Source organism: Indibacter alkaliphilus LW1 (assembly GCF_000295935.2).
GTDB classification, from domain to species: Bacteria; Bacteroidota; Bacteroidia; order Cytophagales; family Cyclobacteriaceae; genus Indibacter; species Indibacter alkaliphilus.
Map to the genome: position 1 here is coordinate 1 of NZ_ALWO02000040.1, position 57,671 is coordinate 57,671.

Below are 57,671 nucleotides of genomic sequence, written 5' to 3' on the forward strand. Positions count from 1 at the left end.
CACACTTATCGGGATAGTGTCTTTTAATTACTTCATAATTAAAATTTTGGATATCAATTTCCCTTTGAACAACGTTCTTTTGCTGGATTTTGACGGTCCGCAGCTAAGAAACCTGGGGCATTTCGAAGCAATAAGCTTTCTCTCTTAGACAATATCAGATCGAGGAATAAACTTTCCTGTTACCACCGGCCGCCCCATGTTTTCTTAGGTGCTGTTATAGCGCGTACTTCCTTTTTCAGAGTTCAATAGAGATTTTCACCTTTCCTCCCAATCCTTTTTCAACAATTTCATAAAGGGTTTTTAGTGTCAGGTTGCTTCCGTTATTCTCCACCCTTGAAATATAGGTTCTCTTCTTATCCACCAATTCCGCTAATTGCTCCTGTGTTAGATTCTTATCTTCTCTGGCCTTCTTTAAAAGCAAACCAATTTTGAATGACTCAAAATCCCTTTCCAATTCATCCCTGCGTTCGGTGCCTTTTGCCCCGTAAACTTCATCTTTGATATCTTTCCAACTCTTCGTATTCATTTCTTTTTCTTTTTACCTTTTTGAACTTCTTTTTCAGCATAATATTCATCCATCAGTTTGGCAGCCTTTTCAATTTCCTTGGTTGGTGTTTTTTGGGTTTTCTTTTGAAAGCCATTGAGAAGTATCACAAGCTTTCCTTCATCAAAAAAACAAAACACCCTCCAAATATTACTTGCCAGCTGAACCCTGGCTTCATATAGCCCTTTTTTTGTTTTAATTGGTTTCAGGTAAGTCTCCGGAACTCTTTCAAAAGTTTCTTTTTAATTACTTCATAATTAAAATTTTGGATATCAATTTCCCTTTGAACAACGTTCTTTTGCTGGATTTTGACGGTCCGCAGCTAAGAAACCTGGGGCATTTCGAAGCAATAAGCTTTCTCTCTTAGACAATATCAGATCGAGGAATAAACTTTCCTGTTACCACCGGCCGCCCCATGTTTTCTTAGGTGCTGTTATAGCGCGTACTTCCTTTTTCAGAGTTCAATAGAGATTTTCACCTTTCCTCCCAATCCTTTTTCAACAATTTCATAAAGGGTTTTTAGTGTCAGGTTGCTTCCGTTATTCTCCACCCTTGAAATATAGGTTCTCTTCTTATCCACCAATTCCGCTAATTGCTCCTGTGTTAGATTCTTATCTTCTCTGGCCTTCTTTAAAAGCAAACCAATTTTGAATGACTCAAAATCCCTTTCCAATTCATCCCTGCGTTCGGTGCCTTTTGCCCCGTAAACTTCATCTTTGATATCTTTCCAACTCTTCGTATTCATTTCTTTTTCTTTTTACCTTTTTGAACTTCTTTTTCAGCATAATATTCATCCATCAGTTTGGCAGCCTTTTCAATTTCCTTGGTTGGTGTTTTTTGGGTTTTCTTTTGAAAGCCATTGAGAAGTATCACAAGCTTTCCTTCATCAAAAAAACAAAACACCCTCCAAATATTACTTGCCAGCTGAACCCTGGCTTCATATAGCCCTTTTTTTGTTTTAATTGGTTTCAGGTAAGTCTCCGGAACTCTTTCAAAAGTTTCTATAGCCTCAATGACCTTATAAATCTTGTTTTGAACTTTCACTGTTTGCTTTTTCAGAAAGTTCTCAAAGTGGTCTTGATAGGCTATGACTTCCCTGATTTTATCCATAACGCTAATGTAACTTTAAAGTTACTATTTTCAAAATGTAAAAAGTTGACTATATTCAGAATTGGGCTTCTTAATATGCGCTATAACGGGATTCAGCTTGGAGACGGCGGGCTTTCGGAGCCGTTCTCTTCCACCCTACTCCTAACTTCTTAAAGATACTAAACTTTATTTTTACTCTGAATCGCCCGCTGTATCCAAGGTGATGTTGGACTTAGTTCTTTATTAGGTTCACTATCAGTTTAATCATCAAATCCCTTTGCTCAGGTAAACTTTGCGCTACTGCCAATGCCAGTGCTACCAATGTATTTTCATTTATTTTTCTTACTCCTCTTTCATCCAAATGATAACTGTTCTGCTCTAAGAACCATACAAACAGAAATGAACCAATTCTCTTATTACCATCGCTAAAAGCATGTCCTTTGATGACAGAATATAACAACTGTGCCGCCTGCTCTTCAATGGTTGGATATGCCAATTCTCCAAACACCGTTTGGGAGATACTTCCCAATATTCCCCGGAATGAATCATCTTTCTCGTTTCCGAAAAGCTCTCCCGCTTCTCCTTTCTGAATCAATTCTCTCTTTAATTGGTGAATGGCTTTCTTGACATCTTCATAATTGATGACATAAATGATTTCTTTCGAAAGGTTATCGAGCTGAAGATCTTCTGAATCATACCTATTGAGTAATTCAAAAGATTTGGAATATTTCGAAATAATATCCAAAAAGCCTTCGGTCAATACTCTTTGTGATTCAAATGTTTTTTCCCTTAAAATATCAAGCTGATTTTCTAGCTGAATTATTTTTTGACCTTGCTTGCTCAATAATTCGCTGTTGATGGCATAACCCTGCACTAAGTAATCTTTCAATCTTTGGGTTGCCCATTTTCTGAATTCAATCCCAACTGGTGATTTTACCCGATATCCAACTGAGATCACTACATCCAAATTGTAAGCTGAAACTGCCCTTTTTACTTTTCTTTCCCCTTCTTTTTGAACTTGGCGGAAATTCCGCCAAGTTGACTCTTTTTCCAATTCTCCTTCTTTGTAAATATTTCGGATATGCTCACCAATCGTTCTTCTAGCTTTACCAAATAATTCAACAAGCTGCTGTTCGGTAACCCAAACCGTATCATGCTCCCCATCCAATATGATTTCAAATTCATTGCTACCTTGGGATGGTTTGAAAACCACTATTTCAGAATTGAAGTCAACTGTTTCCATATAGGAAGATAATGGATTTTGATAAAAATATTAGTTCATTGTTTCAAAAAACCTTTGATTTCAAAATTGCCAGGGTCTTTAACAGCATATTCTATTAACACCTTTGATCCAATTTCCTTTTTATCGATTCTCTGCGAAAGTTTTTTCTTCTGAACATAAACCGAATCATCAACCTGATAGGATATCGTAATGATTTGGGTAAATCCCATTCCTTTCGGACCATACCCAAGTGCATTTTCTGTAATCACTGCTTTGGCCTCAGCCGTTTTTGTCCATGGAGCAAATGGCATTTCAATATTATTCCATGCCAGGTATAGAAAAAATCCAAACCCCAATATTCCGATTATCCATGGATTTTGCTTTGCCATTTTAGAATTGAGTCCAACTTTTTTATAATAACGTATTTATAGTATCAAGCTAACAATAATTAATAACTTGACCAGAAATCGTAAGAAATAAGCGAATGTTTTACACGGATATTGATCGCAAAAAATCACTAAATCCTTACCCACAAGCCATCAGGTAAACTCTTGATTTACTGAAGATTTTATGGACTTCCTTGATCCTAGACAATTTGAACATATCTCAGGCCTAAAAAATACATAGGATGAAATTTGTAATTTCATCCCATGATCCTAAGGATGTACACTTGGCCTATTTATCCATATTCTTCAAAAACCCAATACTTTTATTCGTAATGGGCCTCATAATACTTCTGATAATTTCCGGAAGTTACATTTTCCAGCCACTCCTGGTTTTGAAGATACCAATCCACTGTTTTCTCTATCCCTTCTTCAAATTGCAAGCTGGGCTCCCACCCAAGTTCTTGCTGGATTTTGCTGGCATCAATGGCATACCGATGATCATGTCCGGCCCTATCTTTCACGAAGGTGATCAGTTTCTCGGAAGTACCTGACTCTCTTTCTAGCTTCTTATCCATTATTTTGCATAGCACTTTTACAATATCAATGTTCTTCCACTCATTGAATCCTCCAATATTGTAGGTCTCCCCATTTTTACCAGAATGAAATACTACATCAATGGCTCGTGCATGATCCACCACATAAAGCCAATCCCTGATATTCTCCCCTTTGCCATAGACAGGCAAAGGTTTATTATTCTTGATATTGTTGATGCAAAGCGGAATTAGCTTTTCCGGGAACTGATTAGGTCCATAGTTATTGCTGCAGTTTGAAATCACAGTACGCAATTTATAGGTATTGCTGTATGCCCTGACAAAGTGATCGGAGGAGGCTTTGGAAGCCGAATAAGGAGACTGAGGATCATAAGGAGTAGTCTCCAGGAAAAAACCGCCATCGTCCAGAGAACCGTAGACTTCATCAGTAGAAATGTGATAGAAAAGATGCTTGGAGTAATCCTTCCAATAAGACTTTGCTACATTGAGTAAGTTAACAGTTCCGATAACATTGGTTTTAACAAATGCCAATGGGTCAGAAATAGACCTGTCAACATGTGATTCGGCTGCCAAGTGGATTACATCAGTGATATTGTGATCTTCAAAAACCTTCTTCAAAGATACTTCATCCATGATATCCACTTTTTCGAAAGTGTAGTTTTCAGCGCCTTCGATTTCCTTCAAGTTCTCCAAATTGCCTGCATAAGTCAGGCAATCCAGATTGACTATTTTATAATCAGGATATTTATTGACAAAAAGTGAAACCACATGGCTTCCTATGAATCCCGCTCCTCCGGTAATTAAAATGCTCTTTTCCATAGATTTGAATAGTATTTTAGACCAGTTTTATTTAGTGAAAATAATTACTTTAAAGTCTAGCTTCAGTGTTTCTTATAAAACTCATTGTACCAAGTTACAAACCTTGCCACACCCTCCTCTACAGGAGTATCAGGCTTGTACCCCGTGTCTCTCATCAAATCAGTAACATCAGCAAAGGTAGCAGGGACATCACCTGGCTGCAAAGGAAGCATTTCTTTTTTAGCCTCTTTTCCTAAGGCCTTTTCCAAAGCACCTATATAATCCATCAATTCTACAGGGCTGGAATTTCCGATATTGTAAACTTTATAGGGAGCATAAGAGCTACCCGGGTCTGGGTCATCCCCTGACCAATCAGGATTCCCCTCTGGTATCTTATCTGCTACACGCTTGATCCCTTCTACAATATCCCCCACATATGTGAAATCTCTTTTCATCTTACCATGATTGAATACCTGAATAGGCTCGTTTTTGGTAATGGCTTCTATAAATAAAAACAAAGCCATATCAGGTCTTCCCCAAGGTCCATAGACTGTGAAAAACCTTAATCCTGTAGTAGGGATATTGAATAAGTGGCTGTAAGTATGCGCCATCAATTCATTTGACTTTTTGGATGCCGCATACAAACTCAGCGGATGATCTACATTGTCCGATGTGGAGAATGGCATTTGTGTATTGGCTCCGTAAACAGAACTGGAGGATGCATAAACAAGATGTTTGACAGGAAAAGCCCTGCATGCTTCAAGGATATTGACAAAACCTGTGACATTAGTATCTATATAAGCCGCAGGATTGATCAATGAATACCTGACCCCAGCTTGCGCAGCTAGATTGATCACTACATCAAACTTTTCGGTTTCGAACAGATTCATCAATGCCTGCTTGTCCGAAAGATCCATTTGTATAAAAGTGTATTCAGGAAACTTCACTGATTTTACTGGACTGTGAAGCTTAATTTCACCTTTTGAAATCCCGCTTTCTTCCAATCTGGCAAATTTCAGATTGACATCATAATAGTCATTGATATTGTCTATTCCAATTACAGTATCTCCTCTTTCTAGCAATAGGTTACTTAAATGGAAACCTATAAATCCGGCTGTCCCGGTAATCAAATATTTCATTCTCTAAAATATTATTCTATAAAAACAAAAAGCAAATTAATACAAGTATTCCAATATATCGGTTAAGATTGATTTTGAATTTCAAGATTTTCAGCGCCCAACCGAATATAATTCTCCAAGATCAGCTGATGGATCTGATTTCTTTCATACTTTTCATTCACCTCTTTATAGAGGTTGTCAGCCAATACCTGCATGAAGTCCCTTTTGACAAAAGCAAACTCCAAAGCATCTTTGAGCACTTCTGTGTTTTTGACAGGGAAAACCAAACCTGTTTGCTTATTGGTAATCAGGTCAACATTGCCTATAATGTCCGAACAGATCACAGGAACCTGCATAGCACCTGCTTCCAGGAGAACATTTGGAAAACCCTCCCTATGTGAGGCATGAACAAGCACATCTGCTAAAGCAAAATAATGAGCAACATGATCAGACCATTCTATCTGCACAATTCTAGGATGATCCTGAATTTTTCTAATAACTTCCTCACTGATTGGGTTTAGCTTCTGTTCAAAGGATCCCAACAATATCAATTTCCCATATTGTGAAACTTTGGATAGTAAAAAAGCCTCAACCAACTCTTCTATCCCTTTGTCCCTGACCAATCTTCCCACTGCCAAGATCAGGAAATCATTTTCCGAAGGGGTAATCCTAATTGTGGCAGCAATCAAGTGATTCTCAGCCAAGGAATTCCTGCTGAATTTATCCAGATCTACACCGTTAGAAGATCCATGGCCAATTACTTTTACTTTACTCTCATCGAGTAAGCCTTCTTTTAGCATGAAATCTTTCAATGAAAAAGAGTTTGGCCAAACTTCAGTTGCCCATCTGAAAGTCAATTTCTCCATGGCGATCAAAAGATTTTTCTTTCGCTTTTCGGCCACCATATAGGGCATCCCCGCTACGGTATGAATTCTGGTCTTCACTCCGGCAAATTTCGCAGCGATCATTCCGAGCAAACCGGCCTTGGGAGTATGGGAATGTACAATATCAGGCTTTTCTTTTTTGAAAAGTCTATATAAGAGCCACAAACAATAAAGGTCATGAAATGGAGTGATTTTTCTCGTAAATGGAATAACATGATGTGGACAACCTTCCCTTCTCGTCACTTCATTCACCTCTCTGCCATCAGCACTCACCATCAACACATCCCAGCCAGCTTCCATCATGAATTTCATCTGTCCTGCCAATAAAAGTTTGAGCGAAAGAGGAACTGTGGTAATACGGATTAATTTTGGCATTCAGTTTTTTGATTATAAAAGTCAAAGTTAACTTTTTATTGCTTTTGAATTGGCTAAAATTGAGAAAATTGAGCCAATAAATCCTATATACTTCTTCTATCAAAAAACTATGTTCTTTCTAAAAATCCTGTCAATATCGTTCTATCAAAGGATTACTTTTTACCTTTATGACTATTATAAAATTAACCACTGAATTACCGTATGTTGAAAGATACTAAAATCGCCATCATTGGATGCGGCAACTTAGGCAGCTCTATTGTAAATGGATTATTAAACCTAAAGGGTTTTGTGCCAAGCAATCTTCATGTCACCAAAAGGAATCCTTCTAATTTACTTTTTCTACAAGACAAAGGAGTACGCGTTCATTCAGACAATTTAATCGCTGCTTCGGAGGCTGATCTGGTCATTTTAGGCGTAAAACCTTACAATGTCTCAAGCATTCTGAAGGAAATCAAACCTGTTTTAGACCCTAAAAAGCAGATCATAGTTTCTCTTGCCACGGGTGTGAGTCTCGATGAAATTTTCCAGATTATTGACCCCTCCACAATTGCCTACAGAGCCATGCCCAATATTGCTGCTGATATCCAAGAATCAATCACTTGTACGTGTGGAAAAAACCAAAACCCTAAAAGCGAAGCGCTTATCGGGGAGCTTTTTGAAAGTATTGGCATCAGCATACATATAGATGAAGGCCTAATGGAGGCCGCTACTGTATTGGGAGCATGTGGTATTGCTTATGTATTGCGTTTTATGCGAGCAATGATCCAAGGGGGTATTCAGATTGGATTTGACGCCAAAACGGCCAGCCAAATTGTCAACCAAACAGTGAAGGGTGCCGCTGAACTGATGATTCAGAAAAATATCCATCCCGAAGAAGCCATTGATAAAGTGACGACACCTAAAGGTTGTACTATCGTGGGGTTAAACGAAATGGAGCATCAAGGTTTTTCGGCTGCCATGGTCAGAGGAGTATTGGCCTCTTACCAAAAAATAGAGAAAATATAAAAAAAGCCGGTTTTTAGCCGGCTTTTGCATTGTTATAATTATGGGAAAATACCCAGATCCATGTAAGAAATGGCAATCCTCTGCAAAGCCAAAATAAATCCGGCAGTTCTTAAGCTTTGAATTCCTTTTTCTTTTCTGGTTCTGTTCATATCATGGTATGCCGTTACCATTGTTTCTTCCAGCCCGGAGAGTACCAAGTCTCTTTCGGAGGCTCCCTTGATCAAGCCGTCCTTTTCATCATCTGTAAACCGCTCACCTGTTGCATTTTCTATTGTACCCAGGAGTTTTCTGTACTTCTCCATATCATATCTTTTTTCGAGTTTCCCAAAAGAAACTCTCGATAGATTTTTGAGCCACTCAAAATAGGAAACCGTCACACCACCTGCATTCAGGTACATGTCTGGAATGACCATGACTCCATTCTTTAGCAAAATCTTTTCGGCCTCATTGGTAACTGGACCATTTGCGGCTTCTCCAATGATTTTTGCTTGAATTTGAGCTGCATTTTCCTTGGTGATTTGATTCTCCAACGCGGCTGGAACAAGGATATCACATGGGTAGGTAAGAAGTTCTTTGCTGTTTTTAATGAATTCACCCTTTTTGAATCCCTTAAATCCTTTATTTTCAATTTGGTAAGTTTTAAGAGCTTCGATGTCAATGCCTGATTCATCCCAAATTCCACCATTCCACTCAGCCACACCTACGATCTTTGCACCTGCTTCACTCAGGTATTTTGCTGAATAATAGCCCACATTACCCAAACCTTGAATGATGATTCTTTTACCTTTCAAGCCTACTGTCAGCCCAAGTGCTTGCATATCGTCTTCAACACTGACGGCCTCACGGATTCCAAAAAACACCCCTTGTCCGGTAGCTTCAGTTCTACCGTCTATACCATGTTGGGAAAGTGGCTTTCCTGTAACAGCTCCTTTGGCATTGATCAATTCAGGATTGAAAGCCTCAAATGTATCTACAATCCAGGCCATTTCTCTGGCTCCTGTACCATAGTCAGGAGCAGGCACATCAATTGCCGGTCCGATGAATTTTTTCTTAATAAGCTCAGCAGTGTATCTCCTCGTTATTCTCTCCATTTGTCCTTCATTGTATTTAAGAGGATCTATGCTGACGCCTCCTTTGGCTCCGCCGAAAGGGACATTGACCAGAGCACACTTGTATGTCATCAGAGCAGCCAGCCCTTTGACTTCCTCCTCATCCACATGCTCACTGTATCGAATACCACCCTTAACAGGAAGCTTATGATGGGAATGTTGAATCCTGTAACCTGTTAGTGTCTCGTATGTTCCATCATCATTGCGAAGAGGAAAATTAAATTTGTAAATACTGTTACATTGCTTGATCTGATCTAATAGTCCGGGGTGCAGATCCAAATGCTTGGCAGCATCATCCACAAATCCACTAACATCATCAAATAAACTATATTCTATCTTTTTACTCATAAAAATGTACGTTTTGGTGAATATGACAAGATACTAATCTTTGTAAAGAACTGCCTAATCTTGCGTTATGATATTATTCAATTCTTTCCAGATATCATCTAAAAATTTTTCTTAAAGATTGAAAATTAATCTCTTAACACCCTTCCATCTTCCATTTCTATAATCCTATCCGTACCTGCGGCAAATTCTGGATCATGTGTGACTATCAACATAGTTTGGTGAAATTCCTGAGCCAATTCCTTAAAAATTTTGAAAACGATATCAGAATTTTTTTTATCCAGGTTTCCAGTAGGTTCATCACCCATAATAATCAAAGGATCATTCATCAGTGATCTGGCAATAGCTACCCTTTGTTTTTGACCACCTGATAGTTGATTTGCTTTTTTCAATGCATGATCTTGCATATCAAAAATCCTTAACTTTTCCATAGCAATATGCTCCAGCTCCTGCTTACTTTTCTTATCTAATTTAAGCCCTGGTATCATCACATTTTCCAATACAGAAAACTCATTGAGCAGATAGTGAAACTGAAAGACAAAACCTATTTTTTCATTCCTGATCTGAGAAAGTCTATTTGCATTTTTGCCACTTACCAGCTCTTCATCTATAAGTAGCTTACCATGATAATCCGTGTCCATTGTAGACAAAATATACAACAAGGTAGATTTCCCGCAACCAGACTTCCCCATGACTGAAACAAATTCACCCCTTGTCACCTGAAAGCTCACATCTTTCAGCACCCTTGTTTTTTCAGGACTGTAAAAGTACTTATTGATGTTTTGCGCTTCCAATACTGGTTTTCCTTTCATAATGCTGTACTATTTACCCCTTATGATATCTACAGGATCTATACTGCTTGCTTTTCGTGCCGGAAAGTAACCTGCAAAATAAGTGGTGACCAAGCTAAAAACTCCGGCTATCACATAATATTTGGGATTAAAATCTACAGGCAAGGTCTTAATGGTCGGCAAAGCATCCAGCTCAAATGGAATTTGCTCAATTCCCAGCCCTGCTATAAACCCAAAAAACAAACCCAATACTCCTCCAAAAAACCCAATGGTAATGGCGATAGTGATAAATATCAAATTTACATCCCTGCCTGAAAAACCTATGGCTTTGAGGATGGCAATGGTGTCCATTTTTTCATAGATCATCATATTGAGGATATTATAAATCCCAAAACCAGAAACAATCAATAATGTAATTCCTACAGCATAGCTAATCATTGACCTGATGCCGGAACCAGCTTCAAATTGTGCATTGACAGTCTGTATATCATCTGCATCTATTCCAAAGATAGCACTGTATTCTTTGGCCATCCCAGGGGCAAGGTCGAAATCATTCAGCTTGACCTGAATATCCGTAACGAATGATGGCGGCTCCCCCAACATCTTCTGCACTGTACTGATAGAAGCGTATGATTGGACATTATCCAGTTCTCCAAGACCGGATTGATAATAGCCTACTACTTTCAACTGTATGCTGTTGCCCTGCGCTGTTGTCACCTGTACTACATCACCTATGGATGCAAGCATGCGGTCCGCCGCTCCCTTTCCCAAAATGATGGCATTGGCTGTATTCTTCAAATCTACGAAGTCACCTTCAGTAACATAATCGTCGAATGCAAAAAGCCTGCTTTCTTCTTCTACATCAATACCATTGATCACGCCATTCACATCTATGGCCCCAACATTAAAAAATACCTGAGCGGCAATCTTTGGGGCTACCCCCACTATTCTTGGATCATCCAAAAGCGTTTTGATAATAGCTTCATTATTGTATATGCTCATTCTGCTTGCCGCAGGCTTGATCGACCTGACTACATTATGGAAGCTTCGATACTTGTCACTCAGCTCAACGGGCTGAGTCGGTGAAGGCTTTAGTTCATTATAAAACCTGATATGGGGTGTCCTGTTGAGCACAAGGTTATCCAGAAGCTGATTTAATCCATTCATAAAACCAAGTAAGGTCACAAACATGGTGATACTGAATACCACACCAATAGCTGCAACTACAGTCTGCTTTAAGCGGGCCAGCATCAAAGCCTTTGCCATTTTAATTATCAGAGAGATCTTCATATCAAGGTTTGATAACTATTGAGTTTTCATCCAAACCCTCTATGATTTCTGCTTTTTGAAAATCCTTCAGACCTACCTTCACCTCCAGCGTATCTCCTTCATCTGTGATGACAAAACGGTCACGAATCAGATAGGACCTGGGTAAAAGCAACACATTCTCTTTTTCAGAAATAATAATGTTTGCTTCCAAAGAAAGGTTGGGATATAAAACAGAAGGTTGTTCCAAAAACACACCTTCAACCACAAAAGTCTTGTTTCCCACATCCATAATGGGGTTTATTTTTGTCACCAAACCTTCGAAAACCTCTCCTCTGTAACTGTCCATGCTGATCAGGATCTTTTGACCGATTTTTACTTTAGCGATGTCAAATTCATCCACCAGCATTTCCAAAACAAACTCATCACCGCTTCCCAGAACGGCTAGGGGTGTTTGATTATTGACCATTTCTCCCTTTTCCTTCAACAAGGAATACAAAAGCCCGCTCACTTCACTTTTAAGAATTAAGTCACTCTCTAGAGCCTTGGAAATAGCAAGATTTTTGGAAGCACTTCTTTCATTGAAATCAATTTCCCTCTTCAAGTCCTCATATCTCAGCAAGGCAGTTTCATAAACAGTTTTTGAATTTCCATAAGCCAACTCTTTTTGTTCAAGATCAATAGCGGAACCTATTCCCTTATCCATAAGACGGCGCTGCCTTTCCCATAGAAGGGAATCGTTTTTTAATTTGTTAGCAGCATAATTGATATTGATCTCCAAATCCCTAAGCCTGGTTTGATTCAGCTGCCTATCCGCATATTCACGATTAAGTTCTGCTGTCTCTCTATTGATTCTTGTGGACTCATTCGAGATAGCCAATATAGGAGTGCCTATTTCCACAGAATCTCCTTCTTGCAAAAACACTTCCTGCACAGTCCCCAGTGCATTGATAAAAGCCTGGTACTGATATTTGGCCTTGATAGTACCGGAAGCATAGATGGATTCAGTAATATTTTCCCTTTTGGGACTGGTTTTATTTTCAGAGGAGCCACAGGAAAAAATCAGGAACAATACCGGTAGCAGCCAAAAGCATTCCTTTTGAGACATAGTGTGTGGGGTTTGCTTTAAATTTACTCCTAAAAAATGATTCTGTACAAACCTGTAATTATTTCTTTTCCTTCAATGAAGAGAAATTTTCGAAATTGTATAAAAAAATAAATCCTATGGGATATTTTGGGCAAACCCTCAAGCCTGCCCAAAACCTTCAAAATTACTTGATCAGATCTACATGTTTCCAGAAACTCGGATATGACTTGTTGACCACCTCAGGATCTTCTACTATTACTTGGGTCTTGGTCATCAAAGGCATAAATGCCATGGCCATCCTATGATCATCGTAAGTTTTGATCTGTACCTCAGAAGGCATTTTTACGGATGGAATCAATGTAAACAGCTCCTCTTCTTGCTCCAAAAATTCAGCATTAAACCTTCCCAATTCCTCTTGAAGCGCAAAAATCCTATCGGTCTCTTTTATTCTTAAACTTTCAAGACCGCTAAAATCCATCTTTTGGCCTATGATCGCACAGGTCACTGCCACCGTCTGTGCAATATCGGGGCAATGGGTGAAATCCCAATGATCCAACCCTTTCACTGGCTGCTTGGTCAAATGTACTCCACCGTCTTTGAACTCGCTTCTAACTCCAAGAAATTCCATGATATCAACTATTTTGGAATCTCCTTGCAGACTATTCTCTTTCAGTCCTTCCAAAAACAGCTCTCCTTTATCTGCGCATGCCAAGAGGCTATACCAATAGCTTGCCCCTGACCAATCACTTTCTACCGCAAATTTGGTAGGCTTATAATCCTGAGCTTCCACTTTGATCACATTCCCTTCCCATGAATAGGAAACTCCAAAAGACCTCATCAACTCCAAGGTCATTTCTATATAGGTTCTTGACCCGATTTTCCCTTGCAGCTCCAATTCAATTCCCAAAGGCAAAACCGGTGCTATCATCAACAAAGCGGAAATGTATTGGCTACTCACATCCCCTCTAACGCTGACCCTATTTTTCAACTGGTTTTTAAGTCCATGAACAGCCAAAGGAGGATAGCCTTCCACATTCATATAGTGGATATCCGCCCCGAGTTCTTTCAAAGCCTCCACCAATATCCCAATAGGCCTTTCGCACATTCTTGCGGTACCCGTCAACACCTTGTTTTGATCAGTTGCTGCTGCGTAGGCAGTCAAAAAGCGCATCGTGGTTCCGGCATCTAAAACATCATAAACAGGAGGATTTTCTTTCAGCAAGCGGATCATGGTCTGCGTATCCCTTGCCTCGGCAAGATTGCTCAATTTATTTTCACCGTTTGTCAAAGCGTCTATAATCAATGCCCTGTTGCTTTCACTTTTTGACGCTGGCAAAGGAATCTTGGTGGATGTAAATGAACTGGTCTGATTTAAAACTAGCGTTTTCAATAGGATAGGTTTTTATTTAGATTGATCTATAGGAATTGATGGACTCGGTGATTTCTTCTATACTTGCAGGAATATTATAATCGCAGGTCCCGATTTGGTTTAGCAGGGAAAAATTGATGATTGCCCCTTCGTTCTTTTTATCCTGACCGCATAGAGATACTATGTCGGCAACATCTGATTCTGGAAAATCAAATTTTCCGAAAATACTCAGGAGCATATCTTGAATAGTTTTCAATTCAACACCTGAGAGACCTGATTTCTTGTGGGACAAAAAAGCTTCACAGAGCATCCCTATCGCTATGGCCTCTCCATGTAGTAAATGGTTTTCTGTATTTAAATAAAAAGATTCAAAGGCATGACCTATAGTATGCCCAAAATTCAGGATTTTTCTAAGTCCATTTTCTTTGGGATCCTTTTCTACCACATCCTTTTTGATACTTACAGATTTTTCAATAATCCCTCTCCAATCTTGCTTTTTCCAGTCCTCGATTTTGAGACAATTGAAATAAGGCTCATTCTTGATCAGCCCATGCTTGATTACTTCCGCATACCCTGATCTCAACTCCTCTTCTGGAAGGGTCTGAAGAAACTCATCAGAAATTATCACCGCAGCCGGTTGGGTAAAAACTCCGATATGGTTTTTATATCCGTTGAAATCAATCCCCAACTTACCCCCAACACTTGCATCTACCTGGGAAAGCAAAGTGGTAGGGATGTTGACAAAGCGGACTCCCCTTTTGTAGGTAGCGGCACAAAAGCCTCCCATATCACCTGTGACCCCACCACCCAAGTTAATGATCAGGGCTTTTCTGTCCATACTTTGATCGGTCATCCATTGCCAGATATCGGTGCAGCTTTGGAGGTTTTTGTTGGCTTCTCCTGCCTCAAAACTGAAATGACTGTGGTTTGGCAGACTTTCTTTCACCAAAGGGTAGCAATGGATAGAAGTATTGGAATCAGTAATTACTCCAAGTTTGGAAAAGTTGAGCTGTTTAATGTAATTGCCCAGGTCTTGGGCTATTTGTTGGGAAAATATGATTGTCTCCAAGGTTTTTGAATTTCTTTCAAAAATAGGCAAAACTTGAAAGACCGAAGCAGAAATGTATCTACTTCGGCCCTTTTGAATTTATTTTTTGACAGAGTCTGCTTCTCTTAACTGCTTCTCCTGACGCTTCACTGATTCCTCATGGATACAATAAAGCAATTCTTTCATAAACTTCTCGCTAAGGTTTTTATCAACACCTTTTTTGGTTCTTGACTCCATGACATATTTCCAACGATCTGATTGAAATACAGTAAGGTGGTGCTCTCTTTTATAGGCACCAACCTGATCAATCAGTGAGAATCTCTCCTGGAGGATATCCAACAATTGATCATCCAAGTGATCTATAGCCATTCTTAGATCATTCAATCTTTCGCTGGGATTTTCTTCACCTAAGTTGTCCTTGAAGTCAATTTTTGAAAGTATTTCTTTAAGTCTAGCCGGAGTCACTTGCTGCTTGGCATCAGACCAAGCTTTGTCTGGATCGTGGTGGGTTTCTATCATCAAGCCATCCAAGCCAAAGTTGATGGCACGCTGGGCTGTTTCCAAGATCCCTTCCCGGTTTCCTACGATATGGCTGGGATCGTTGATAACTTCCATTCCTTTCCACTCTCTTTTTAAGTGAATCGGCATAGACCAGTTGGGTTTGTTTCTAAATCTTTTATCATAAGAATCAGAGAAACCTCTATGAATAGCAGCCAATTTATTGATTCCAATCGCCTGAAGTCTTTCCAGTGCTCCCAACCAAAGTTGCAAATCCGGATTCATCGGGTTCTTTACCATTACAGGGATATCTACCCCTCTTAGGGCTTCGGCTATTTCCTGCACAGCAAAAGGGTTTACTGTAGTTCTTGCTCCAATCCAAAGGATGTCTACTTTGTGTTTAAGGGCCATTTCCACATGAGCTGTATTCCCTACTTCTGTTGTGATAGGGATATTGAGGTGGTGTCTCACAATCTCCATCCACTTCAAACCATCCTCGCCAATACCTTCAAAGCTTCCTGGTCTGGTTCTTGGCTTCCAAATTCCCGCTCTAAAAACGTCAGGAATCATATTTTCCTTGATCATATCCAAGCACACATTCTCAATCTGCTCAGGAGTTTCGGCACTACAAGGTCCCGCAATGATGGTGTTGCCTTTTAGTCCAAGACCCCAATCCTTTGTTTGTAAATGGTTTTCCATAATGGTGTTAGGTTTAAATGAAAAAAGCCCGACTCTCTCGAATCGGGCTTTTTCTGGTTTATGATTTTTTTAATTTTTCACAAGGCAATAAGCGGCTCCGATTCGATTTTTCATTCGAAAGTAAAAGTAAAAGAATGTAAAATATGCGAAGACTGCGATTAACATGTCTCAAATGTAAAGGCAGATTTTTTAAAAACAAATCAATTTTTGAAGATTTTTTTAAATTTTATGCAAGTGAAGTCTACTTTAGTAATGATTAGAGGAAATTCCAACCTATTTTTCAGAAACACCGAATAAAATTCTGTATACTGAATCCCGCTTTGACACTTTTGCTCAGAACATTAAAGCTATCAGGCATATTTATAAAAGGAGCTTTAATAATACCTGCTGAAAAACTGAAACTTTACTTTTATCTACTAATCCCAATAAATTGACAAAATTGAGCTCGCTATTTCTCCTTTTGCAACCCAGTATTCTCCATGATCTCCTCTTGCTTTTTGATAGATTCTGTATGAACTAACTGATATAACTCCTTGATAAAATCAGGATTTAAATGAAGAGCTGTACCCCACTCTGGTCTTGTTTCAAACACTTTTTTCCAACGCTCCATTTGAAAGATAGCCACGTTATTTAACTTTTTATACTCACCTGCTTTTTCTACGAGCTTCATTCTCCTGCTCAATGTCTCCAAAAATTCCCTATCCACTTGATCTATCTGTTCTCTGATAAGCTCCAGTTGAGATTGAAAAATGGGGTTTTCAGTTGATGTAGACCTTATTTGCAAGTCTTGGATCAATTTTTCCAAGACTTCGGGTGTAACCTGCTGTGCGGCATCCGACCAAGCATTTACAGGATCAAAATGAGATTCGATAATCAAACCATCAAAATTCAGGTCCATTGCCATCTGAGCCACTGAAGCCAAAAGATCCCTTTTTCCACAAATGTGGCTTGGGTCATTTAATAGAGGGAGATTGGGGTACCTGGTCTTCAGTTCAAGCGGAATCTGCCAAGTCGGACTATTTCTATAAACTTGGTCATTGAAATTGGAAAAACCTCTATGAATACCTGCTAGCTTTTTGATTCCCGCCTGATTAATCCTCTCCAATGCTCCAATCCATAATGCCAAGTCAGGGTTTACAGGGTTCTTAATCATGACAGGAATATCCACACCTTTCAGACTATCAGCTATTTCTTGGACTGCAAAAGGATTTACAGTCGTTCTGGCCCCTATCCACAAAAGATCTATGCCATATTCCAATGCCTTTTGTACATGGTAGGGGTTTGCTACTTCTATGGCGAATTGGACCTGATACTTTTCTTTGACTTCCTGAATCCATGGCAGTGCGATCTCCCCCACGCCTTCAAAACTATTGGGCCGTGTTCTAGGCTTCCATACACCTCCTCTGATCCACTTAAAACCTCTTGATGCCAGATCCTTCACTGTAGTATTCAGTTGGTTGGGAGTTTCCACACTACAGGGGCCTGCAATGTAAAGGGGAGCTTTGGCATCCAAGCCCCATTCGTTTAGATTAAGAATATCCAAGAATACTAAATTTTGATTGCGTACTTTATTAACAGAAATTTCATCCTTCTTGTTAATAAAAGTAAGGATTTGCTAAGGTGATGTTAAAGGTAAGTTCAAAAATTAAAAAATCCATTTCTCAATGAATTACAAAATAGCATTCCCATGGATTTAATTTTTTATGTGAGCGGACTCAAATAGCCAAACATAACTTATCCCCATGGTGTTTTTTTGATATATTTGCAGCCAGAAACGACTTGCTATGCCAGTAAAACCCAAAATTTCTTTTGAGAACTTAGAAGTGGCTTTTGCTTCCAAATCAGATGCGGAACTCAGAAAAATGTATCTCATTTTTGCCACTGTTAATAACAACCTTGCGGTAAGCTTGGGAACCAAATTGGCCAATTGGTCATTTGCTTTGAAGCTGCCTATCAAGGGCTTGATGAAAAAAACCATGTTTGGTCACTTCTGCGGAGGGGAAGATATTGATGATTGTCAGAAATCTTTAGAAGAACTGGCCAAATATAATATCCATACCATCTTGGATTATTCTGTTGAGGGCAAAGGAAATGAAGAGAGTTATGAGGCTACAAAACAAGAAATCCTCAAGACCATTGCACGTTCAGCAGGAGATGATAGGATACCTTTTGCAGTATTCAAGGTTACAGGCTTAGGGGATTACAAGCTGATGACCAAGATTCAGGCAGGCAAAAAGTTGAATGAAAAGGAAAAATCCTTATTCGAAAGATTAAAAGGAAGAGTAGACGAACTTTGCAAGGCAGCATTTGATGCCAATACAAAAATTCTGGTGGATGCTGAAGAATCCTGGTTTCAAGATGTCATTGATCAAATGACTTATGAAGCAATGGAAAAATACAATCAAGATTCATGCATTGTATATAATACTTACCAGATGTACAGGCATGACATGTTGCAAAGGTTGAAAGATGCACATCAAGAAGCACAAAGAAAAAACTACATTCTCGGAGCTAAATTGGTCAGGGGAGCTTACATGGAAAAGGAAAGGGACAGAGCAAAGGATAAAGGATATTCCAGCCCAATCCAGCCCGACAAAGCGTCTTCTGACAGAGATTATGATGCTGCATTGAAATACTGTGTTGAAAACCTGAAATCCATAGCACTCGTCTCGGGTTCTCACAATGAAAAAAGTAATATTTACCTGACTGAATTGATCTCAGAATATGGAATCAACCCTCAAGATGATAAAGTTTATTTTGCTCAGCTGTATGGTATGAGTGACAACATCTCTTTTAACTTGGCTGATGCAGGTTACAACGTTGTCAAATACGTCCCCTATGGACCGGTAGAAAAGGTAATGCCTTATCTATCCAGAAGAGCAGAAGAAAATACATCTGTGGCAGGGCAAAGCAGTAGAGAACTTGATTTGATCAAGAGGGAGATTGCCCGAAGAAAAAAGAAATAAATCATTAAACTTAATTTCCAACAGCTTTTAATCAGCTTGGATTTTCAGGTTGAATAAATAGCAAAAACAAAAAGGAAAGAATGCAATTACTTAGCGAACAGGAATTAGAAAGAAGAAAAGACAGGGAAGAGTTGATGAAAATCGGGATCAATCCATACCCGGCAGAATCATTCCCCATCAACGTTACAGCTCTGGATATTCATAATAATTACGAAAACAGAAAAAACGATTACAAAAATATTTCTATCGCAGGTCGATTGATGAGTAGGAGAATTATGGGTTCAGCCTCTTTTGCTGAGATCCAGGATTCAACAGGTAGGCTTCAGGTTTATGTCCGTAGGGATGATATCTGCGAGGGCGAAGACAAGACTCTTTACAATACCGTTTTCAAAAAATTACTTGGTATAGGAGATTTCATAGGGGTAAAAGGATACATTTTCACCACACAAACCGGCGAGATTTCTCTTCATGTTACGGAGTTGAAAGTTCTCTCTAAGGCAGTAAAACCTCTTCCAGTAGTCAAAAGAGATGAGGAAGGGAATGTATATGACGGATTTACTGATCCTGAACTGCGCTATAGACAACGCTACGTAGACCTTACAGTTAACCCCGAAGTAAAAAATGTTTTTATCACAAGGTCCAAAATCATCAGCAACATGCGCAGGTATTTTGATGACCACGGATGGCTGGAAGTAGAAACTCCCATTCTGCAACAGGTACACGGAGGTGCTGCAGCACGTCCCTTCCAAACCCATCACAACACTTTGGATATGCCGCTTTACTTGCGTATTGCTAATGAACTTTATCTCAAAAGGTTGATCGTTGGTGGCTTTGACGGTGTTTATGAGTTTGGTAAAATGTTCAGAAATGAAGGTATGGACCGTACTCACAATCCTGAGTTTACTTCTATGGAAATTTACGTAGCCTACAAGGATTATATTTGGATGATGGAAATGGTGGAAGAATGTCTTGAAAAAGTAACCGAATCCATCCACGGGACCACAAAGGTAAAAGTTGGTGAAAAAGAAATCGATTTTGCCGGACCTTACAGAAGACTGAGCATGTATGACTCCATCAAGGAATATGCTGGAGTGGATGTAAGTGAAATGAATGAAGAAGGACTCAGGAAAGTCTGTGCAGAAATGGGAATAGAAGTAGATGACAGTATGGGCAAGGGCAAACTGATCGACGAGATCTTCGGCGAGAAAGTGGAAGCCAACCTAGTACAGCCAACATACATTACTGACTATCCTATAGAAATGACTCCTCTTGCCAAAAAACACAGAAGTAAGGAAGGCTTGGTAGAAAGATTCGAGTTATTTGTCAATGGAAAAGAAATTGCAAATGCTTATACGGAGCTCAACGACCCGATAGACCAAAGAGAAAGGTTTGAAGAACAATTGAAACTGGCTGCAAGGGGAGACGATGAAGCCATGGCCATGGATGATGATTTCCTAAGAGCATTGGAATATGGCATGCCTCCTACTTCAGGATTGGGAATTGGGATTGACAGGCTAACCATGCTACTGACCAACAACTCCACCATCCAGGAAGTATTGTTTTTCCCTCAGATGAGACCGGAGAAAAAAGTGAAAATCGCAACTGATGAGGATTTCATGGAACTGGGAATACCTGCAGGATTGATCCCAGCTATCAGGGATTTAAATATCCATACCATCGAACAACTCAAAGAACAAGATATCAATAAGCTTTTCAATGATGTCTGCGGAAGGAGAAAAAAACTAAAGCTTGACACAAGTAATCCTACAAAAGAAGAAGTAGAAGCTTGGTTGCAATAAGAAGTTTAGAAACAGCGTGAAAAAAGCCGGATCCAAAGATTCGGCTTTTTTATTTATAACAACAAGGCAGGAATAACACTACGAATAATATATTTTGAACATTTAACCCTTTTTAATGCTATATTTAAAACCATTTTTCCGATATTTTATGGAATTTTTAATAAATCAAGTAAAATAACAAGGCATGAATCTTAGGTTAAACTCTGAATTTGGAACCTTAAAGGCAGTTTTAATGCATAGACCTGCTAAAGAAATTGACAGGCTTACACCTTATAACAAAGACTACTTGCTTTTTGAAGATGTTCCCTACTTGGAGGCAATGCAAAAAGAGCATGATGTTTTTACTAATCTGATCAAAGAAACAACAGGTGCAACCGTTTTCAGACTCAGAGAGCTTTTGACGCAGACACTCACCAACAGAGGTATTTTGGAAAAATTGATGATGCAGGCATTACAGCCATCCAATCAAACCCATCTCAAAGATTACATTTTAGACAGGCTTTCAACTGCTGAATGTGCCACTGCACTTACAGCAGGCGTAAAAGTCCATGAACTGAAAAGAAAGATACCAAACCTGCCTGTCACCGAATTGCTGGATTACGCATTTATTATCCCCCCAAGCCCAAATTTGTACTTTCAAAGGGATCCCATGGCAATCACCCCTGGGGGAATCATTTTTTCCAGTATGAAAATGGAGGGTAGGCAAAGAGAAGCTAATCTTCTCAGGGCAATATTTGAAAATCATCCGAATTTCAAAGATCATGTTAACCAGCTTTATCCTATGATTGGTCAGGCAAATCCTCCAAGTATAGAAGGAGGGGATATTATTATTCTTTCTAAAAAGGCTGTAGCCATCGGAAACTCTGAACGTACTGATGAAAAGGCAATCTACCAAGTAGCTAAGGCTCTCTTGGCAGAAGGGACCGTAGAGCGGGTATATGAAGTACACCTACCCCATAGACGCAATTACATGCATCTTGACACCGTCTTTACGATCCTTGATGAAAACCTTGTTTTGACCTATCCGGACGCTTTGAACTCTGTCTTACAGACTTCTCTGTACACCATTAAAGAAATTCAGGAGGATAAAGTACATATCAAAAGACAGGTCTTGAAAGAATCCTTACTCACGGTATTGGAAAGAGAAATCCAACATCTGGAAATTTTGCATACTGCAGATGGCAACCCTGATTATTCTATGCGGGAACAGTGGTTTGACGGTGCGAATGTTTTTGCCATTGGACCCAGAAGGGTGATTTCCTACAACAGAAATAAGCATACCAACGCAGCCTTGAGGAACATGGGAGTTGAGGTATTGGAAATCCCCTCATCGGAACTATCCAGAGGACTCGGCGGCCCAAGATGCATGACCATGCCGATCAGCCGGTCGAAGATATAAAGATGTACGATTTTGGAGTTACGATTTACGAGGCTTAATCCTTTGTTTATTGCAAAAATAAGTTTTGAAATTCTGAAAAGGTTCAATTGGGAACGATGTAACATGTACGAAGTACTAAGAGGCTGATACTTGGTGGTCGGCTTCTAGCTATTTTAACTAAGCCTCTGGAAAAACACTTAGTAAAGTCGAAGGATTTCATATCCATGCTTAATTTGTTATAATCGAGCCTTATCGATGCATACAGGCCGCTAAAAGTTTGATTGATTATTAAGTGATAAATCTCATTACACCTTTCCCATAGATAAAAGCCTCGTAATTCGTAACTCGTAACTCGAAAATGATTCTCTATCTATCAAAGAAAGACCTTCTTCTACTGACTTTCAAATCCTGAAGAATGGAAGATTTCACACGTATATCTACACTGTAAGAGGTGAATCTGCCAAACGGAATCCAGTTGACACCCATCTGCCAGCAGTGTAGATCGCGATCAATTCCCAGCATGGTTTGTGTAATCTGCGCAGTCATAAAGTCATACCCCCCACTGAAATTGATTTTCCACTTTTCCGAAATACTGACATTCCCGTTGATATTCAATGCAGATGTCACATTCACCTGTCCATCTTGCCTTCTGTTGTAAGCAATGTTGTACCCGAATCCTAAATTCCAGGGGATATCCCAATCGATATAGCGGGAAGGGTCATTCACTACCCTATTGATTTCTTCTTCCACAAATTCATTCATCTGACCACCTTGTTGTAAAAAGTCATTGGTCATATCTTCCCTCATTTCACCAGGTGTTTTCTGACCGCTAGGATTGATGTTCCCATTGATATTCATCTGTGCGGATCTCAAAGTACCTATACCTTGACCTGCAGTCCAGGCAAACTGGTTGATCCTGCGGGTAATCTCCTGGCCGGTTTGCAGGTTATTGGTGGTTCTTGTAGCGTAAGGATCCAGGTTACCGGAAAGGTTGACTGACAACTTATTGTCAAAAAATGAGGTCCTTGTATTGAAGTTGATGGGCGAAAGATTAAAGGAGTCAGCTGCGAAATTATAATTCGTAGAAATATTCAATGACTGTAGCAAAGGGATTTTCTTTGTGGCAGCTTCTTCGGCATCATCTTCCCTGGTTTTCAATTTGGCTTCTACCACATTTCTGATATTGATACTCAAAGACCTTTGTTCTCCCAAAGGTGCTCCACCAAAAATAAAACCCTGATGTCTGGCAAATAGCTGTGTTCTCCCCTGCTCATCTACCTGCACCTCCTGATAAAATCCAAATGCCGGGTTCGAGAAATCCGGTGTCAGATTAAACCCAAAGGATGGCTGCATGTGATGTCTTATAGCCTCGATTTTTTTACTTTTCTTGAAATTGTAAAATCCATAAACATTGGTATTCATGGCAAATGAAGTATTGTAGAAGCTGACCCTGTTGAACCCGCTTTCCAAAATTCTATCTACCCTATTTTCTACCGGATTGTAAAAGAAATTGATCCTTTCCAAGTACCACAATTCAGTGTAATTCACTGAAGCCGTACCCGTGAAATATTTGAATAGGGTGAAATTGGAGGTAATAGGAATGGTGTTTCTCGCCCCATTATCAGCATCTCTTAGCAACTGAGGTAAATTAGCGAATGTGAAAGGAAGCACGTTCTGTTGAACAATATCCAAATCTCCCTGAGCCTGCTGCAAAGCTTGATTCTGTACACCAAATGCAGGGGTAATTCTGTTGTTAATAGAATTTTGCATATTGAAGTTCCAGGCGATGTTCAAGGTCTTCAGAGGCTCAAAGCGCACATTTGCAAAAGGATTTTGCCTGTTCATGTTGATTGCAATGTCAGGAAGAATCAGGTTGACCTCGTCATTTTGAATATTTTGGGAATGCCTCAAATTGGCAGACATACTGAAAGGAGTCCCTGCAAAAGTCTTACTGTAAGAGACATTGGAAGAAAATTCTGAGTTGACGTTATTGGCAAAGCTGGCCGGGTTGATCACTACATTGTTGTAATTGGTAGTACCTGCATTGACAGAAGCCGAAAATCTTGATGTACCCCTAGTCTCTGGCGCATGGTTCCAGTTGACCCAGATGGTATTGTAATCCTGGGCTCTTTCAGGAAGCTCTGTCTCAGGGCTCTGAAAACGTTGGTAATCGATATTGAAGGCTCCATTATAGCGGTATCTCTTTTTATATACAGTAGCAGCTTTGGCACCATAACCACCCTGAGTATACACATCTCCTGTAACCCTGGTATGGATGTAATCATTGAAGGCGAAGTAATAGCCAAAATTCCGAAGGAAAAATCCCCTGACCTGTTCCTGTCCATAGGAAGGAAAAACTATTCCTGAAGCTTTTTCATCAGGAGTGTCAGGAATGATCCCAAAAGGCAGACCTGCAGGCGTAGGAATGTTATTGAAATAAAGGTTAAATGGGCCAGTAACTACTTTGTTGCCTCTTATGGATTTGATCTTTGCAGCATTGATATGCCAATGAGGTTCGGCCAGATTACAGGTGGTATAAAAACCTTTGTCCATGTAGATACTTCCATCCTGATCTTTTTTGATAGTCTGCCCCCTCAAAAGCCCATCCTGCTGTTCTGTCACCACGTCTTTGATAATGGCTTTTTGACTTTTGAAATTATACCGCATTTCCTTGCGGATTTCATAGGTAGTCTGTCCTTCTTTAAATATAGGGTTCCCTGTAATATTACCTGTGGAATCCGTGATTCCCGAGGCGAAAAGCTCATTTTTATCCCAATCAATTATAATCAGGTCAGCATCTAGCCTGATATTTCCATACTCAAACCAGGCATCGTTGTATAGATAAACTTTATTTTGGGTAAAGTCTGTGATGATACTATCTTCGGCGTAATAATTGATAGTGGTCTGGATATCACCTTGGGGAACGTCTGCTTCCGGGTCTGCTGGATCAGGAAGACTGTCCGACAATGACATGTGCAGGGAATCCATCAAGCTATCGACGTCTGGAAACTGAAGGGCATTGGGGTTGAGGACAGTGTCAGGTGCGGTAAGCCTTTGCTCCGGATCTCTCTGCTGGGAATATCCAGTCTCTGGCAATGCCATGATGAGAATCAAGCCAAGCAAATAAAACCAGTAATTCCGCACTAATTGATTCAAATTTAATTAAAAATGTATAAATTTTGCCCGAGCAAAGTTAATAGGATTCAGTACGCATGAAACGATTCAAAGTGAAAAATATTCTTATTATACCAATTTTAACATTCTCCTTCCTTCTTGCCGGATATTCAACAGCCGGGCCTAAGGAAACACGCACTGAAAGGGTAAAACGGGTCGTAATTGACGCAGGTCATGGTGGCAAAGATCCCGGTGCTTTGGGTTCTTCCTCCAAAGAGAAAGACATTGCGCTTACTGTTGCTTTGCAGGTGGGTAAATATGTGGAAGAACTGCTACCAGGAGTGGAAGTAATTTATACACGAAAAACAGATACATTTTTGGAATTGAAGGAAAGGGCCAATATCGCAAACAGAAACAAAGCAGATCTTTTTATCTCAATCCATTGTAATGCAGCCGGTAACCGTTCTGCTTATGGAACGGAGACTTTTGTCATGGGAACCAAAAATTTCGAAGCTAACTTTGATATTGTCAAAAGAGAAAATGCTGTAATTCTTTTAGAGGATAATTACGAAGAAAATTATGAGGGTTTTGACCCGAATTCGCCTGAGTCTTACATGATGTTTAACCTTACTCAGAAAGCTTATTTGTCCAACAGCATTTCCCTGGCCGCCAAAGTTGAAGATGATTTCAGAACAAGAGTCAACAGACACAGTCGAGGAGTGAAGCAAGCTCCACTTTATGTACTTTGGACTACATACATGCCTTCAGTACTTGTAGAATTAGGTTTCATTTCCAACGTCAATGAAGAGCGTTTTTTGAAAAGCCAGCAAGGCCAAACCTACTTGGCTTCTGCCATATTCAGAGCCATCAAGGCTTACAAAGAAGAATTGGATGAAATGTAATTGTGAAGGATTGTTTTTCATTCCTTTGGGAGTAAACTTTTCCTCCACATTTGATACTTACTTCTAAAAGAGGTTATTTTAGCTTTTAGAAAATTAAACCCAAAATACTTTATGGATATTGAGTTCAACAAGAATGAAGACCAAAACAAGCAATTACTTTTTCAACTCAAGAAAAAACTGGAAACTGTCAAACTGGGCGGTGGTAAATCCAGAATAGAGAAAGAACACCAAAAAGGGAAGCTTACAGCTAGGGAAAGAATCGCTTATCTCACGGATGAGGGAAGCGAATTTCTCGAAATAGGTACGCTTGCAGCCGATGGAATGTATGCAGAAGAAGGAGGTTGTCCTTCTGCCGGCGTGATTACAGGAATTGGCTACGTACAGGGTCGTATGTGTATGATTGTAGCCAATGATGCGACGGTCAAAGCAGGAGCGTGGTTTCCCATGACAGCCAAGAAAAATCTGCGGGCACAGGAAATTGCTATGGAAAACCGTCTGCCCGTAATATACCTGGTCGATAGTGCTGGAGTCTTCTTACCCAAGCAAAACGAAATTTTTCCGGACAAAGAACACTTTGGTAGGCAATTCAGAAACAACGCCAAGATGTCATCCATGGGCATCGTTCAAGTTGCTGCCATTATGGGAAGCTGTGTGGCAGGAGGAGCCTATTTACCTATTATGTCAGATGAAGCCTTGATCGTAAACAAGACAGGTTCCATTTTTTTGGCCGGGTCTTATTTGGTCAAAGCGGCTATAGGTGAAAGCGTCGACAATGAAACGCTTGGAGGAGCCACAACTCATTGTGAAATCTCAGGAGTCACTGACAACAAATACGATACAGACCAGGAGTGTCTGGATGCCATCAAAAAGATTTTTGAAAAAATCGGCAGCAATGAAAAGGCTGGGTTTGATCGAGCTGAGGCCAAAATGCCAAAAAATAAATCAGAAGACCTCTATGGAGTATTCCCAGTAGACAGAGTGAAACCATACGACATGCTTGAAGTCATCAAGCACCTGGTGGATGATTCAGCATTTGATGAGTACAAAAAGGATTATGGGAAAACCCTTCTCTGTGGTACAGCCCGAATCGACGGTTGGGCGGTGGGCATCATAGCCAATCAGCGCAAAATTGTCAAGAATAAAAAAGGAGAAATGCAGATGGGAGGGGTGATTTACTCAGATTCTGCAGATAAAGCTGCCCGTTTTATCATGAATTGTAACCAAAGAAAAATCCCATTGGTCTTCCTCCAAGATGTAAGCGGTTTTATGGTTGGTTCCAAGGCAGAACATGGAGGCATTATCAAGGATGGTGCAAAAATGGTCAATGCCATGGCCAATTCCGTAGTGCCGAAATTTACCATTGTATTGGGCAACTCTTATGGTGCCGGCAACTATGCCATGTGCGGTAAAGCCTATGATCCAAGATTGATATTTTCATGGCCAACAGCACAAATGGCAGTTATGAGCGGTGCTTCCGCTGCCAAAACCCTTCTCCAAATCAAGGTAGCTTCTCTCAAAAAATCAGGTGAGGAAATCACTGCTGAGGATGAAGCCAAACTGCTCAAAGAAATAACAGACAAATACAATGAGGAATTAAGCCCATATTATGCAGCAGCAAGGCTTTGGGTGGATGGAGTAATTGACCCTCTAGAGACCCGAAAAGCACTCAGCATGGGAATTGAAGCGGCCAACCATTCCCCCATCACGGAGCGGTTCAATGTTGGTGTTATTCAAACTTGATATTTCAGGCTTTGCAGACTATCTGCAAAGCCTTTTTTCCCTTTTTTGAAATCAAAAACCTCAGATTTACGGTTTTTATAAAGCAGGATATTACTTATCTTGAATGAAAAGAATGAAGATGGAGCATCTCTCAGAAAAAGAACTTCACGCATTGGTCTCGCTTTTAGACGATTCAGACATGGAAGTAAAAAGTCACGTCCGTGAAAAGCTCGCGTCTATTGGTCATGAAGTTATCCCCTTTTTGGAAAAAAAATGGGAAGAAAGTTTCAACCCTGACATTCAAAAAGAAATCGAAGAACTTGTGCATGACCTTCAGTTCAGTCAATTGAAACAAAGGCTGACTGATTGGAAAAAAAGTGAGGAGAAAGACTTGCTTACCGGACTCTGGATCATCAACACCTATCAGTATCCTGATCTGGAATACGAAAAGCTCAATGCTGACATGCACCAGATTTACTTTGAAGTCTGGACTTCCTTTAAAAATGACCTAATGCCTTATGAGCAGATCCGGATCATCAACAGCGTTTTATTTACCCAGTTGAGATTCTCTGCCAATACCAAAAACTTCCACTCTCCGGGAAATTCCATGTTGAGCAACGTACTGGAAACCCGAAAAGGAAACCCCATCAGTCTTTGCGCGATCTATTTGCTGGTGGCTCAAAAACTAGGTTTACCCGTGTACGGAGTTAACCTACCAAACCTTTTTGTCCTTACATACCAATCTAAGGATGTCTCATTTTACATCAATGCCTTTAACAAGGGCCTTGTTTTCAGCAAAAAAGACATACATAATTATTTGGAACATCTCAAAATAGAGCCAAGAGATGAATTTTTTGAACCTTGTACCCATAAGGATATCCTTGTCAGAACCCTCAGGAATCTAATCGTTGCTTTTGAGAAAATAGGAGAATCCGAAAAAGTAACAGAGGTCAAAGAGCTTTTGGAAATCCTTCAAAATTAAATCCCTCTATCTTAAGTCCATTTTAATATTACATCCTACCGGCCTGCTCGATGCGGGGCTAGGGTTTCTTCTATTCAATATTGCCGTTAGAGCATTTTCCAAATACTTCATATTGGCATTAGAAGCTACTTGGGGATTATTGTCTATTGCACCTCTATATACAATCGAGAAACCGGTCTGACTTGGGGTTACGACCACTGCTTCAGGAAGTTTAGTGGCTGAGAACATTCGCGTCACCTCTTTTTGGGAATCATCAAGGAAAGCCAATTCAATTCCTTTAGCTGAGGCTCTTTCCTTATGCTCATCCTGGGACTCTCCCTCTTCAAGTCCATAATGAGGATTAACCAAAATAATTTTTACACCTTGATCGGAAAATTGCTTGTGAAGACTGACAATCCTTTCTTCGTAGAGTTTAGAAAAAGGACAGTTCAAACTGGTAAAAATGACTACTATAGCTTTTTGATCTCCGTGCCCGGTAAGTTCAAACGACCCTCCCGTCAATATATCATTCAACTCAAAGTTTTCTACACGCTGTGCATACAGCGCAGAACTCATTAAGAATCCAAATAGCAAAATTGGTAAAATCCTCTTCATTTCAGGTAGATTTTTTTGGGTATAATATTTACAGCAAAGAGTTTACCAAACTGTATAAGTAAGAATGATATCAGCCTCTCTTTCTACTTTTACCTGATAATGATGATCTGAAAATTCGGTTCCGTAAATTCTTCCTTTGATCAGACTATCTCCTTCAGCAAAGGGCTCAAGTAAGATATTATTTTTCAGACTGACCCCTCTTTTACCCTGGCACTTAAATATAGATTCCTTAGCAGACCAAGCGATGGTATGCAATGCCGGGTCATTGTTCAAAAAATCCATTTCTTGCTCATCAAGAAATTTGGGGCCAAGCCGAACCACCTTTTCCCTTATATAATCCAGATCTATTCCCACAGGCATATCTTTGTGAAAAATTGCCGCTGCCACACCTTTTGTATGGCTCAGAGACACAAATCCATATCCGTCCATAGGGTGGGATTTACCATTTTCGTCTTTGAAAAATCCAGGATAGGGAAGCGAAATACAATCCAGTGCAGATTTGATTGCAATACGAGCGCTTTTCCATTCCACCTGTTTATCTGCTCGGGAAATATTGGCATATGATAATTTCTCTCTGAAACTCAAAAAATCGATGTCATTCCCTGATACTTCTTCAATAATATTTACAGCCAAAGCTGATAAAGGACTAATTTTTTCTATTTTTGTTTGCATAGGCCCCTCTCGGGTTTATTCGCTAATCACTGCAATATATGTTAAAAATCCAAGTCAATAAACTTCATACGCTGACAGGACACAATGATTGTATTTATGCTTTGGTAGAAGGGCCAGATCCAAGGTTTTTTTATACAGCATCAGGAGACGGGATGGTTGTCGAATGGGATATGGATAATCCAAAGGACGGCAAACTTATGGCCAAAGTGGCGCATTCTGTTTATGCACTCGAGGTGGACAAAGAAAGAAACCTCCTTTTTATAGGACATAATTTTGAAGGAATTCATGTGATTGATCTTGAAAACAGCAAAGAACTTTGGTCTATCAAACTTACAGATCAATCGATCTTTGATATCAAAGCCATAGGCAACGAGCTGTATGTAGGTACTGGTGACGGAGTTTTGATCATTGTGGATATAGAAAGCAAAACCGTAAAAAAACATATCAAAATCGGTAAGAAAAGTGTTCGGGTCATGTCCATTGATCCTAGCAAAAGACAGTTGGCAGTTGGCCTTTCGGACAATTCCATCAAAATTTTCAATTTGGCAGACCACTCTCCCTTACATAACCTTGAAGCTCACAATAATTCTGTTTTTGCTTTGGCCTATGCCCCAAATCAACCAATTTTGGTCAGCGGTGGTAGAGATGCTTATTTGAATATCTGGAATGCTTCAGCATACTCCTTGGAGGAATCCATCGTTGCCCATATGTTTGCTATCAATTACCTTTCCTTTAGGGAAGACGGGAAGTATTTTGTTACCTGCAGCATGGATAAGTCCATCAAAGTTTGGGACAGTCATAGTTTCAAACTGCTCAAGGTTATAGACAAAGCCCGTTATGCCGGACACGGCACTTCAATCAACAAAGTGCTATGGAGCACTTACAACCATCAAATCGTTTCTGTCAGCGATGACAGGCAAATCTCCATTTGGGAACTTCAACTATAATACCTATGAGAATTACGCCTTCCGAAATACGTGAAAAGTCCTTTGAGAAAAATTTCAGAGGATATGATAAAGATGAAGTCACCGACTTCCTTAAGTTCCTTAGCCTTGAATTTGAAAAACTGGCTCAGGAAAATGCCGAATTGGCAAGAAAGCTTGAACAATCTGAAAAAGAAGCCAATAAACTCAAAGAGGTCGAAGAATCTTTGTTTAGGACACTGAAAACTGCTGAAGATACAGGAGCCGCAATGATTGAGGAAGCTAGCCGATCTTCGGAGGAACTTCTTTCAGACGCGCATCAAAATGCCGAAGCGATGGTGAAGGATGCTCAAAGTCAGGCCCATAATCTTATTGAAGGGGCTGAACAGAAAGGCAGGCAAATTATGGAAGACCTCAAAGCTGATGTCAAAGGTTTGATCGAGGATTATTCTTCACTTTTGGCACAGCGGGACTTGGTACTCAAGAATCTGAAAGCACTATCTGAAGACATAGAAGACAACATATCCGTATCTCAGGAAGCTTTCAAAAAAGTTAACGTGGAAGTACACATGAAAATGGTGGACAAACTCAGCAAAGCTGGCGCCTTTACCATGACCAAGGCACCTGAAGTACAGCAAGCTGAACCAATACTTGAAAAAGTAAAAGAGGAAAAAATTGAAAAAACCATAGAGCCAGAGCCTGAAGTCAAGGCAGAAAAAGAACTGGATATCAGTTCTTCCGAAGAATCTGTTGAAGTGCAAGAAAAAGACGAAGTAAAACCTGATGTAGTAGAAGCAAAGGTAAAAGTTGTAGAAGAGGAACCAGAGGTAGTTCAGAGTAATATGGAGGAAGCTTCAACTGAAAACCCAGAAGGAGAAAATAAGAAGAAACAAGAAGATAAGGGCGGTTCTTTTTTTGATCAATTTGACTGATGGGTAAAGTTTCACTAGAAGGGATTGAGTTTCACGCGTACCATGGTGTTTTCAAGGAAGAAACCAAGCTGGGCAACAGATTTACAGTGGATATTCATGTAAATACTGATTTCAAAAAAGCCATGCTAAAGGATAGCCTGAAAGACACTGTGGATTATGGTAAGCTGTATAACATTGCCAAATCACACATGCAGGAACCTGTCAAACTTTTGGAACACTTGGCTCATCTCATGATTCAGGATATTTTAAAAGTCTACCCTGACCTGCTATCTATAGGCATTGTCATTAAAAAACACAATCCCGCACTGGGAGGAGTCGTCAACTACTCAGTGGTCACAGTAAATTACCCCGATGATTATGTTTAAAAAATATCTGATTCTTTTAGTTTTCTTTTTTCTCACGCTGCCTGCTTTCTGTCAGTTTGAGATTTATAAAGTTTTTGACAAAAATAGTAATGAGGTGAGTTTTGAAACCTTAGCCAAAGAAGCTAAGAATTTTGAATTGATCTTTTTCGGAGAATTGCACAATAACGGTGTAGCCCATTGGCTACAACTTCAACTTTTCAAATACCTTTACGAGCAGGAAGGCTCCCCAATACTTGCAGGGGAGTTTTTCGAAAAGGACGATCAATTGAATATCAACGAATGGTTTGCAGGTAAAATCACCGACAAGAACTTCGAAGCAGAAGCCAAGCTTTGGACCAATTACGGAACAGATTACAAACCTTTGATGGTTTATGCCAAGAAAAATAACGTCCCTTTTGTAGCTAGTAATGTTCCAAGAAAATATGCCTCTTTGGTCAGTAGAGAAGGGCTTAAGGCTTTGGATTCACTGAGCCTCGAAGCGAAAAAGCACTTACCTCCTCTTCCCATCACAGTAGACCGGGAACTTCCCGGTTATGCAGCAATGAAAGAAATGATGCATGGATCGTCCATGAATGTAGATTATATGATAGATGCACAAGCACTTAAGGATGCAACCATGGCATTTTCCCTTTTTGAATTTATAGGCGAAGAACACAATATCCTTCACATCAACGGCTCTTACCATTCCAACAATTACGAGGGAATAATATGGTATGTCAGACAGGCATTTCCAGATATAAAAATCCTCACCATCAATACGGTGGAGCAAGATGATATAGCGAGCATTGATGAAAAAACCTCTAGGACAGCTGATTTTACTGTGGTACTCCCATCAGATAGTCCCAAAAGCTATTAAATGTATTCCAGAGCAGAGACAGCCAAAATCAGAAAGGACTTTTGGACTGCTTTTGGGCAGTATATGAAACCTGTCCCGAATGCCGATGGGCTGAAAGTCAATTGGCAAAATTATAAGACAGGAGTCAAACAGATATTTTTCAGAATGAAAGCAGAGCGCGGCTTTGCTTCAATCGGCATAGAGCTGAATCATAAGGATGAAGAAATTCAGGAACTCGTTTTTGGTCAGTTTCAGGAATTCAAAAGGCTCCTTGAAGCTGAACTGCAGGAGGAGTGGGACTGGGAATTACATACCTTTGATGAATCCGGAAATGTTGTTTCCAGGATTCAGACAGTGCTGGACAAAGTCAATGTAATGGACAAGAATGACTGGCCTGCCATTATCAGTTTTTTAAAACCCAGAATCATTGCCCTTGACGCTTTCTGGTCAAATATCAAACCTGCCTTTGAGGATTTTTAGAAACCTCAGAGAAAGTATTCAATCATTTTTTTTCTCCAAAACCTAAGGAGAGTCCTTGATAGGTAATCCCTTCGATAACAACATTACTAATTCAGGGTAACACTTTTGCCCTCAACGGATATACATCTGTCAATAGGAGCGCATGCAGCAAAAGGGAATGCATGTGAAGGTTAATTGAAAGTAGCATCAATGGAAATTTCATCAAATCAGACCAAAGCGGCTCGCGGTAATCTCCTTCCGAGAGATTTATGAGTAAAAAAATTCCTTGAGACAAAAAATTTAAATTCATATATTGATACTTAAGTAAAATTATATTCCGAATGATACGGATTGTTTTTGTTTAAATTTCTTTTTCAATCAGAACCACCAAAATTCTACAATCATGAAAAATCTAATCAAAGCCCCATTGCTTTACATTGGGAGTATACTCCTATGCCTGGTAATAGCCTGTGAAACTCAAAAAAACGAAGAATCAGAAAATCCATTAAAAGGTGTGAAAACGCCATATCAAAAAAATGAGCTCGTTTTTTCCTATCAAAATGAAAAAATAGCCCATCATCTTAGAGATTCTGTTGAAAGTTATATTTATAGTAAATTTCCTAATGCAATTAAAGTTGTTTGTAATGATTGTATCAACTTAGTAGAACTATATAGAGCTGAAAACCTCGAGTACTACCTTACAGACATTCTGGAGTTCTTTACCGATGGGCACGGAGAAATAAAAACAGCTCGCCCCATTAATGTCGCCGGCACAACCGGAGATAGTAGCTTAGCCGTGTCTTTAAATTATTTATTTAAAGTTGACCAACAAGGAAACAATACGGGTAGAAATGTTTTAAACCCTTCAAACTTAACCTCTAGGAAAAACCTTGTTATAGCAACTTTAGATTCAGGTTTAGATACCGATTTTTTCCCAAAGGATTATTTAAAACAGGTGGAATCACTTGGAAATTGTTATTCTGAAAATTCCTTCGGCTGGAATTTTACAGGCCCTGAGTTCAATGATGATTTCCACGATGATACTGACTCCAAGCATGGAACAGTAGTTAACCTATATATGCTGGAGGAGTTAATTGCAGGGAAATCAGGAATTCCGGAGTTTTTGCCAATCAAAGTACTGGACAAAGACAATAATGGTTCTTTATTCTCACTACTATGCGGATTACACTTTGCCAAAAGCCAAAAGGCTGATTTGATCAATATGAGTTTAGGGTTTTATGACAACATGAAATATCCGGATTTTCCTGGCGAGAAACATCCAATTATGGGGCATTTAACAAGAAGTTTTTTGGATGGTCATCAAATGTTGATGGTGGCTGCTTCTGGAAATGTTGTTGAAGAAGGACAAGAAAGAAATTTGGAAAAGAATTGGTTCTATCCAGGTGTATTAAGTAATATGGGCGAAAAAAAACCTTCAAATGTAATTACAGTAACCACCACTGGAATTGATCGTCAAAGCGTTAGCGCCAACCAAAATTATTCCAGTAAATATGTGGATGTCGCTATCCGATCCGATGCGGATTACGGCTTTAGGTTGCCATTTGTAAATACCCAAAATCATGAAGAACTAATTGCAGGGTCTTCCTTTGCCACAGCAATCATGACCGGTAAAATCGCTGTCCGATGGGATGATTCTTTCCGGAATATTAATTTTCAAAGAAGTCCGAAAACCGATTGGATAAATGAAGTTCTACCTCCAGAAGGTCCTGTAAATGTTAATCTTAGTAATCAAGTTAACCGAGGAATTTCTTATATTAGGTTGAACAACCGGCAATAAGGTGAACTTTCTAAGGAGCTTATTATTTATTGTTTTTATTTTTCAATTTAAAGCAGGTTTCTCCCTGGCCCAGTCCGGGCAGGAACCTGCTTTTTGGTTAGATCAGGTCAACACAGTCAATAATGATCCAGAACTTTCTTGGTCTGAAAAACTCGATAAAGTAGAAGCAATCCGACTCCGATTTTTAGAGGATAACCAAAAAGATGGGGTTTATGCCAAAATCATCCACCGCATAGCTGATTACAAAAGAATCCTGGGCGATTTCTCAGAAGCCATCAGTCTGATGCAAGAAGCTATAGCCATCAATAAATCTGACGTTCCTCATGCTGAAGAATATTATCTTTCATATACCTTCTGTAATATAGGGATAGCTTATCAGGAATTGGGAATTCAGGAAAAAGCAGAGGCCTACTATGACAGTGCGTTCAACTTACACAAAAAATACCCTGAGGAAACTTTTTCCCCTGCCTACATTTCATTCGACAGAAGAACCGTCTACAGCTTTAATAAGGGAGAATATCAGCGCACGGTAGACATGCTGGATTATGCATTGGGAGCCATCCATGGTTTGGAGGGTACTATTCAGGAAACCTTGCTCAAGATAAAAAAAGGCAGAGCGCTCCTGGAACTTGGAGAAATCGAAAAAGCGGATGAAATTTTTCAAAACAGCATAGGCATTTTTGAAAGTGAACAGGCTTCAGGGGAGTTATTGGGTTTTGCTTACAATGCATACGGCATTTACCTGGCAGCGGTGGCAAGACCCGAAGAAGCTGAGACTTATTTCTCAAAAGCCATGGACCTCTACCAAAAAATGGGGTATTTGGGAAGCGTACTAGCCTCTCTTGATGAGCTTTATTACACTTGGGCAAAAATAGATGACCAAAAAGCCCTAACCTATCTATACCAAGCACTGGATCTCCTTGAGCCATATCCTGATTCGAGGCAAAACATGTCAACACTCAACAACATCGGGGCTACCTATACGCGCTTGGAGCGCTATGAAGAGGCAATGGAGTATTTTCAAAAGGCCATACAGATTGCCGTAAAGGGTTTTGAACCTAAAGATCAATACCAAAACCCCACGCTTGCACAAATCAGACAAACGGACAATTATTATGAAGTCGCCATGATTCTCAAAAGTAAGGGGGAGGCCATATCGAAGCAATCTCAAATGGAAAAGTCAGATCCTGTAATTTTGGAACATGCCCTTTTTCATTTCAGACTCAATGATCAGGTGATTGATTTGATGAGGTGGAACCAACAGACTGAGGGTTCTAAAGCATTTTGGAGGGGATATACAAAACCAATCTATGAATTGGCCATACAAGCCTGCCTGGACAAGTATGACTTTGAAGGGGCATTTTACTTTATGGAAAAAAGCAGGGCCGTGATGCTCAATGACCAGCTAAGTGAAATGGGAGCTATGAGGTTTATCAATGAAAGTGACCTATATAAGGAAAAAGAGCTCAAAACCGATGCTATAGCTTTAAAAAATGTGCTTTTAGAGAAGGAATCCGGAAGTGAAGATTTTCAGAAAGCCTCAGTGGACTGGTTTGAGGCCCAGTCTAAATATGAAACTTTTATCAAAGAATTGGAACAGAGATACCCCAGCTACTACCAATATAAATACGATACTTCTGTCCTTTCATTGCAACAGCTTCAGGGAGAAGTGCTGGCTGGAGACCAAGCTTACTTATCCTACTTTGTGGGAGAAGAAGCCAGTTATGTTTTGTTTGTAGCTAAAGATCAAATAGGGCTTAAAAAGATTGAAGCAAAAGATCTGGAGAAAAGAGCCGCTCAGCTTCTGGAACTGACTTCCAACAAATCCAAACTCAACAGTGATTTTGGAACATTTAAAACCATCTCGCAAAGGCTTTACAGGGAATTGGTCCCTGAAGAAATCAAGGAATATCCTAGAGTTATGGTTTCTCCCGATGGTTTTTTCCTTCCTTTCGAATTTTTGATCACAGACTCCTCTAATGACAATTCCTTTATGTTGAAAAGTCAGGCCTTGAGTTATACTTATTCAGCAGGTTTTCTAGCCAAAAACCAAAAAGGAAATATAAAGCATTCCCTTTTTGGCCTAGCCCCGGTAAATTACAGTACTGACATTCAGCAGGCCAGTCTTCCCGGAGCAGACCTTTCACTTAAGAAGATCAGAAGCTTTTTTCCAAAAAACAACCTACTCACTCATGAGCGTGCCACCAAACAGAACTTTCTGAATCATCTTTCTGATCATTCCATCATTCAGCTCTATTCTCACGCAGTGGCTGATGCCGATGGACAGGAGCCTCGCCTTTACTTCTTTGATACATCTATGCCACTTTCGGAATTGCAGCTTTTGGGAGGAATACCGGCACATTTGATTGTATTGGCGGCGTGTAATACCGGGGTAGGGAAATTGGTGAGAGGAGAAGGGGTGTTTTCTCTGGCAAGAGGCTTCGCTGCAGCCGGTATTCCCAGTAGCATCACCACGCTATGGGAAGTGGAAAATCAGGCTACTTATGAACTCACAGAGTTGTTTTACAGATTTTTGAGTGATGGTCTTCCTAGCGATGTGGCCCTACAGCAAGCCAAATTGGAGTTTTTGGAAAAATCAGAAGGCCAAAGTTTACCCTATTTCTGGGCAGGGCAGGTTCTTGCGGGCAGGTCAGATGTTTTGAAACCAGCCTCAAGTTTGGGATCATATTACATATACCTCTATATTATAATAGCGCTATTGGCAGTTGTTCTTCTTTACTATAAGAACCGACCATGAAATGGTCGAACCTCTCAATAGCCACAGGTGCAACCTGGGGTTTTGGATAATTATTAACATGTGAAGAGCAACCCTGAAAGGGTTGAACTTATTAAAACTTACAAAATCATCATTCCCCAATTCCAGAAATGTGAAACTTTATCTGTGTCAATCTGTGAATATCCGTGGTTACAAAAAAAGACCTTCGGGGTTTTCAAAACCCCAAAGGTCAGGTCGTCGCTCACTTTTGACACCGTAAGTACGGTACCGAAGATTCTACGATTTTTCACGCAATGATCGCAAAGAAATTCGCAATGATCGCAACGTGGGTTTTACTTTTAATTCATGTTTACTTCGTTGCGACCGATGCGTTATCGTTGCGACCGCCGCGAGAACTATAAATCACTATTTTAAGACCTTCGAGCTTCGAAAAAACCCCAAAGGTCATTATACTACATGATTAGCCGCTTACTTACCAGTAGAACCTAAATAATGGAACAAACCTATGATTTCTAGCCAATCCCGATAAACCGGGACAAGTTATCAATGAATATCCAATATCTAATAGTATCTGATTGATCTAGGCACTTATTTAAATTGGCTAGTGGTGTAATTGCGGATATACATATTACACAATCACCTTAGTCGTCCCCCCACCCTTCAAGGTGATTTCAACCGGTTTGTTCATTTTCCAGCTTCCGCCTGTAAAATCAGGCACATCAATGGAATTGGATCTATGGGCCACTGACCATTCGCTCAAAGGAGAAATCGCTGACCACAATGCTGCATCATACACATCCTGATCCAAAGGCAGTCCATTGCGCAGGCAATCTATCAACCTCCAGTCCATCATAAAATCCATACCTCCATGTCCACCAATCTGCTTGGCCAGTTCCCCGACCTTTCGGACAATTTCAGGCGTATATTTTTGCTCTATAGCTTTCACTTCCTCTTCTTTTAGCCAACTGTGTTCCTTTGAAATCTTTTGCACAGGGTACTTTTGTGCAAAAGCCTTTGTCCCACTGATGGCATGTAATCTGGAATAAGGCCTTGGGGAAGTGACATCATGCTGGATCATCATGGAGCGCCCCTTTTTGGTCTTGATGATGGTGGTATTCATGTTACCTCCGTACTGTTTCTCCGCAAAGGAACCAAAGAAATTATCTTCCTCCGCAAGTTCCCTTGCTTTCGCAGCCATATGGAAATCTGCACTGGAAAGCGAAGTCAGGTAATCCATCTGATCCCCTCTATTGATATCCATGATCTGACATACCGGACCAAGCCCATGCGTAGCGTAGAGGTTCCCATCTCGGTAATTCTCCTTCAACCTCCACATATCCTGATATCCACCATCACTTTCTTTCATGAAATTAAGCCATAGCAGGTCATGAATATAGGCTCCTTCGGTATGGATGATTTCTCCAAAAAAACCATCTCTGGCCATGCTTAGGGTCATCAACTCAAAAAAGTCATAGCAGCAGTTTTCCAACATCATGCAATGCTTCTTGGTACGCTCCGAAGTTTCTACCAATTGCCAGCATTCCTCTAAGGTCTTGGCAGCAGGCACTTCCACAGCGGCATGTTTTCCGTTTTCCATAGCATAAACAGCCATCGGGGTATGCCAATCCCAAGGTGTGACAATGTAGATCAGGTCCAGGTCATTTCTATCCACCATTTTTTTCCAAGCATAGACCGATCCAGAATAAGACTCCGGATTGTGTTTGGTTCCTTTAAGCTTTTCCTTGATTTTGTCTACCCGCTCAGGTATCAGGTCACACAATGCTTTGATTTCCACCCCTTCGATTTTACTCAAACGGTCAACAGCTCCCGGGCCTCTTTGCCCTAGACCGATTACTCCTACCCGCACAGTCTCCAGTTTGGGAGCAGCAAAGCCACTCATATTGAAAAGTTGGTCATGTCGCTTTTGGCTCAAATTAAGTAACTGCACAGGGGATTCTGCTTTGGAAAACTGGGGGATGGCTGATCCTACCAACCCTAGTCCTGCCAATTTGATAAAGTCTCTTCTATTATTGCTCATGGATGTGGGAAATAAGATTTTAGATTTGGGTCTATTGAAATATCGAATGAAGATAGAAGATAAAAACATGAGTCAAAACTTCTGCTAAATTATGGATGATAAAAGTCAAAAAAAGCTTGTTACTTGATTCATTCCTATGCAATTCTAGAAAGACAGCCCCTAATTGTAGCGCTAAGCCAGTAAAACGTTAAAAAGTAAGATATTCCTCTTAACAAATATATTTTGTTAAATTAGAACATAAACGTGATTCCAATTATCTATGAATCCTCAGAGACAAGAAGACACAATAGATAGATTAATCAAAGTTGCTGATAATCTTGAGCCAGAGATTAAGAGTTTTTTTATTAGCTATCCACATTTCCTAGAATATTTTGAAAACCTACCAGATAAAGAAATTAAAATAGAAAACCTCATTATTGGAATTAGCTTTACTTATTCATGGATGCCTACCATTTTAAAAAATATTAATATCCAGAATAAATCCGAAATACTTAGAATATTTAAATGAATTGAAATTTGCATCAAATTTCGAAATCTTCGAAAAGAAAATGATAAAGAGGGTAGGTTATTCTATAAAGCCTTTAAGGGCTTTAGAACTTGGATTTTATCATAATCAAGTTTAAAAATGAAAACCTACAAAGAACAAATTATAGATACGATTAATGAGCTCTGGGAGGCTCGGATCAAAGTTTTTGGTTTGCTTGTTTCGATGGCCATGTCCAATGACTATAAAGAGATTAATGATGCTTTTGAAATTGGGGATATTGTTAATTTTGAATATGCACACTTTGAAGGTATAACTGATACCAACATTCGAGCTTTAATCAGTCTATCCAAACAAATGGATCAGACAATAGAGACAATGATGAATATCAATGGTATCAAAGACGAGGAGGTCAATCTTTATTAAGAAAGTAAACCACATACAATCAAAAGAATCAAACTCTTCTTTAAACTTTAAAATATCCTCCTTTTACTTACTGATTGACAACTAGTACAGGAATAGATTTATCATTGGCTATAAGCCTTTCTGCAACAGATCCGATCAGAAAATCACTGTCATTGTGGCTCCCTTTTCGGCCAATTACAATTAGGTCAACTCCTTCACCAATAGCATAATCGTAGATGGTTTTACTGATATGCTCGTCTTTCCCAAAGATCATGGTGCACTCAGGCGTCTTATCGAGTTTCTTTTTTAATTGCCTGTATCTTTCTTCAGCCTTTCTTTTGAGTTCCTGCTTGATATCTTTGGTGTCTTTGATATACGGGAAGAATTGCATGGACAATTTGATCACATGGAGCAATTCCAAGGAAGCTTCTGCCTGTTGGGATAGTTTCAGGGAGAGTTTCACTACAGGTTCGCTGAATTTGGAAAAATCAATTGGAGCCAAAATAGCGGCTACACTCGGACGGGCCATTTCCGGCACAAACAAACAGGGAGTTTTGCTTAAACGAACCAATTTCGAACTCAAAATCCCTGATCCTTCGTAATAGCCTTTTTTCCCCAGCAACATCAAGTCATAACCTGAGGAATCTATAAATTTAATCAGGTCTGTTATGGATTTTTCTGTTCGTATTAGGATGTTGACATTGGCATTGTTTGGTCCAAACTGTGCTTCAACCTGTTCCATCAATTCCTCTGTTAAAACATCATTGAGACTGCGTCCCTCGGCGGCAAGTGCCTCCCTAACTCCAGCAGGTAGATCTTCTACTTCCAACCAATGGATGATGTCAAGTTGTTTGAATTCAAATTGTGTGTCCAGTTTTTTGATGTACTTCAGCAAGAGCTCGTCCATGGAACTGAGATCTGCTAACAGTGCGATACGGTCTAATTTGTTTTCCATCTTTATTTTGTTTTGTCGGAAGGATCTGATTTCTTTTCCTGATTGCGCTTTTGTACATTTTTCCAAACTACATCTGCCAATTTACTCTCGTAGTCTTTTCTACTTTTCTCTTGCTTCAACACTTCTTGCTGAGCATATTCTTGCTGCAAGCCCTTCCGAAGCGAATAAGCCATGACCAGCAAGATAAAGAGGAAAGGAAGTCCTGTGGTAATTGTTGCTGTCTGCAAAGCAGTCAAGCCACCACCTATCAACAGTACTGCGGCCACTGCTCCTTCTGCATTGGCCCAGAAAATTCTTTGAGCTACAGGCGCATCGAGCTTGCCTCCTGCGGTGATACTATCGATTACCAAAGATCCTGAATCTGAAGAAGTGACAAAGAAAGAAGCGATCAAGATAATTCCTACAATAGAGCCTATGGTAGTAAAAGGAAATTCATTGAGAAAAACAAAAAGGGCAGTAGCTTCATCTTGAATGATATTATCTGACAACACACTCGTGCCGCTATGCAAATCCAAAAATATTGCGCTCCCTCCCATAGCACTAAGCCAGAAAAATGTCAAAAAGCTTGGGATCAATAATACTCCTGTGACAAATTCACGAACAGTCCGTCCTTTGGATACCCGGGCGATAAACATTCCTACGAATGGGGACCAAGAGATCCACCATGCCCAGTAAAAGACTGTCCAATCCCCTTGCCAACCTTTGTCCCTGTATGCTTCTGTCCAGGTAGCCACTTCCACGATACTGCTCAGGTAGTTGCCAATATTTTGTATGGTAGAGCGGAAGATGAATATAGTCGGCCCAACAATCAAAATAAACACCAACAGCGTGGCTGCTATGCGAATATTCCATTCACTAAGTACTTTAACTCCTTTTTCAACTCCAGCTACTACTGACAGCGTGGCGATTAAGGTGATACCAGCTATCAAACCAACTTGTAGCCATACAGTATTTTCAATATCTGTCAAAAAAGCTATTCCAGCCCCCACTTGCTTGACTCCCAAACCTAGGGAAGTTGCCAATCCAAACAGTGTTGCCAATACAGCAAAAACATCGATCACATCGCCAATCCAACCGTAAATTTTATCTCCAAGTATTGGATAAAATACTGAGCGGATGGTGAGTGGCAGTCCTTTGTTGAAAGCAAAAAAACCAAGACTCAAAGCTACCAAAGCATATATTGCCCAAGCATGAAAACCCCAGTGCATAAAGGTATAATTCATTGCTTTTTCCGCAGCTTGCACGGTTCCTCCTTCACCAAATGGAGGAGACCTGTAATGGAATACCGGCTCGGCTACACCCCAAAACAACAAGCCTATCCCCATCCCCGCACTGAAAAGCATAGCAAACCATGCCGCTGTGGTGAACTCTGGCTCGGCATCTTTTCCACCTAATCGAATACTACCATATTTACTGAATGCCAGGTAAATACAGAAAATAACAAAAGCATTTACTGTAATGATAAATATCCAGCCCGTTTTGTCGGTGATCCAGTCCTTAAACACTCCAAAAAACTCCTCCATTGGATCTCCAACGATCAGGGTCACTGAAATGAAAAGAACGATTAAGCCTATAGCTGGCCAAAAAACAGGCTTATGAATATCAAAGTATTTCTTAGACATATTGAATTATTTTTTCTGACTATTACGTCATGTTTTACATTCAATTCTATGGAAGACTCTTTTGAAATCAGATTGTCAGGTTGAAAACTAACCTTTCCAGTCAAAAGTAATATCCCATATTGATATTGAGACGGGTATTCCAGCCCGGTCTATTATTTATTGGATTATCTATACTCACAGGCTGACTGACATCCTGAATCCCTCTGCCAGTGCCCAATGCATTTCCTCCAAACTCCCCTGTAAGCCAAGGGTGATTGACACCTCTGGCTATGTCAAAGTAAGCATAAATATGCCCAGCAGTTACAAGCGCTCCAAAAACGTTCTGCTGTGTATTGGCAAACCTTACCCTTTCATTTCCTAAAACCACTTCATTGAATTTTTGCATGTAGGTATAATTATTATACAGCTGTATATTCCTTATTGGACCCCAGGACACAGGAATATCATAAGCCAATCCAGCCAAGTACATGGCTGCCTTACTGGCTACATCATAAGTGCCAAATCCATAAGCTCCCATTTGAACCACGTCCAAGGTATTACCTGCATCATCTCTGACATCCACATAAGAGTAATACAAAGCTTGGGTTTTTAAATTCCATCTACCATAATCCTGTTCATAATGAACTGCAGCCGCATAATTTCTACCAATTTGCGAGGTAACTTGGTTAAAAACCTGATGCGTTTGAAGTGAAAGGCCTAATTCCGCATTGCCTACTTGTCTGGCTGCGCGGATGTTCCATTGATGTCTTTCAATATTATTATTCCCTTCAATGGGTACCACATCATAGCTGTATCTTGCTGTGGATGCTTCACCAAAAGAGAGTTCATTGGTGCCTCGAGGCTCACTCATAAGAAAATAGGCTGCATTGAGCGTCCAGTCTTTCCATTTTTTAGTGTAGTTGAACCCCATTTGATGATCATCTTCCAAACCTATATAATAGGGTAGCTGAAACCACCAGTTGTGGGAGGCATAAGTTAGCAGACCAAATGGTACTTGCGTGATTCCAAATTGTAGGTTATTGTTTTCATTAAAACGGTAACCTACCCAGCCAAACTTGATAAAATGTGTATTGAAGGTGGGGAAAAAACGATACTGAAAAGCAAACTGTAAACCATCTTTGTAGGCGTCAATCTCCAACCACCAGGTATCCCAAGTCCATTCATTTTGTATGAAAGTTCCCAATGGGGCAGTCTTCCCTTCATAATGAGTCCAAATTGCATTTAAACGAAAAGCTCCTCCTACCCTTACCCAGGAAGTGTCGGGATTAGTTTCTCGAATAGCCCAGTTTCCAAATTCTAAAGTTTCCTTATCCGTTCCTCTGGGTTTAGGTATAAAGGGAGATTCTCCTACTTTACTGCTCACTGAAACCGTATCCGATTCATGTATCCCTATAAAAGCAAAACTTTTTGGCAGTAAGAAAAACAGAAAAATTGCACATGCAAGATGTCTTACTTTCATTTTTGAATTGGTTTAAATCCGGCCATTCAAATAGTTAAATCTAATCAAGACTTAACAATAAATTGGGAAAACTTTTCCTAAACTAGATGAATGCTCGCAATATCTTGAATAGAAGTTTAGGCTCAAAACAAATTAAAACAAATAATTGATTTTTAAAGATAAAAACATCATATTAAACAAATAATATAATATTTTATTCTACTGAATTTCAAATATACCAATCACTCTATAATCAAAAACAAAAAAAACATCCAGTCTAAGACTACAATTTCTAGATAAATTTGAAATATCAGCTTGAAATTAAAATTAAAAAAGATAGTATGGGTTACAGTTAAGTTCAGGCATCTAAATGTAAAAAAGCCACCCCGAATGGAGTGGCTTTTTGAATCAGAACTGATTTTTTTTATTGCTTGATCAATCGTCCTTGGACATATTGCTGGTTGATTTTGACTACGACGTGGTAAACCCCTGAACTTACCCCATCCAATGAAATGCTGCGCGTGAAGCTGCTTTCTTCTTGGTTTTCCTCGGCATAAATGATTCTACCTGCACTATCAAATATACTTATTCCAACATCTGAGGGCTCAGTAAGGCTCACTTGGATATGAGCTGTAGTGCTAGCAGGATTAGGGTAGATTTTGAGTCCATTATTTGTGATTTCATCAAATATGGACTGTTGCTCCATCAATTCAAAGACTTCAACCTCCTCTTCTTCTTCATCATCCATACGTTTGTTTTGATTGCCTCTTGGTGCATCATGGATGACTATGGATCCGCCTTGGATCTCAGTGGTGGCATCACTATCATCGGATTCGCCCATTTGATTATCGTAAACAATATTTCCTGAACCCATCTCCCAAATTTTTATTCTAAAACGATCAGCACTTTTGTTTCCCATCCTATCTCCATCAATGGCAGTAAGCATAAACCCATAACCATTTTGACCATTAACTCTTCCTTCACCTTTATACTGCGCTCTATGTCCAGCCACTACTAACCATTCATAAAGGGTACTATGAAAATTGAATTTTTCAGCCTGGAATTGGAACTGGGTCTGTCCTGTAGGAACTTTAGCCCCTCGCTGATACTTTGAGACAAATCCAAAATTCGCCCTTCCTTCTGCTATTGGATTATCCACATAAGCACCTGCAGGGGAATGTATCCATCCGCCACCAGTTACAAATCCACCGCTAGGATCGAAAACAACCACAAATTCAAATAACTCTGTTGCTGTTTCTCCACAGAAATCAGTTATTGTTAATGTTACAGGATAAACCCCAGGTTGTTGATAGGTGTGTGAACCATTGATGATATTTCCGGGATCATTTTCTATGGAAGTCTCACCGTCTCCCCAATTCCACACAGCCATGATAAGGTTATCATCCGAAACTTCAGCTTCAAACTCCACAGTAGCATCAGAAAGCGATATTGGTTCAGATGAGCCTGTTAGGGAATTAATAACAGGAAGATCATTCTGTTGCCCGACTTCAATAGTGATTTCTTCAGTACAATTATTCGCATCCTTCACGATTATAGTGTAAGCACCTTCCTCCAAATTATCAAAGATATTTTCTGATTGGTAAGTAACTCCCCCATCTATTGAGAACTCATAAGGTTCGGCACCTCCGCTTACATCCACGGTAACTGTTCCATCATTTCCGCCTACACAGGAAACAGGAAAGGTTTCACCATTGATTAATAAATCGCAAACCTCAATAACTTCAATATTTTCAATTATTTCAGAGGCAGTCTCTCCGCAGATATCAGTAATTGTCAGGGTAACGGTATAATTGCCTGGTTGCAAATAAGTATGAGAAGCAATTAATGTGTTTTCTGGGTTATCTTCTAAACTTGTTTCTCCATCTCCCCAACTCCAAACTGCTTGAACAAGATTTTCATCAGTTACTTCCGCTTGAAATTCAGCAATGACCAAAGAAGCTGGAATTGGATCAGTAGGACCTGTTAATGAGTTTATGACTGGGATATCATTTTTTTGATCAACATTTACAACAGTTTCTTCAATACAGCCATTTGCATCCTTGACTGTGATGGTATAAATCCCTTCCTCTAGGTCATTGAAAATGTTATCATTTTGATAATTAATACCCCCATCTATTGAGAATTCATATGGTTTTGCTCCTCCACTTGTTTCAATTGTAATAGTCCCGTTATTTCCATCCACGCATGTAACAGGGCTAGATTCCCCAGAGACTGATAAATCGCAAATGAATTCTACAACTAGAATGGTTACTGATGTGGTAGCTTGAGCACCATTGCTATCTATTATTGAAAAATTGAGCAATACATTCCCCAGCTCAGTAGGAGTCCATGAGAATGTAGTTTCCAAAGCCTCCCCAATTCCTCCTGTGATTGGTAAATTAGGAACAAAATTAGCACTTAAAGGAACACCTGTAGCTTGTAATGAAATGAAATCATTGGGATCAGGATCTTCGCCTCTTATGGTAAAACTAACCATCTCATCTTTAACTACTTCAATTATTGAGGCATTTGTAGGAGTTGGAGGATAGATAAAAACTGGTGGATTATTACTTGAAGCTGGAATAATCAAGATCAGAAAATCAACGGGAATTGTCGCTCCATTGTTATCACTGATTGTCACTGCTACGCTGTATAAGCCTTGTGCTCGATTGGTATTAAATGATGCTAAACCAGTAACCGGGTCTATTGAAAAACCTGTTGGGTTACTGGATCCAGAACCCATTTGGGAACTTGGAGTCAAAGAAAATGTCAAGTTATCCCCATTTGGGTCAAATGCTGGAATTAAGAAATTGGCACTTTCAAGTCCTTGTGGAAGACTTATTACCGGTTGAAGTGTAGAAATGGGTGAAATGTTCCCAGAGCCCAAGTTGACAGTTGACTCAATTCTAAAGGTGGCATCTCTGTTATTTAAGAGAGAACTCAGACGGCAACAAAACTGAAAAAATGCAACATAATTGCCATTAGGATTTGAATATTGTTTGGTAAATGTTGCCTCTCCATAAATCCAGTTTTCCGTCCTAGACTCAGAGGTGATAATTAAAGGTATGCTCCTTGTAGTGTTATCGCCATGATTAAAAGTGCTAACACTTAATGTCCTTCCAATGACATTGTCATTTATTCCATAAAAAAATGTCTTTCTGTAAACTAAACTGACCTTAAATTCTACCAAACCTGGTTGATCCGGTATTGGTCTCCAACTTATATTCCCATACCTTCCATGGGTTGCATTGGACTCAAAAGCAAAAAAGGAAATAAAGGCAAAAACCAAAACCAATGCTTTAAACCATAGATTTAATGGTAACCCAAAACATGAATTTTTCTTGGTATCCATGGCATTTCTGGAACCAAACCACCTGTAATTTGAATAAAAGTTTCTCATGATGTTAAAAGATTTACGTTTAAAATATATTTCTGCATTTATATAAATACAATAGGATTAATGTTACCATAAAAGGGTAATGACAGAATTAAAAGTAGGAAAACACCCAAAACAAAAAAATACTACCAAAGTAGTATTTTCTCACTTTTCACAAGAAAAATATAAGCTTATTATAGGCTATTCTAAGCAAATGATAAATCATTATTCAAGTCTTTAGGTGAGTTGTATAGATTAGCATTTATCTATAAGTTTCTGAATTAAAATCACAATCGGTTTTTTGAGTTTTACTTGGTTTCAAATAGGTACCCTAAAAGTTCACTTCCCGAATAAAGTCTCGCTTTCAAAGGCTTTAAAAAAACACCCTTCCTTTTCAGGAAAGGATGTCCCTCAAAATACTTCCTAAAATGTCACAGTAACTTCATTCGAACACAAGCTTGTACCAGAAAGGCAGATTTTATATTTTCTTGGAGCCAGGTTTCTGCCTGATACCTCATGGTAAAAAAGTCCTGAATCTATTCCATGACTTAAAGAAACAAGTAATTTACCGTTTTCATAGATATCTGTAATACCCGATGCATTCTTGATGGGCCTCCATTTCAACTCGATTCTATGATTGTTTCCTCTATAATTCACGCTACTTCCCGCAAGATCTAGTTGGAAATTGGACCTCGCAGGATCAATATCACCGGCACCAGTCATGCTCATGCCATTATAAAGAAGGTGATTGTTCTTACTATTGGAGAATTTGACAACATTTTTGGTAGACGTGTTTCTCAAAAACTGATAAACCTCTTCAGGAGATGAAGTCGGGTTTTTCTCCAAATAAGTTGCCGCTACCCCGGCGGCAACGCCCACAGCAACAAAATTGGGATTAAAGCTAAATCTTCCTTCTAAAGTCTCCTCATAGGCATCAGGCAAATGGCTCCAATCTGTGGTAGTGGTAAATAGGTCAATACAATCTCCATAATTGCTAGTTGACTGACTTTCATCTTGAAGATTAGCAAGGCCGACAGTAAATACATAAGGAGTTTTGGAACTCGCCCAGGTGCAGGCATCCTCAAGCCATGCTCCTGCACTTGAAAATAAAGAGAATCCAGCGTTGTAGAGGGATTCTAAAGAACTTATAAAAGCAGGTGACTCAATAGGGCCTACCAAATTAATCAATACTATTCCCGGTCTCTTTCCATTTGCCAAAATCCAATCATGGGCTTCTAAAATTGCAGAAAGATACAATTCCTCATTGCAACAACCATCATAGGTCCTTACCCCTACCAGGTTGACTCCTTTAGCTGACCCAAAATGGAATCCTCCCGTGGTCAAAGCTTTATTCGTAGTAACTCCGCTAGATTCATCTTCATTTCCGGTCAAAAAAATATTTTCAACCCTATCATTCATTCCGTCATTTTGTTCCCAAATGGATCCAACAGGAATATATACTGTAACCCCTTCACCGGTATTTTCATAGGAAAAAACATCATTCAGAGGCAGGGCCCTTTGATCTATTCTGTCCAAATATTTAGGAGGGTTGTTCTGAATATTCCCCCCAAAAATAGGATCTTCACCTCCGGGTTGATCTGGTTCAGGAGATGAAGGTTCTTCTTCTTTTGGCTTATCCTGACCTGGTGGAATTCTTCTTTCATTGAATGAGGAAGAAACGAAAACATCCTGCTCAATTGACTTTATCCGAGAATCAGCCCTAAGCCTTCTTAGCTCATCAGAAGACAGTTTTGCTGCAAACCCCGTAAGAGCATGTCCGTAAACTGACTTTATCCTTTCCCTTTGGATTCCATTTTTTGACAAAATTTCCTGCCCCAATACCCTGATTTCATGCTGCACATCTTCGTACCGACCTTTTCTTCTCAAATTTGGGTTTTGGTCATTAAGCGTAACGATATAGCGGTCAGGAACATAACTGAGGCTTCCTTCAAGATCTGCTTCCTCTGCTAATGGCAAATCTTCCAAATTAAGGTCTTGGCAGGAAAAGGTGAAAAAAATCAGAAATGCAGTCAGTATAAAACTGGCTGATTTGGGGGTTGAAAATTCTAAATTTTCCATAGCTGTAAGTTTTTAAGTTGAAAATTCTATTTCAATTAGATTCAGAAACCAGGAAAGTTGTTACCCTTAAAATTTGTTACACGCTAATTATAAAACTTTCGAAAACCTGATTTAAGCTTTTTGTATCCAATAAATGCGTATCAATTTCTGTAGCTATTTTTGTATCTAGGAAAGGCTACTCCAACTAATAAATCAACTTTTTTACTTTTCCTTCACACATTTGATATAAGCACCTGACTTGGTACTTAATGGGACAGAAGAGTTTACCACTAATGCAGATCCGTCAGTATTAGTTATAGAATAAGCCATAAAAACCCCAGGAAATACCGGGAATCCATCAGGGTTTTTACTCCAGTAAAATGAAAATCCCATACGTGATTCTGAAGAGATATTGGAATTTTGAAAGCCTCCTTTCTCATTTCGGAATCCCGATGAAAATGTGTATTCATTCGCCCAACCTGATGACCGGTAAATCATGGAAGAGGCGGCAAACCTATACGACGCTAACCTATCAACATCATAATCATCCGGAAGCCTCCATCCTTCGGGGCAAATATCACAGCAGCTTGCGGCATACCAATTGTACAATTTCCCGGATTTATCATCTGCCTCCGGATCATTCTCATACCAACTCCAGGCACCACTTTCCAATCTGGACCATTCCTCATTGGATTCTACTTTCGGTATTACGGTGCCATCTCTATACTTCGTGGTCTTTAAATTCTGAACCATCCACCAAGTCTCCCCAAACTCTACTATATCGTACACATTCCCTTCAATATCGGTAATGGTAGGTCCCCTTTCTTCTTCCAATACCGGAGACTCCTTTTCTTGGCAGGAATAAATGAGAATCAAGAATGCCAATAAGCATAAACTCTTCGAAATTGATTTTAAAACAGTTTCTGTTTTCATATTCTTAATTATTTAGATGCAGGGTGAGTATTCTAACATGTGCCTTAAAGTAATTCTTCCCATCCCTCACCATAGAGAAATAGGAAGATGGCATCTTCTAGCAAAGGCTCATATTGATAGGAAGTGTGACTAGTAACAATAATCGATGGCCCAGAGGCATTAGCCAAAATCCAATCCAGACTTTGGATATATGTACTCAAATAAATAGCTAAATCCACCTCTTGATCGAAAAGGAAATTTAATCCGACCAGTTTGACTCCTTTAGCTACACCATAATTTTTACCCCCAATTAATGCCGCTAAAGTATTATTTATGCCTGTTGGCACAGGATATCTTCTCTCCCCTCACTGATCTCCACTATTCTAGCTCTACCTTCAAATTCATCTAAACTTGGATCAAAAAGAGTTTCAAGCAAATAAACCGTCACCCCATTCCCATCTGCTGCCGGTGTAAATTTGTTATCCAAAGGCAAGCCTCTTTGATCTATTCTATCCAGATACCACTCGGGGCTTGGACCTACAGGATCCGGTTCGGGTTCAGGGTCAGGATTTGATCCTCCACCTCCTTTATTGGGATTGTTATTTCTCATGATCTGTGAGTTGAGGGAAACCCTGTCTTGGGTAATGGACCTTACCTGCGGATCTTTGGACAATGCCGTATATTCCTCCCGGCTAAGGTCTACTGTAAAGCCCTGAAAGACGTGACCGTAGACGGCATGGAGTCTTTTGTCCCGGATTCCGGATCTCATCAGGACTTCATTGCCATAAATACGCATGGACTCCTGCACATCCTCGTACCTGTCACTTTTCCGGAAATTCAGTTCATTGCTGTGAAGACTCACGATATACCTTCCTGGCACTACAGATGAATCCAATCCATCCAATTGCTCCTGGACCATCTGAGGTTCTTCCATCATTACATCCTGACAGGAAAATGACCAGAACATGGATACTAAAATCAGGAAAGTCCCGGCACTTTTTGGGGTTGAAATTTTAAAATAGTTCATAGATGTAAAAGGTTAAGTTGAAAATTCTATTTCAATCAGATTCATAAACCAAGGGTATTGTTACCCTTTAAATCCATAACACACTAATTACATAATCTGATTATACGCTTCTTTGCCAATAAATAAATGCATCGGCTCACTCGGCTGCTAATTGTCAATATCCATAAGTATCCAATATCAATTACTTTCGGAAGTTAGATAAATCGGAATTTCGTTTTGTTATTGACAAAGTTCCGTACATCCATATCAAAGGTCTTTTGAATACTCGATATAAGAATTTTATATTTATTAAATCAGACTCAATTTCAATGGTGATTTTTACATGTAAGAGAGACATCACCAACAGTTTATCAGCTTCCTTACTTTTCTTTCACACATCTGATATAAGCTCCTGTATGACTCTTTAATAATGGCCAAACTTCATGATTGATCAGAAAAAATGAATTGACAAAATCAATAATATAATCAGCTTTATAAATATTAGGAACTCCACCTTCATCTAATTCCCAGAAATATGACATGGTACCATCGAAAGTATTTTCTTTAATAAAAACCCCATTAGCATTACGGTACCCACCGCTAAACGTATTTTCATTTGCCCACCCCAACTCATGATAAACAAATGAAGATTGGCTCCTAAAGCGTTCCAACGAAAGATTTTCTACTTCCTTTGAATTTGGCAACCTCCATCCTTCGGGGCAAATTGGACAACAGGCGACAGCTATTCCATTGTATAATTTCCCGTAAATCTGTTCATTATTCGAATCATTTTCTAACCAGGAAAAAGCAGGCTCTTCAAGCCTTGACCATCTATCAGCATCAGATACATTATCAACTGAAACTCCGTTTAAAAATTTACTTACTCTAAGATTTTCAGCCATCCACCATATCCCATTGATTTCAACTATACCATACACATTTCCATCTATATCGGTAATGGTAGCCCGACTCTCCTCCTCCGGTACAGGTGACTCCTTCTCCTGACAGGAATAAAGAAAAATAAAGAAGCCAGTACAATTAAATTAAATGTATTGGATCTAATCACAGCTACATTTTTCATAATTTTAAGATCGATTAACAAACCAAAGACACTAGTAACCTATTTATTGCCAATAACTTGAAAAAAAATCAGTTAAAAAATACTCCCAAAGTACTAGATTTCAATTACTTCCTCATCAAACTTAAACTGAAGTATCCCCTCCTATCCGTAAAATGACGGTCCCAGGAAAAACCGGTCTGTGAGGCAATTTTGTCCAGATCTTTGAGACTGTACTTTTGGGAAATTTCCGTATGAATGGTTTCATATTTATCAAAGCTGATTTCCAATTCACCGATTTTCACTTTTTGTTCCTCAAGACTTACCAAAAAACTCAAAGCAGATCCGGTAAGGGGATTGTAAACCCCATAATGCTCAAAGGCCTCAATACTGAAATCGGCATTCAGCTCCCTGTTGATCCTGTTCAGAAGATTCAGGTTAAATTGTTTGGTAACACCTTCTCTGTCGTTATAAGCTGCACGGATCACATGGGGGTTTTTCTTAAGGTCTACTCCCATCAGAAAAAAATCACCGGGCCTGAGAAAATCATTAACAAACTGAATAAACTCCAAGGCTTTGCCATTAGGAAAATTACCGATGTTACTTCCCATAAATAAAACCAACCGGGGATTGGTTCTTTCCTTAAGCAAATCCAAAGTATGAAGATAATCTCCAGCTACAGGTTCCACTTCTAAATCTGGAATCTGTTTTTGTACCAATTCCTTGTTCACTTCGAGGATCTCGGGAGAGATGTCCATAGGTAGGTAAGTAAGCTTATTAAACTTAAGCTTTGCCTCCTCCAGCATAATCACTGTTTTGGAACCATCACCTGCCCCCAGTTCTATGATATCCAAATCAGAAAAAGGAAGCTCTTTGAGTATATCAGCTGAACTTTCCCGAAGGATCTCCACTTCGCATTCTGGAAGGTAATATTCCTCCAATGCCATGATTTTCTGAAAAATCCGGCTTCCCTCTTCATCATAGAAATACTTGGAAGGAAGGGATTTTTGAGACTTCTGAAGTCCTTGAATTACATCTTTCAAAAAATTATCCATATCATTTAATTAATCTAAAACCTGAAAAAAGCCATCTGCTGGAGGCATGAAAGAAATTGCGGTAAGTTTTACGGCTATGCCCTTTTGGGGTAGCCACCGAAGCACCGCGGAGGACATTCTGATTACTCATAAACTTACCATTGTACTCTCCAAGAGCACCGGGTGCTTTTTCGAAGCCCGGGTAAGGCAAATAGGCACTGTAAGTCCATTCCCAGAGTTGTCCCCAGTTGAGCTTATCGGCTGCTACTTCCCATTCAAATTCGGTCGGCAAGCGCAACCCTTTCCATTCTGCATAAGCATAGGCTTCGTAAAAGCTAATGTGCTGTACGGGTAAGGATAAGTCTAGCTTTTCAAAGCCCTTCAAGGTGTAATTATACCATTCTCCTTTGTGCTTATGCCAGTATAAGGGAGCAGTAATGTCCTCCTTATTTATATAATCCCAGCCTTCTGACAACCAATAATTGAAATCCTGGTATCCTCCTGCTTCCATAAATTCTAAAAACTCTCCGTTGGTAACCAGGTTTTCCGCAATCTCAAAAGGCCGGATCAGTACCTCATGTTGCCCAAGTTCATTGTCATAACAAAAGCCATCTCCACTGGCACCAATAGCATATACTCCGCCTTCCACTTTCACAAATCCCTTTTTCACTTCTTGGCTTAAGGAAAATCCTTCACCATAAACAGGAAATGTTGGCTAATTCCCGAGTATATATTTGATATCATAGACCAAAAGTTCCTGATGCTGCTGCTCGTGGTTGATACCGATTTCTATGACATCCCACACCTCTTGATCTGGATTCTTGTCCAAAAAATCCAGCATCTGTTCGGTCACATAAGCCCTGTAAGCCATTACTTCCCTGACAGGAGGGCGGCTCATCAAACCTCTGTTTGGCCGGAGTACCCTTTCTCCTGCATTGTTGTAGTAGCTATTGAACAGATAAGCAAAATCATCGTGATAGAGCCGATATCCTTTCGAGTAAGGTTCCAAAACAAAAGCCTCAAAAAACCAGGTGGTATGACCGAGGTGCCACTTGGGTGGGGAAACATCCACCATGGGTTGGGGAACATAATCCTCTATCTCCAGTGGTTCACAGATATTTTCTGAATAACTTCTAGCTTCATCAAATCGCTCTTTAAGTCGTGAAGTTTTATTCATAATTCATTTTTTTCGAAAACAAGATACTAACAAAATAAGCTGCCATTCCCAAAAACATCAGGCTGAAAGGAAAAGCAAAAACAATCAACATCTGCGAAACAGCCTCCAACAAAGCCTCTTTCCCTATCAAAATCAATCCGATAGTAAAAAGCCCAATCATTAAACCCCAAAACAATCTATAGGTTTTGGAAGGCTTTACATTTCCCCGATCAGTAAACATACTTAGTACATAAATTGCAGAGTCCACAGAGGTGATCAAAAATGTAAAAACCAAAACCAGACCAATAATTTTTGTTATTCCGGCCCAAGGAAAGTAGTCCAGAAAAATAAAAAGTCCTGTATAAATGGATTGGAAGTCCTCAAAAGATGCTTTGCCGGATTGAATTAAATGAAAAGCACTTTGACCAAATACTGTAAACCAAATAAATGTACCTAAGGCTGGTACAATTAAGACTGCCAAAACAAATTCCCTAATACTACGGCCTTTGGAAATCCTCGCAATAAAAACCCCGGTGAAGGGAGCCCATGCAAGCCAAAATGCCCAATAAAAATAAGTCCAATCCTGTAAGAATTCTATCCCGACCTGATGGTTCCCTAAATTAAGTGACATGGAAGCAAACTCATAAACATAATTGCCCAGAATATTTAGAAATCCAAACTGAACACCTCCCGACCAACTCAAAATAGCTACTGATATCAAAAGTACTGTAGCCAGGCTAAGGTTGAAGTTCGAGAGGTTTTTGATGCCTTTTTGCATTCCCAATAATGCTGAAGTTGTGGCAATGCCTGTGACCACTACAACGGCCATTACTGCTTGAAGGGCATTTGTCGGAATATCACCTAAAGAACCTATTGCCTCCAATAATTGCCTTGACCCCAAACCCAGTGCTGCAACAACTCCCAATAGGGTACAGACTATAGTCAGAACATTCATCAGCACGGCCAAAATACTGATTTGCGCTTCGCCCGATAAAAGTGAGGAGCTGAGGGCCGCCGCTTTTTTTACATAGAGTACATAAGCCATGATCAAACCAAATAAGCCATAAAAGGCCCAAGGAGTCAGTCCCCAGTGAAAAAAGGTGTACTGTAAAGCAAAATCACCTGTACTGAGGATCGATGATCTGGGTGGATTTTGAAAATAAAAAACAGGTTCCTGCACAGCCCTCAATAATAGGCCGGCTCCCATCCCTGTACTGTAAAGCATGGCTATCCAAGAAAACCAAGAGTAAGCCGGTCTTTCTTGTCCAAATCGGATTTTCCCCCATTTTGAAAAGGCTAATACAAAAAGTAGGATAACTGAAAGAAAACCCAAAATCAGATAAAAGAACCCGAAATTTTGAAGTAGCACCACTGTCAATTCTCCAAGCTTTTTCTTAAAAAAATCAGGGAAAAGAAAAGCGAACCCCAAAAAAAGTATGCAAAATCCCAAAACAGAAATCTTAGTGACTTTTTGAGGTTGTCTCAAAGCTTTTAAAATCATAGTGATGTTAAATCCTTTACTTAAATGCGAACTATGATTTCAATATAATTATAATATTATGGCTTTACTTCCACTCCTTTCCAAAAAGCCACATAATCCTTAATTTCTCGTGCGGCAGGTTTGGTATCGGGATAGTACCAAGCAGCATCTTTGTTGGTTTTACCATCTACTTCCACGTGATAATAGGAGGCGACACCCTTCCAAGGACAGGTGGTTTGTGTTTCCGATGGTTTGAAAAACTCCTTTTTAATTGTCTCAGCCGGAAAATAA

48 protein-coding genes and 2 pseudogenes (1 of these 50 running past the window's edge) are annotated in these 57,671 nt (G+C 39.7%); 16 read left to right on the plus strand and 34 right to left on the minus strand.

Going from position 1 to position 57,671, the window contains the following annotated elements; genetic code table 11:
- Positions 1-235: 235 nt before the first annotated feature.
- The 9 genes and pseudogenes from A33Q_RS15080 to A33Q_RS15120 all read right to left on the minus strand — a co-directional run bounded on the left by A33Q_RS15080 (position 236) and on the right by A33Q_RS15120 (position 6,967).
- Positions 236-526 (minus strand): helix-turn-helix domain-containing protein, encoded by a 291-nt coding sequence (locus A33Q_RS15080; protein ID WP_009034617.1) that lies wholly within the window; start codon positions 524-526, stop codon positions 236-238.
- Positions 523-756 (minus strand): annotated as a pseudogene (locus A33Q_RS15085) (type II toxin-antitoxin system RelE/ParE family toxin); the annotation flags it as partial. The pseudogene A33Q_RS15085 and the gene A33Q_RS15080, both read right to left, overlap by 4 nt.
- A 242-nt stretch (positions 757-998) precedes the next feature.
- On the minus strand, positions 999-1,289 hold the full coding sequence (locus A33Q_RS15090) for a helix-turn-helix domain-containing protein (RefSeq protein ID WP_009034617.1): 291 nt from the start codon (positions 1,287-1,289) through the stop codon (positions 999-1,001).
- Positions 1,286-1,654, minus strand: a complete 369-nt coding sequence (locus tag A33Q_RS15095) for a type II toxin-antitoxin system RelE/ParE family toxin (protein ID WP_009034618.1) — start codon at positions 1,652-1,654, stop codon at positions 1,286-1,288. Before A33Q_RS15095 ends, A33Q_RS15090 begins: the two co-directional genes overlap by 4 nt.
- Before the next feature lie 211 nt (positions 1,655-1,865).
- Entirely contained in the window at positions 1,866-2,876 is a 1,011-nt protein-coding gene (gene rhuM / locus A33Q_RS15100; RefSeq protein ID WP_009034619.1) for a virulence protein RhuM/Fic/DOC family protein, read from the minus strand.
- A 35-nt stretch (positions 2,877-2,911) separates the two neighbouring features.
- Positions 2,912-3,244 (minus strand): hypothetical protein, encoded by a 333-nt coding sequence (locus A33Q_RS15105; protein ID WP_009034620.1) that lies wholly within the window; start codon positions 3,242-3,244, stop codon positions 2,912-2,914.
- Between the two features lie 320 nt (positions 3,245-3,564).
- Positions 3,565-4,611, minus strand: coding sequence for a dTDP-glucose 4,6-dehydratase (gene rfbB / locus A33Q_RS15110; RefSeq protein ID WP_009034621.1), 1,047 nt, complete (start codon positions 4,609-4,611; stop codon positions 3,565-3,567).
- Positions 4,612-4,673: 62 nt separating this feature from the next.
- Entirely contained in the window at positions 4,674-5,729 is a 1,056-nt protein-coding gene (locus A33Q_RS15115) for an NAD-dependent epimerase (RefSeq protein WP_009034622.1), read from the minus strand.
- A gap of 62 nt (positions 5,730-5,791) precedes the next feature.
- Positions 5,792-6,967 carry a glycosyltransferase family 4 protein gene (locus A33Q_RS15120; RefSeq protein ID WP_009034623.1) on the minus strand — a complete coding sequence of 392 codons (1,176 nt, stop codon included), beginning with the start codon at positions 6,965-6,967 and terminating at the stop codon, positions 5,792-5,794.
- 201 nt (positions 6,968-7,168) lie between these two features.
- On the opposite strand from A33Q_RS15120, the gene proC reads away from it, so the two are divergent.
- On the plus strand, positions 7,169-7,972 hold the full coding sequence (proC, locus tag A33Q_RS15125; protein WP_009034624.1) for a pyrroline-5-carboxylate reductase: 804 nt from the start codon (positions 7,169-7,171) through the stop codon (positions 7,970-7,972).
- 38 nt (positions 7,973-8,010) lie between these two features.
- Here proC and A33Q_RS15130 read toward each other — a convergent pair whose 3' ends face one another.
- From A33Q_RS15130 to A33Q_RS15165, 8 genes are all read right to left on the minus strand, one after another.
- On the minus strand, positions 8,011-9,429 hold the full coding sequence (locus A33Q_RS15130; protein ID WP_009034625.1) for a Glu/Leu/Phe/Val family dehydrogenase: 1,419 nt from the start codon (positions 9,427-9,429) through the stop codon (positions 8,011-8,013).
- A 125-nt stretch (positions 9,430-9,554) separates the two neighbouring features.
- Complete coding sequence (locus tag A33Q_RS15135; RefSeq protein WP_009034626.1) at positions 9,555-10,238, minus strand: ABC transporter ATP-binding protein; 684 nt, start codon at positions 10,236-10,238, stop codon at positions 9,555-9,557.
- A gap of 9 nt (positions 10,239-10,247) precedes the next feature.
- The gene (locus A33Q_RS15140; protein ID WP_009034627.1) at positions 10,248-11,507 is read right to left on the minus strand and encodes an ABC transporter permease; all 1,260 of its coding nucleotides are present in this window, start codon (positions 11,505-11,507) and stop codon (positions 10,248-10,250) included.
- A 1-nt stretch (position 11,508) separates the two neighbouring features.
- Positions 11,509-12,591, minus strand: a complete 1,083-nt coding sequence (locus A33Q_RS15145; RefSeq protein WP_009034628.1) for an efflux RND transporter periplasmic adaptor subunit — start codon at positions 12,589-12,591, stop codon at positions 11,509-11,511.
- Between the two features lie 163 nt (positions 12,592-12,754).
- Positions 12,755-13,960 carry a 3-phosphoshikimate 1-carboxyvinyltransferase gene (locus A33Q_RS15150; protein ID WP_009034629.1) on the minus strand — a complete coding sequence of 402 codons (1,206 nt, stop codon included), beginning with the start codon at positions 13,958-13,960 and terminating at the stop codon, positions 12,755-12,757.
- Between the two features lie 16 nt (positions 13,961-13,976).
- Positions 13,977-15,008: a 3-dehydroquinate synthase gene (aroB, locus tag A33Q_RS15155; RefSeq protein WP_040490555.1), complete on the minus strand. Its 1,032-nt coding sequence runs from the start codon at positions 15,006-15,008 to the stop codon at positions 13,977-13,979.
- A gap of 78 nt (positions 15,009-15,086) precedes the next feature.
- Positions 15,087-16,184, minus strand: coding sequence for a chorismate mutase (locus A33Q_RS15160; protein ID WP_009034631.1), 1,098 nt, complete (start codon positions 16,182-16,184; stop codon positions 15,087-15,089).
- Positions 16,185-16,632: 448 nt separating this feature from the next.
- On the minus strand, positions 16,633-17,727 hold the full coding sequence (locus tag A33Q_RS15165) for a bifunctional 3-deoxy-7-phosphoheptulonate synthase/chorismate mutase type II (RefSeq protein ID WP_009034632.1): 1,095 nt from the start codon (positions 17,725-17,727) through the stop codon (positions 16,633-16,635).
- 241 nt (positions 17,728-17,968) lie between these two features.
- Between A33Q_RS15165 and A33Q_RS15170 the strand changes: the two genes are divergently transcribed.
- The 3 genes from A33Q_RS15170 (at position 17,969) to A33Q_RS15180 (ending at position 22,348) form a co-directional block, all read left to right on the plus strand.
- Positions 17,969-19,150: a proline dehydrogenase family protein gene (locus tag A33Q_RS15170; RefSeq protein ID WP_009034633.1), complete on the plus strand. Its 1,182-nt coding sequence runs from the start codon at positions 17,969-17,971 to the stop codon at positions 19,148-19,150.
- Between the two features lie 80 nt (positions 19,151-19,230).
- Positions 19,231-20,949 (plus strand): lysine--tRNA ligase, encoded by a 1,719-nt coding sequence (gene lysS, locus A33Q_RS15175; protein WP_009034634.1) that lies wholly within the window; start codon positions 19,231-19,233, stop codon positions 20,947-20,949.
- 184 nt (positions 20,950-21,133) lie between these two features.
- The gene (locus A33Q_RS15180) at positions 21,134-22,348 is read left to right on the plus strand and encodes an arginine deiminase (RefSeq protein ID WP_009034635.1); all 1,215 of its coding nucleotides are present in this window, start codon (positions 21,134-21,136) and stop codon (positions 22,346-22,348) included.
- A gap of 345 nt (positions 22,349-22,693) precedes the next feature.
- On the opposite strand, the gene A33Q_RS15185 is transcribed toward A33Q_RS15180, so the two are convergent.
- Positions 22,694-25,429: a putative LPS assembly protein LptD gene (locus A33Q_RS15185; protein ID WP_016255352.1), complete on the minus strand. Its 2,736-nt coding sequence runs from the start codon at positions 25,427-25,429 to the stop codon at positions 22,694-22,696.
- 110 nt (positions 25,430-25,539) lie between these two features.
- On the opposite strand from A33Q_RS15185, the gene A33Q_RS15190 reads away from it, so the two are divergent.
- The 3 genes from A33Q_RS15190 to A33Q_RS15200 all read left to right on the plus strand — a co-directional run bounded on the left by A33Q_RS15190 (position 25,540) and on the right by A33Q_RS15200 (position 29,044).
- Positions 25,540-26,343, plus strand: a complete 804-nt coding sequence (locus A33Q_RS15190) for an N-acetylmuramoyl-L-alanine amidase family protein (RefSeq protein WP_009034637.1) — start codon at positions 25,540-25,542, stop codon at positions 26,341-26,343.
- A gap of 111 nt (positions 26,344-26,454) precedes the next feature.
- Entirely contained in the window at positions 26,455-28,083 is a 1,629-nt protein-coding gene (locus A33Q_RS15195; protein WP_009034638.1) for an acyl-CoA carboxylase subunit beta, read from the plus strand.
- Between the two features lie 118 nt (positions 28,084-28,201).
- A complete protein-coding gene (locus A33Q_RS15200) occupies positions 28,202-29,044 on the plus strand; it encodes a transglutaminase-like domain-containing protein (RefSeq protein WP_016255354.1) in 843 nt (280 codons plus the stop codon).
- A 6-nt stretch (positions 29,045-29,050) separates the two neighbouring features.
- Here A33Q_RS15200 and A33Q_RS15205 read toward each other — a convergent pair whose 3' ends face one another.
- On the minus strand, positions 29,051-29,638 hold the full coding sequence (locus A33Q_RS15205) for a redoxin domain-containing protein (RefSeq protein WP_009034640.1): 588 nt from the start codon (positions 29,636-29,638) through the stop codon (positions 29,051-29,053).
- 42 nt (positions 29,639-29,680) lie between these two features.
- Positions 29,681-30,310, minus strand: coding sequence for a 4'-phosphopantetheinyl transferase family protein (locus A33Q_RS15210; protein WP_009034641.1), 630 nt, complete (start codon positions 30,308-30,310; stop codon positions 29,681-29,683).
- A 38-nt stretch (positions 30,311-30,348) separates the two neighbouring features.
- On the opposite strand from A33Q_RS15210, the gene A33Q_RS15215 reads away from it, so the two are divergent.
- From A33Q_RS15215 to A33Q_RS15250, 7 genes are all read left to right on the plus strand, one after another.
- Positions 30,349-31,257, plus strand: coding sequence for a WD40 repeat domain-containing protein (locus A33Q_RS15215; protein WP_009034642.1), 909 nt, complete (start codon positions 30,349-30,351; stop codon positions 31,255-31,257).
- Positions 31,258-31,262: 5 nt separating this feature from the next.
- Positions 31,263-32,165, plus strand: coding sequence for a DivIVA domain-containing protein (locus A33Q_RS15220; RefSeq protein WP_009034643.1), 903 nt, complete (start codon positions 31,263-31,265; stop codon positions 32,163-32,165).
- Positions 32,165-32,530 carry a dihydroneopterin aldolase gene (gene folB, locus A33Q_RS15225; RefSeq protein ID WP_009034644.1) on the plus strand — a complete coding sequence of 122 codons (366 nt, stop codon included), beginning with the start codon at positions 32,165-32,167 and terminating at the stop codon, positions 32,528-32,530. Before A33Q_RS15220 ends, folB begins: the two co-directional genes overlap by 1 nt.
- Positions 32,523-33,386, plus strand: a complete 864-nt coding sequence (locus A33Q_RS15230; protein WP_009034645.1) for a ChaN family lipoprotein — start codon at positions 32,523-32,525, stop codon at positions 33,384-33,386. The genes folB and A33Q_RS15230 overlap by 8 nt, the downstream gene beginning before the upstream one ends.
- Positions 33,387-33,845, plus strand: coding sequence for a DUF4268 domain-containing protein (locus tag A33Q_RS15235; RefSeq protein WP_009034646.1), 459 nt, complete (start codon positions 33,387-33,389; stop codon positions 33,843-33,845).
- 382 nt (positions 33,846-34,227) lie between these two features.
- Complete coding sequence (locus A33Q_RS15245; RefSeq protein WP_009034647.1) at positions 34,228-35,622, plus strand: S8/S53 family peptidase; 1,395 nt, start codon at positions 34,228-34,230, stop codon at positions 35,620-35,622.
- A gap of 1 nt (position 35,623) precedes the next feature.
- The gene (locus A33Q_RS15250) at positions 35,624-38,380 is read left to right on the plus strand and encodes a CHAT domain-containing protein (RefSeq protein WP_009034648.1); all 2,757 of its coding nucleotides are present in this window, start codon (positions 35,624-35,626) and stop codon (positions 38,378-38,380) included.
- A 607-nt stretch (positions 38,381-38,987) separates the two neighbouring features.
- Here A33Q_RS15250 and A33Q_RS15255 read toward each other — a convergent pair.
- Positions 38,988-40,397, minus strand: coding sequence for a Gfo/Idh/MocA family protein (locus A33Q_RS15255; protein WP_009034649.1), 1,410 nt, complete (start codon positions 40,395-40,397; stop codon positions 38,988-38,990).
- A gap of 259 nt (positions 40,398-40,656) precedes the next feature.
- Between A33Q_RS15255 and A33Q_RS15260 the strand changes: the two genes are divergently transcribed.
- Both A33Q_RS15260 and A33Q_RS15265 read left to right on the plus strand, forming a co-directional pair.
- A complete protein-coding gene (locus A33Q_RS15260) occupies positions 40,657-40,905 on the plus strand; it encodes a hypothetical protein (protein WP_009034650.1) in 249 nt (82 codons plus the stop codon).
- Positions 40,906-41,022: 117 nt separating this feature from the next.
- Positions 41,023-41,307 carry a hypothetical protein gene (locus A33Q_RS15265; RefSeq protein WP_009034651.1) on the plus strand — a complete coding sequence of 95 codons (285 nt, stop codon included), beginning with the start codon at positions 41,023-41,025 and terminating at the stop codon, positions 41,305-41,307.
- A 67-nt stretch (positions 41,308-41,374) separates the two neighbouring features.
- On the opposite strand, the gene A33Q_RS15270 is transcribed toward A33Q_RS15265, so the two are convergent.
- The 13 genes and pseudogenes from A33Q_RS15270 to A33Q_RS15330 all read right to left on the minus strand — a co-directional run.
- Positions 41,375-42,241: a universal stress protein gene (locus tag A33Q_RS15270; protein ID WP_009034652.1), complete on the minus strand. Its 867-nt coding sequence runs from the start codon at positions 42,239-42,241 to the stop codon at positions 41,375-41,377.
- 2 nt (positions 42,242-42,243) lie between these two features.
- Positions 42,244-43,863, minus strand: a complete 1,620-nt coding sequence (locus A33Q_RS15275; protein WP_009034653.1) for a BCCT family transporter — start codon at positions 43,861-43,863, stop codon at positions 42,244-42,246.
- Between the two features lie 100 nt (positions 43,864-43,963).
- On the minus strand, positions 43,964-45,322 hold the full coding sequence (locus A33Q_RS15280; protein ID WP_009034654.1) for a porin family protein: 1,359 nt from the start codon (positions 45,320-45,322) through the stop codon (positions 43,964-43,966).
- Between the two features lie 403 nt (positions 45,323-45,725).
- Positions 45,726-48,701, minus strand: a complete 2,976-nt coding sequence (locus A33Q_RS15285) for a PKD domain-containing protein (RefSeq protein WP_009034655.1) — start codon at positions 48,699-48,701, stop codon at positions 45,726-45,728.
- A 399-nt stretch (positions 48,702-49,100) separates the two neighbouring features.
- Positions 49,101-50,756: a S8 family serine peptidase gene (locus A33Q_RS15290; protein WP_009034656.1), complete on the minus strand. Its 1,656-nt coding sequence runs from the start codon at positions 50,754-50,756 to the stop codon at positions 49,101-49,103.
- A 201-nt stretch (positions 50,757-50,957) separates the two neighbouring features.
- Complete coding sequence (locus A33Q_RS15295; protein ID WP_009034657.1) at positions 50,958-51,668, minus strand: FISUMP domain-containing protein; 711 nt, start codon at positions 51,666-51,668, stop codon at positions 50,958-50,960.
- 44 nt (positions 51,669-51,712) lie between these two features.
- A complete protein-coding gene (locus tag A33Q_RS15300; protein ID WP_009034658.1) occupies positions 51,713-51,994 on the minus strand; it encodes a S8/S53 family peptidase in 282 nt (93 codons plus the stop codon).
- Positions 51,979-52,674, minus strand: a complete 696-nt coding sequence (locus A33Q_RS15305; RefSeq protein WP_009034659.1) for a protease inhibitor I9 family protein — start codon at positions 52,672-52,674, stop codon at positions 51,979-51,981. Before A33Q_RS15305 ends, A33Q_RS15300 begins: the two co-directional genes overlap by 16 nt.
- A gap of 359 nt (positions 52,675-53,033) precedes the next feature.
- Positions 53,034-53,591 carry an FISUMP domain-containing protein gene (locus A33Q_RS21630; protein WP_051394872.1) on the minus strand — a complete coding sequence of 186 codons (558 nt, stop codon included), beginning with the start codon at positions 53,589-53,591 and terminating at the stop codon, positions 53,034-53,036.
- 247 nt (positions 53,592-53,838) lie between these two features.
- Complete coding sequence (egtD, locus tag A33Q_RS15315) at positions 53,839-54,765, minus strand: L-histidine N(alpha)-methyltransferase (RefSeq protein ID WP_009034661.1); 927 nt, start codon at positions 54,763-54,765, stop codon at positions 53,839-53,841.
- Between the two features lies 1 nt (position 54,766).
- Positions 54,767-55,921: pseudogene (gene egtB / locus A33Q_RS22605) on the minus strand (ergothioneine biosynthesis protein EgtB).
- On the minus strand, positions 55,914-57,401 hold the full coding sequence (locus A33Q_RS15325) for a BCCT family transporter (protein WP_009034662.1): 1,488 nt from the start codon (positions 57,399-57,401) through the stop codon (positions 55,914-55,916). Before A33Q_RS15325 ends, egtB begins: the two are co-directional and overlap by 8 nt.
- 56 nt (positions 57,402-57,457) lie before the next feature.
- A protein-coding gene (locus tag A33Q_RS15330) for a DUF427 domain-containing protein (RefSeq protein ID WP_009034663.1) crosses the window boundary here: on the minus strand, positions 57,458-57,671 show its 3' portion. It continues 68 nt past the right edge of the window; 214 of the gene's 282 nt are visible here — the last part of the coding sequence; its start codon lies beyond the right edge, outside the window; its stop codon occupies positions 57,458-57,460.

Excerpts from the sequence above, each read along its gene's own strand:
- A33Q_RS15080 (WP_009034617.1), bottom strand. The coding sequence starts at position 526 with ATGAATACGAAGAGTTGGAAAGATATCAAAGATGAAGTTTACGGGGCA.
- A33Q_RS15090 (WP_009034617.1), bottom strand. The coding sequence starts at position 1,289 with ATGAATACGAAGAGTTGGAAAGATATCAAAGATGAAGTTTACGGGGCA.
- A33Q_RS15095 (WP_009034618.1), bottom strand. The coding sequence starts at position 1,654 with ATGGATAAAATCAGGGAAGTCATAGCCTATCAAGACCACTTTGAGAAC.
- rhuM (WP_009034619.1), bottom strand. The coding sequence starts at position 2,876 with ATGGAAACAGTTGACTTCAATTCTGAAATAGTGGTTTTCAAACCATCC.
- A33Q_RS15105 (WP_009034620.1), bottom strand. The coding sequence starts at position 3,244 with ATGGCAAAGCAAAATCCATGGATAATCGGAATATTGGGGTTTGGATTT.
- rfbB (WP_009034621.1), bottom strand. The coding sequence starts at position 4,611 with ATGGAAAAGAGCATTTTAATTACCGGAGGAGCGGGATTCATAGGAAGC.
- A33Q_RS15115 (WP_009034622.1), bottom strand. The coding sequence starts at position 5,729 with ATGAAATATTTGATTACCGGGACAGCCGGATTTATAGGTTTCCATTTA.
- A33Q_RS15120 (WP_009034623.1), bottom strand. The coding sequence starts at position 6,967 with ATGCCAAAATTAATCCGTATTACCACAGTTCCTCTTTCGCTCAAACTT.
- proC (WP_009034624.1), top strand. The coding sequence starts at position 7,169 with ATGTTGAAAGATACTAAAATCGCCATCATTGGATGCGGCAACTTAGGC.
- A33Q_RS15130 (WP_009034625.1), bottom strand. The coding sequence starts at position 9,429 with ATGAGTAAAAAGATAGAATATAGTTTATTTGATGATGTTAGTGGATTT.
- A33Q_RS15135 (WP_009034626.1), bottom strand. The coding sequence starts at position 10,238 with ATGAAAGGAAAACCAGTATTGGAAGCGCAAAACATCAATAAGTACTTT.
- A33Q_RS15140 (WP_009034627.1), bottom strand. The coding sequence starts at position 11,507 with ATGAAGATCTCTCTGATAATTAAAATGGCAAAGGCTTTGATGCTGGCC.
- A33Q_RS15145 (WP_009034628.1), bottom strand. The coding sequence starts at position 12,591 with ATGTCTCAAAAGGAATGCTTTTGGCTGCTACCGGTATTGTTCCTGATT.
- A33Q_RS15160 (WP_009034631.1), bottom strand. The coding sequence starts at position 16,184 with ATGGAAAACCATTTACAAACAAAGGATTGGGGTCTTGGACTAAAAGGC.
- A33Q_RS15170 (WP_009034633.1), top strand. The coding sequence starts at position 17,969 with ATGCCAGTAAAACCCAAAATTTCTTTTGAGAACTTAGAAGTGGCTTTT.
- lysS (WP_009034634.1), top strand. The coding sequence starts at position 19,231 with ATGCAATTACTTAGCGAACAGGAATTAGAAAGAAGAAAAGACAGGGAA.
- A33Q_RS15180 (WP_009034635.1), top strand. The coding sequence starts at position 21,134 with ATGAATCTTAGGTTAAACTCTGAATTTGGAACCTTAAAGGCAGTTTTA.
- A33Q_RS15185 (WP_016255352.1), bottom strand. The coding sequence starts at position 25,429 with ATGGCATTGCCAGAGACTGGATATTCCCAGCAGAGAGATCCGGAGCAA.
- A33Q_RS15190 (WP_009034637.1), top strand. The coding sequence starts at position 25,540 with ATGAAACGATTCAAAGTGAAAAATATTCTTATTATACCAATTTTAACA.
- A33Q_RS15195 (WP_009034638.1), top strand. The coding sequence starts at position 26,455 with ATGGATATTGAGTTCAACAAGAATGAAGACCAAAACAAGCAATTACTT.
- A33Q_RS15200 (WP_016255354.1), top strand. The coding sequence starts at position 28,202 with ATGGAGCATCTCTCAGAAAAAGAACTTCACGCATTGGTCTCGCTTTTA.
- A33Q_RS15205 (WP_009034640.1), bottom strand. The coding sequence starts at position 29,638 with ATGAAGAGGATTTTACCAATTTTGCTATTTGGATTCTTAATGAGTTCT.
- A33Q_RS15210 (WP_009034641.1), bottom strand. The coding sequence starts at position 30,310 with ATGCAAACAAAAATAGAAAAAATTAGTCCTTTATCAGCTTTGGCTGTA.
- A33Q_RS15215 (WP_009034642.1), top strand. The coding sequence starts at position 30,349 with ATGTTAAAAATCCAAGTCAATAAACTTCATACGCTGACAGGACACAAT.
- A33Q_RS15220 (WP_009034643.1), top strand. The coding sequence starts at position 31,263 with ATGAGAATTACGCCTTCCGAAATACGTGAAAAGTCCTTTGAGAAAAAT.
- folB (WP_009034644.1), top strand. The coding sequence starts at position 32,165 with ATGGGTAAAGTTTCACTAGAAGGGATTGAGTTTCACGCGTACCATGGT.
- A33Q_RS15230 (WP_009034645.1), top strand. The coding sequence starts at position 32,523 with ATGTTTAAAAAATATCTGATTCTTTTAGTTTTCTTTTTTCTCACGCTG.
- A33Q_RS15235 (WP_009034646.1), top strand. The coding sequence starts at position 33,387 with ATGTATTCCAGAGCAGAGACAGCCAAAATCAGAAAGGACTTTTGGACT.
- A33Q_RS15245 (WP_009034647.1), top strand. The coding sequence starts at position 34,228 with ATGAAAAATCTAATCAAAGCCCCATTGCTTTACATTGGGAGTATACTC.
- A33Q_RS15255 (WP_009034649.1), bottom strand. The coding sequence starts at position 40,397 with ATGAGCAATAATAGAAGAGACTTTATCAAATTGGCAGGACTAGGGTTG.
- A33Q_RS15260 (WP_009034650.1), top strand. The coding sequence starts at position 40,657 with ATGAATCCTCAGAGACAAGAAGACACAATAGATAGATTAATCAAAGTT.
- A33Q_RS15265 (WP_009034651.1), top strand. The coding sequence starts at position 41,023 with ATGAAAACCTACAAAGAACAAATTATAGATACGATTAATGAGCTCTGG.
- A33Q_RS15270 (WP_009034652.1), bottom strand. The coding sequence starts at position 42,241 with ATGGAAAACAAATTAGACCGTATCGCACTGTTAGCAGATCTCAGTTCC.
- A33Q_RS15275 (WP_009034653.1), bottom strand. The coding sequence starts at position 43,863 with ATGTCTAAGAAATACTTTGATATTCATAAGCCTGTTTTTTGGCCAGCT.
- A33Q_RS15280 (WP_009034654.1), bottom strand. The coding sequence starts at position 45,322 with ATGAAAGTAAGACATCTTGCATGTGCAATTTTTCTGTTTTTCTTACTG.
- A33Q_RS15285 (WP_009034655.1), bottom strand. The coding sequence starts at position 48,701 with ATGAGAAACTTTTATTCAAATTACAGGTGGTTTGGTTCCAGAAATGCC.
- A33Q_RS15290 (WP_009034656.1), bottom strand. The coding sequence starts at position 50,756 with ATGGAAAATTTAGAATTTTCAACCCCCAAATCAGCCAGTTTTATACTG.
- A33Q_RS15295 (WP_009034657.1), bottom strand. The coding sequence starts at position 51,668 with ATGAAAACAGAAACTGTTTTAAAATCAATTTCGAAGAGTTTATGCTTA.
- A33Q_RS15305 (WP_009034659.1), bottom strand. The coding sequence starts at position 52,674 with ATGAACTATTTTAAAATTTCAACCCCAAAAAGTGCCGGGACTTTCCTG.
- egtD (WP_009034661.1), bottom strand. The coding sequence starts at position 54,765 with ATGGATAATTTTTTGAAAGATGTAATTCAAGGACTTCAGAAGTCTCAA.
- A33Q_RS15325 (WP_009034662.1), bottom strand. The coding sequence starts at position 57,401 with ATGATTTTAAAAGCTTTGAGACAACCTCAAAAAGTCACTAAGATTTCT.